Origin of the sequence: Brevibacterium mcbrellneri ATCC 49030, assembly GCF_000178455.1 — a bacterium.
GTDB lineage: Bacteria > Actinomycetota > Actinomycetes > Actinomycetales > Brevibacteriaceae > Brevibacterium > Brevibacterium mcbrellneri.
In genome coordinates, this window is record NZ_ADNU01000008.1 from 1 (window position 1) to 57,671 (window position 57,671).

Below are 57,671 nucleotides of genomic sequence, written 5' to 3' on the forward strand. Positions count from 1 at the left end.
CCAGGCAGGCTGAAAACGTGTATGAGCTTGAGTTGTGCGTATCCATGCCTGAAAAAGAAGAATGGCTCAAAGCCCAAGCCGGTATCACCGTCACCATCCCAGTCTTGCACTTCCTCACGCACCTACCGCCACCAAGGAAAGATAAACGCTGGGGCGAGGGTTCCGGGAAAGACCCCGGGCCAGACAAACACAGACCCGAAAAACAGTATTCCGGAAGATATGAAACCGAAGATCGACAATCCAGAAGAATCCACGAGTCCAGAAAACACGAAACCGAAGAACAAACATTTGAGAACCAAGGGAGCAGTAGGTCACCGGGTTATGACGAGCGGATCTCCGGAAACCAAGGGACAGGTGTGCCATCGGGTGCTGGAGGTTCGCCGGGTAGTGAAGAAACCCTAAACCCGGAAGAGTTCTTGAACACCGCGGAACGCGTGAGTGTCGGTGAGTCCCTGGGGGCAGGTGCGCCTGTGGGTTCGGGTAGTGGGCTTGATTTTGGGTTACCGATCAAGGTGGACCCAGATGTGCGGGTTCCTGTGATGATGAATGGCCGGGTGCCATTAGACGCAAAGACTGCTGATGAGCTGATCGCGCAGGCGAAGTGGGTGTACCGGATGTTCACAGACCCCGAAACCGGGGTAGTCCTCGAATCCACACCGACGAAGTATTACATCCCAGCAGCCCTGAAACGCATGGTGGAAGCCAGGCATCCTGATTGCAGTGCCCCCTGGTGTGCCACACCTGCCAGAGTGTGCGAAAAGGACCACATCGAACCGTTCAACCACAAAGACCCCGAAAATGGTGGGTTGACGGTGATGGAGAATCTGCACCCGTTGTGTAAGCGGCATCATCAGGAGAAAACCCAGAAACGCTTACGCGTCGACAAGATGGATGACGGTTCCCTGGCGTGGGTGTTCCCACGGATTGGTGCCATGCTGGTCTACCCACCAGAATCACGGATTAACCAACTCCAGTATGAACGGTTGCTTGAGTACTTCGGCACCGGTGACCAAGACATCAGCCACACCATCAACGACTACCTAGCAACCGAACACGAAACCGCCCACAGCCCTGAGGATGTAGCAACTCAAGAATCAGGCCACGAGACTGTGCATGGTGAAGCGATCTGGCAGTGTGCAACCGAACGCGAGTACGTGCAGAAAGCAAGCAACATGCGCAGCCCTGCACCCGGGACTGCTGAAAGTCCGGAACCTGTCCACGAGTATCCCCGCGAGATCGCTGACGAATACGCAATCGCAGCGGAAGTGTTCCACGGAGACACCCGCCCATGGCAACCCAGCGAAGAACCACCACCATTCTGACCAGAAATTTTCTAAGCAGAACACTCTGGACAAGACTGCCCTATGCCAGGCCGAACTCACCTCAGTGGCACACCTTCCCAAACCACTTCCGCCCCAAACCAATGACGTCCCAAACTACTGACGTAGGGTTGAGACCACCGCGAACCAAAACGCTGACCTCAGGAACGCCATGCAACCTAAGCAACCCAACTACCTCGTGCACCACACAACACACAGCACGCCCCTCGGGGAACTCACCCTCGTCTCCCGCAACGGCGCGCTCGTGACAGTAGGACTGCCCGGCCAACACAGCACACCCCCACACCCCGCAACAACAAGTAAGCAAGACACAGACGACCCGCTCAACGACGTCGCCCGCCAACTCGACGAATACTTCAACGGCCAGCGCACCACATTCAACGTCAACACAGACCTCAGCGCCACAACCGAATTCAGGCGGACCGTTCTGGAACACCTGCTGACAATCCCTTACGGGCACACGCAAACCTATGCCCAAGTTGCCCAAGCTATAGGCCGGCCCCGTGCCGTGCGCGCAGTAGGCTCGGCATGCGCCACCAACCCAATACCCATCATCATCCCGTGCCACCGCGTACTGCGGTCCGACGGAACACTTGGTGGCTACGCTGGTGGCCTCGAGATGAAACGAGCACTCTTGGAGCTCGAACAGTGACCGATCGAACCACGCCACTAAGCCACACTGAGGCCACCGCCCGCGGGCTAGTCCTCGGCGAAGACGGTCTAGCCCGTCCAGAGTGGGCGTCCCACGACCCGCTCCTCCGCAACTACTACGACCACGAATGGGGCGTACCCGTCACCGACGAAACCGGCCTCTTCGAACGGCTATCACTTGAAGCGTTCCAATCGGGACTCTCGTGGGCAACGATCCTCAAAAAGAGGCCAGCGTTCCGAGAAGCATTCGCTGACTTCAACCCCGAAGCCGTGGCGAACTTCGACGACACCGACCGGCACCGCCTCCTGGCAGACACCCGCATCGTGCGCAACCGAGCAAAAATCAACGCCACCATCAACAACGCACAAGCAACACTACAACTGCGCGACAGTGGGGGACTCGCCACACTTGTGTGGTCATTCCAACCAGACTCGTGGACACCCCCGAAGTCAGTAAGCGAAATCCCAACTACATCGCCGGAATCCCATGCACTAGCCAAAGCCCTGCAGAAAAAAGGCTTCAAATTCGTAGGACCCACCACCATGTTCGCGCTCATGGAAGCCGTCGGAATCGTGGACACACGCGTGGAAGGAGCACACCGACCAGACAACACTTAGAAACAGAAGCACAAAGGGCCACACCCATGGCAGGTGCGGCCCTTGTTCGTGTATCTGGCTTATCCGAAACGACCAGAAATGTAGTTCTGAGTTTCTTCGTGAGTCGGGTTCGAGAAGATGACCGAGGTGTCATCGTACTCAATCAAGTGACCCGGCTTACCGGTTCCAGCAATGTTGAAGAACGCAGTCTTGTCAGCCACACGCGCAGCCTGCTGCATGTTGTGAGTCACAATCACAACCGTGTACTGCTCTTTAAGGTCGTTGATCAGGTCCTCAACAGCCAAGGTCGAAATTGGGTCAAGAGCTGAACACGGCTCGTCCATGAGGATCACATCTGGCTCAACAGCAATCGTGCGAGCAATGCACAGACGCTGCTGCTGACCACCAGACAAACCTGAACCTGGGCGGTCCAAACGGTCCTTCACTTCGTTCCACAGGTTCGCACCCGTGAGCGAACGCTCAACAATCTCATTCGCACGCTTCGTGCTCAGACGAGTTCCGTTGAGCTTGTAACCTGCCAGAACGTTTTCGCGAATCGACATCGTTGGGAACGGGTTAGGGCGCTGGAACACCATACCCACCATGGTGCGAACCACAACAGGGTCTACGCCAGGTCCGTAAATGTCTTCGTTATCCAGCAGAATCTGACCTTCAGCACGAGCACCCGGAAGCACTTCGTGCATACGGTTGATAGTGCGGAGGAACGTGGTCTTACCGCAACCGGAAGGACCGATGAATGCGGTGACGCTACGAGGTGCAATGTCGATGTTGACCTTCTCTACCGCAAGGAAGTTGCCGTAGTAGACGTCTAGGTCAATGGCTTGGATGCGCTTTGACATAAGTGTTTCCTTCTTCTTTGCGGCCTTAGCGACCGGTCTTCTTAGGTGCGAACGCTTTAGCGATAATACGAGCGACGAGGTTCAGAAGCATCACGATGACGATCAGAACCAGAGCCGCTGCCCACGCACGTGCGATCGATGGGTCCGGTGCGGCCGGCGCAGTTGGGTTGACGAGCTGACGGTAGATGTACACCGGAAGGGCAGTCATCCATCCGTTGAATACATTCCAGTTGGTCGTTGCAATGTAACCGGCGGTCACCAGGATCGGTGCGGTTTCACCGGTAACACGTGCAATAGCCAGCGTCACACCAGAAGCGATACCGGAGATCGAGGTAGGAAGAACAACCTTCATGATGGTGCGCCACTTACGAACACCCAGCGCGTAGGACGCTTCGCGCAGTTCGTTTGGAACAACACGCAACATTTCTTCAGTCGAACGCACCACAACCGGAATCATCAGAATGGACAGCGCAATTGCAGCAGTGAAACCCATCTTGACCAGCTGCAACTTAGCCGGGCTCGTGCCAATGAACGTCGTGATGAACAGCTGGAACACGGCAAATGCGAACAGACCCGCAACAATTGACGGAATACCGGTCATAACGTCCACGAAGAACGTGATCGCACGCGAGAAAAGCTTTCCTTTACCGTACTCAACGAGGTAGATAGAGGTCATCAGACCCACAGGCACTGAAATGATCGTCGCGAGCAGGGTAATCATGAGCGTACCTACCAGACCGTGAGCAAAACCACCCATGAGTGGTCCGCCTTGCGCGGTCTTCTGGTCGGTAGCACCAGTGACGCCATCCATGTCTTGGAAGAGCATCGCTGGGTTTCGGACCAAGCTAGGAAGGCCGTTCGCGACCACCGTCCAAATGACAGAGATTAGCGGGAGGAGGGCGATGATGAATGTGGCCCACACGAGGTTCTTCCAGAGTCCGTCTGCTGCGCGACGACGATTCTCCAGAGCGAACGTCGCGACATACATTCCAATGATGTACGCGATCGCGGTGATAATCGTAAAGCCCACGATGGAGAACGTGTGCTGAACCAAGAACGTCCATGCGAACCCCACAACAACGGCCCCAGCCAGAACGGCAATCCAAATCCATGACGGCTTCTGACCAGCGGTCAAAGAGTTCTTCTGTTTGCCCTTGCGCGCAAGCGTCTTAGTCGCTTCAGCCTTGGTGTCAGTGTTTGTCTCAGTGTTTTTCGACATTAGTTAGCCCCCGAGAATTCTTTGTGGCGGCTGACAATCCAGCGCGCAAGCATGTTGACGACCAGAGTGATGATGAACAGCATCAAACCTGCTGCAATCAGTTCGTTCTGGCGCATTCCGAATGCTTCTGGGAAGTTCAGTGCAATTTCTGACGGAATGGTTGCGTTGTGTCCGGACGAAATGAGGCTGAGCGAGAAAATACCGGGCGAAAGCACCAGGGTCACAGCCATGGTCTCACCGAGAGCGCGCCCCAGCCCAAGCATGATGGACGAAATGATACCCGCGCGAGCAAATGGGAAAACGGTCATACGGATCATTTCCCAACGTGTTGCACCAAGCGCAAGAGCTGCTTCTTCGTGCAGCTTTGGCGTCTGGACGAAGATCTCACGACACAGCGACGTAATGATGGGCAGAATCATGACGGAAAGAACGATTCCGGACGTGAGGATCGTACGGCCCGTGTTCGAAGCTTCGCCACCGAAGATTGGGATCCAGCCCAAGTTTTTATTGAGCCACGCATACGCAGGGACCAGCGATGAGGCGAGAAACGTCATACCCCACGCACCGTAGACAACAGAAGGAATCGCAGCGAGGAGGTCGATGACGTACCCAACCGGAGTTGCGATTTGACGAGGAGCATAGTGCGAAATGAAGAGAGCAACTCCCACCGCGATCGGGGTAGCAATGAGCAGTGCAATAGCCGATGCAATGAGCGTTCCAGCCATAAGTGGCCAGACGTACTGGAAGAAGTTGTCCGCACTAACGATGCTGTCTTGATTTGAAAAGACCTTTGGCCACAGTGCTGGAAGGGACTCGACTACCAGGAAGATAGCAACAAACGCGAGGACCAGAAGAATAATGGCACCGGCAGCCAGTGCAAGACCAGAGAACACCTTGTCTCCAGCCGCGCCGCCACGCGCCGCCTTGGCGACCGAAGGAGCCTTCTTGTCCTGTGGCTCCGCAGTAGTATGGCTCACAATAAATCCCTAAATTGAACGGAAAGCGGGTGTGTCCCGCTAGCGGATATGTGTGAAAATCATGTGCGCAGAACAGCCACCAGACCCAGACTGCGGGTCCGGTGGCTGCCCTTTCAGCACAAGCTATCTATGTTCAAGCAATTAGCCCTGAGCGGTGATAGCGTCGATTTCCTTCATCGCAGCGTCGCGAGTGGTCTGCGAGATAGGAGCGTTACCTGCAGCAGCTTCTGCGTCCTTCTGGCCCTTTTCGGATACTACGTAGGAAGCGAATGCCTTTGCGAGGTCAGCGGTTTCCTGGTCCTGGTACTGCTTGCAGTAGATGTGGTAGGAAACCAGAACGATTGGGTAAACGCCCGCTTCTTCGCTCTTACGGTCAAGTTCGATAGCACCAGCTTCGCCAGGCTTGGAAGCGTCGACCATCTTTGCAGCAGCTTCTGCTGAGTAAGGAACGTATTCTTCACCAACCTTGACGGAAACGGTTCCGAGTTCACCGACCTGGGAAGCGTCAGCGTAGGTGATCGCACCTTCCTTCTGCTGGGTCAGCGAAACAACACCGGAGGTCTGCTGAGCAGATTCGCCACCGAGTTCCTTTGGCCAGGTTTCGATTTCGCCTGGCTTCCAAGCGTCACCAGCAGCTTCAGCGAGGTAAGCGGTGAAGTTTTCGGTGGTACCGGAGTCGTCTGCACGGTGGACAGGAACGATGTCCATGTCAGGAAGTTCGGTGCCTTCGTTCTGCTTTGCGATTGCGTCGTCGTTCCACTTCTTGATTTCGCCAGCGAAGATCTTAGCGATGGTTTCTGCATCGAGCTTGACTTCGTCTACGCCAGGAAGGTTGTAAGCAACTGCGATTGGGGAGATGTATGCAGGAACGTGGAAAGCGCCACCGTCGCCACAAACCTTCTTTGCTTCTTCGAGCTCTTCGTCCTTCAGCGCTGCGTCGGAACCAGCGAAGGAGTACTGGCTGCCCAGGAAACCTTTACGTCCGGAACCGGAGCCTACTGGGTCGTAGTTGACGGAGAGTTTAGGGTTGTCAGCCTTAACGCCTTCGGCCCATGCGGTCATAGCAGCTTCCTGCGAGGAAGCGCCACCGCCAATCAGGGTGCCGGATACGGCCTTGTCGCCGCCGTTCTCGCCGCCCTTGTCGCCACCTTCGGAGGAGCCACCACAAGCGGACAGGGTCAGAGCACCAGCAGCCAGAATTGCTGCGGCAGGAGCGAAACGCTTGAGCTTCACGAGGATACCTTTCGGTCTGTTCTGTTTGGGGAAGTTCCCCACGTGCATCTCAACGTTAAAAGTCGATGGTTTACGCAAGTGTCTGAACAGGTTAACGGGGGGTTAAATCGCTTGGAAAAAGTTGAGATTTTGGTTACTTTTTCATCACAGTGAGGCCCGCCTAGTAGGCAACCGTGACGCTGATCACTCGTTAAGTGTCAATCGGCCGGTACCGCTCAACCTCAACAATCCGTGGAACTGGACCCGGCCGGAAATAGGCGATCAAGATCTCGCCAGGGTTCATATACGGGTCTTCGCTGGGAAGTTTTTCTGCCAACCCCGTAGGCGCAAAAGACGCGAGCGTGCGGAACACCGTCGGAAGAACAGGTCGGTGTGTACATACGGCGACCGCTTGCTCTTTCGCGATGAGTTTTTCCAGCGCCTGAACGGTTTTTTCAGGCTTGTTTGCGTTGTTCTTTTCGCTCAGCCACTTAATCGTCTTGATGTTTTTCCCCGTGGAAGCGGAGTACGGCTTGAGCGTGGCAACACACCGTTTCCAAGGGCTCGAAACTAGCCGTTTAGGCTCCCACGCGTCTAGCAACCCGGTCAGAGCCAACGACTGTCGCGTTCCCAAGCCCAAAAGCGGCCGGACCTGCTCTGTTTCGTGCCACTTAGAACGTGGAAATGCCTTACCATGACGCACAATGATGACGGGAAATCCATACAAGCTCCCCGTCTGGTGCGCCTGCTCCAACCGGTCTAACTGTTCACGGTCAGAAAAGCGGGTGAGCTTATTGCGCGCGTCTTCGATCGGTAGCCAAACAGCACGGTCAATCTCTTTTGGATTAGAAGGCCGAGGTGGTGCTTCGGTTGCGACGCGCGCCGCCCAGTATTCGACGTGCTTGGAAAGTTTTTTCCCAACCGTGTACCGCGCCGATGGCAGGGGGAGGCCCAAGACCACGCGGTATCCGGTTTCTTCTTCAATCTCCCGAATTGCACATTCGGGGAGCGTTTCGCCTTTCTCGACTTTTCCTTTGGGCCACGCCCAGTCGTCGTATTTGGGTCGGTGGACAAGAAGGACTTCGAGGCGTCCGCCAGCCTTGCGCCACAGTACGGCACCAGCCGCGAGGATATCGGCGTTGAGTCGGGCGGATTCGCCAGCGTTGGAAACGGGGGTGGGGCTCACGTGTGGTCCTGCGGTGCATAGCTGATGTGGCGAATTTCGTTCACAAATCCGAGCTTTTTATACACATGCAATGCTGCGTCATTGTCAGATTCGACGTACAGCTCAATCGCGTCCACGCCACTGTTGAGGAGATGTCGCATGCCCGCGTACATGAGCACCGTGCCTAAGCCCCGGGAATGGACGTGCGGGTCAACTCCAATGACGTACACCTCGCCCATGGTGAGCCCACTGGGATGGTCCGTGTGAATCTTGGTGTGGTGGAATCCCACAATGTCGCCGTTGTGGACCGCAAAGAAAACCGACGCGGGGTCAAAGCTTGGATCTTCCACGATGCGCGCGTAGTCTTGAGCGCTTTGGTTGCCCTGTTCCGGGTGCCAGCTAAAAGCTGCGTTGTTGATTTCGCGCCACCGGACTTCATCGCCAGGCTGATATGTGCGAATTTCGACACCCTCGGGGGTGCTCACCTCCGGAACGGTAAGCCCCTCGTCCACCGTCTTCGTTGACAGTTGCAAAAGAACTCGCTCACGCGCAAACCCGAATGATTCAGCTAAAGCACTGGCGGCTGGATGATCTCCGTGAGACCACGCCCACGTGCGCGAAGCAACCCCCGCCTCACGGGCGCGCTCAAGGAGGTTTTCAGCCAAAAGGCGACCGCCACCTCGGCCGCGGAATTCCGGTGCCACGCACATTTCCAAGGCGCCACGTTCACCCTGGTCCACAACAGCGCCAAAACCTGCCAGTTGGTCATCAACCACCAGCCCACGCGAAATAGGCTCGTGCGGCGCAGAGTCGGCCCCTTGCGCAAGCGCGTCAAGCACGCCGTCAGACAAGGGTGCGACGTGGTCGTGGGCGGTCACGTGGCGCAGGAGTTCACGGACGTTGTCGTCCACGTTCAGCTGGCAGGTGTGTGACACGCAGGTCCTTCCTCAGTCGACTTCTGGCCGTTGAGCTGTTGGCTCGTCTGAGCTAAACATATAGCCCACGTTTCTTACTGTACTAATTGTGTGCGCGAACTCTGGCCCAAGTTTGGCGCGCAGCCTCCGCACGTGCACGTCGACAGTTCGGGTCCCACCCAAGTACGCGTCTCCCCACACGTGCGTGACCAGCTGAGCGCGCGTAAAGGCCCGGTTGGGGTGGGTGACCAGGTGGTAGAGCAGTTCGAACTCTCGGTAAGTGAGGTTGATGTTCCGTCCGCCCACGGTCACGGTGAAGCTTTCGTGGTTGACCGTCAACCGCCCGTACCGCGTGATGGGTTCCGTCGCCGAGGTGGCCACCACCGGGTCTGTTTCGTCGAGTGCGGAGGGTGTGGCTTCCCGCACGTGAGCCAAGCGGAGGCGGGCCTCGACTTCAGCGGGTTGCGCGTTTGTGCTCACAATGTCGGTCACGTTCCACGACTCTTGGGCGGCGGTAAAACCTCCGTCGGTGAGCACAACAATCGTGGGACCGTTAAAACCCGCAGTTTCTAAGCGGGTGGAAATGATGGGGGCGATCTGCAGTTCGGTAGTCGCGTCGACGACAGTAATGTCGAAGGAGCTGGGGTCTAGCGCGATGAGGTCAGACATTGAGGGTGTAACCGTCGTGATGGTGTGCGGTAGTACGTGCAGGGCCGGAAGAGCCGTGCTGTCTGAGGCCGCAATCACGAGGATTCGCACTTTTCCCCTTTGCTCGTGTGGTTAGTGAAAAGTATATGTGTGCACAGCGGTTGTGATTCGCCGGTTGCCATTCGCGCGCCTGGTCATGGCAACATGGGGCGTATGGAACGGTGGATCAGCGTGCTTGTTGCTCTGGGGCTGGGCGTGACCTTGGCGGTGACGTCGTCCTTGGGTTACGGTCCTATCGCTTTCGCTTCCGGTCTGTTGGTTTTTGCTTTTGCGTTTGGGTGGCCCCGGCTCACCGACTCGCCCCAACCGTGGGCCACGAGTTTCACGTTGGGTGGCTTTGGTTTCGCTGGCATGTTGGCCACGTGGATGGCGGTCGCACCCCCGTATTTGGAGTGGTTGCCGGTACTAGCCGGGCTTGGTCTGCTGTGGTCATTCGTTCAGCATTTGGCCCGGGGGATTGAGGCGTCGCATGCTGTTGCGAATGTCTCAGCTCAGGTGGCTGGGATTGTCATCACGCTGTCCGCGTGTACGTGGATTGCGAGTTTGCGCTTGCCGGGGAATCATTCGGCGATATACATCGGCCTCGCCGCGATTTTCTTGGCCCAGTGCGCCACCGCGTTGCCGTGGCCAGCCCGATACACCTCGCCCTTGGCAGTAATTGCCGGGGTTGTGGGAGCCGGAATCGCGCACGTGTTTCACCCTCTGCCCACGGTGAGCATTGTTGCCGCTTTGGTGTTCGGAATGGTGCTGGGCGGGATTGTTGCTGCAACTGACCGGATTTTAGGTTTGATTGCGCGCGCTCGCTTCCAAGCGACCTCGCTCAATGAAGCCCGAGGTGTCACAAAGGCGCGCACGTGGGGCGTCCAGCTGGCGCTGGGAGCGGCTCCAATTGCGCTTTCTGGGGTCGCGGTTTACGCCTTACACCGCTTGCCCGCGTGGGCGTTCATTTGGTTCGGATAAGAACCAGTATCTGGAGGGGCTGAGAGTCGCAAGATGCAAAGCGGTACACTATAACCATGGATAACTTTGTGGTTCTTGAAACTGTCTTTACCGTTCTGGTCGCACTGGCCGGGCTTGGCACTTTGGGCATTGCCGCTAAGGTCATCGCGAACCTGTTCAAATCGCGTCGTTAAGCCTCAGTATGCCAGTCGAAATTCCAACTGATCTCAAGCCCGAACTTGTGCCACTTGCGTGGCTGATCGGTTCGTGGGAAGGCGTAGGTGTCGTTGGTTATGGCGACACCCCAGACACGCAGTTTGGGCAACGTATCGACTTTGTCGCCCCCACCTCGGCGCCGTACTTGCTGTACACAGCCCAGTCATGGCTTCTGGGCGAGGACGGGAAAATCGCTGACACCCTCAGCGTTGAAACCGGGATCTGGCAACTGGTACGTGAACGGGACAACGCCGATGTGGGCCCGGGGCTCATCCCTCCCAGCGAAGAGTCAAAGTATACCAGCGCAGAAGCTGTTGACACGTTGCGCAACAGTGACGGCGATTTTGACCTTGAGGTTTCGCTTGTCCACCCACACGGTCTGACCGAACTGTACGCGGGGCGTATCAACGGGCCACGTATCGATCTGTCCACTGACATGGTTGCACGTACCCGCACGTCCAAGGACTACAAGGCTTCTACCCGCATGTACGGTCTGGTAGAAGGCGATCTATTGTGGGCGTGGGACATGGCAGCGAACGGGCACGAACTCGCTTCGCACGCATCTGCACGGTTGAAAAAAGTTACCTGAACCGCGTGACAGCCCAGACCAAGGTCTACCAACCTCAAAAGAAATCAGGCCCCCAGAAAAAATCGGGCCTGCGAGGTTTCGCGTTTGTTATCGTCGTCATTCTGTTGGCGACCATCGCGTTCGTCGTCTTACTTACGGCCCGCGTCAACGCCGTCACACGCCATGCTGGGGCCGCCTCGGAAGCGGGTAACGCGTTCATCGAAGCCCTGTCCAACGACCCACAAAACGCACAGGGACACCTAGACAAAGCGCGCGACGAACTGGGGCAGGCAAAATCCAATCTGCACAGCATCCCGCTTGAGCAGATGCAGATGATCCCGTGGGTGAAACGCAATGTGGACGCCTCCGACACGCTCATCACGCACATGGAGAACGTGCTCAACGAGGCGGGTCCGGTGATGATCTCTCTGTCCGGGGTGGTGGACTTCAGCTCCGGTTCGCTCAAAAGCAACCCGGACCTGTCTAGTTTGAATCCGTCGATGTGGGACGACGCGCAGGACGCCGCAAAAGTGATCAAGGAAGCGCGGGAAGCTATCCACGGCATTGACACGGCAGGACTGTTGCCGGATGTGCATAACGCAGTCAAAGACGCGCGCGAAATTTTGGATGAGGTGTACCGAAAAATTGCACCTCTCGAATCAATCGCAGAAGATGTCAAGAAATACCTGCCGCCTGGAATTGCCAAGCGACTGGAAGAACTCGGCAATCTACTTGGAGGATAGGCTCAATGAGCGCGGTATACGGCACCGGCTACCGATCGTCTGAAATTGCACACCTGGGTTCACCGTTACGTGAACAGCGCGCGCTCGCTGACCTAAAAGCTGTCGCTGACCTCTCATCCATGTCGATCCTGACGCTTACTGGCCCAGACTCTTTAACATGGCTCAATTCGCTGACCACGCAGAAACTCGATGTGGCACAGCCAGGAACTTCAACGGAAACGCTGGTTCTTTCGCCCACCGGCCACATTGAACACTGGGCGTACGTGTACGTGGCAGATGACTGCGTGTGGTTGCTCATAGACGGCGACGGCAAACCGTTGCAAGAGTTTCTCGAATCCATGAAATTCATGATGCGGGTAGACATTCGCGACGTCAGCGACGAGTACACGGTTGTGGGTTCAAACGGCGAGGTGGAAAACCTTGAACCAGTTATCCAATGGATTGATCCGTGGCCCAATATCACTCCGGGTGGCACTAGCTACGTAGCGGTCAAAGACCACCCAGGTAGTGCGTTCGACTTCCGTCTCAACGTGTGCCGTGACCGTGAAGGCCTCAACATTGTAGGGCGTGACGCGTGGGAGGCTCTGCGCATCGAAGCATGGCGTCCGGCAGTGGCGGACTGCGACCACAAAACACTCGTGGGCGAAATCGACGTCCTGCGCACCGGCGTCCACCTGGCCAAAGGCTGCTACCGGGGGCAAGAAGCTGTTGCGCGTGTGCACAATCTGGGCCAAGTGCCCCGGCGCCTAGTCTTCTTACACCTGGACGGTTCGGAACACGCTGTCGTGTCCCCAGGGGACCCCATCCTAGGGCCCGCCCGAGGTGCCGAAAGGCAAGTGGGGGCCGTCACCTCGGCCGCGATCCACTACGAACTGGGTCCCATTGCGCTGGGACTGGTCAAACGAACGGTCGATCCGGAAGCAGAACTCGCCGTTTTGAGCGACGACGGGAACACGCGCGTGAGCGCCACACAGGAACTTATTGTGGGCACCCAGAAGGAAACAGTTACGGTTCAGAGAAATCCTCAGCTCAGGCGCTAAATTTTCCTCAACATGTGGTGTGTTCGTGCGTTATCTTTGACGTATGACTTCATTGGAAAAGGGTGGCCCAGCGCTGCCACAAGAACGCAAGATCGTCACTGAAATCCCCGGGCCAAAATCAAAGGAGATTGAAGCCAGGCGCACTAAGGCCGTTGCACAGGGTGTCGCCTCTGGTTACCCCGCGTACATCGTCGCTGCGGGTGGTGGAATCCTCAAGGACATCGACGGCAACCAGATCATCGACCTGGCTGCAGGAATCGCAGTCACCAACGTGGGTAACGCGAACGAAAACGTTGTCAAGCGGGTGACCGAACAGGTGGAAGCTTTCACCCACACATGCTTCATGGTCAACCCGTACGAAAACTATGTTGAACTTGCAGAAAAGCTCAACCAGCTGACCCCAGGGTCCTTCGACAAGCGCACGGTACTTCTTAACTCGGGTGCTGAAGCAGTTGAAAATGCGGTCAAGATCGCTCGCACCTACACCAAGCGCAACGCCGTGGTTGTGTTTGACCACGCGTACCACGGCCGCACCAACCTGACTATGGCTATGACCGCCAAGGTTGCGCCGTACAAGCACGGCTTTGGGCCGTTTGCTGGCGAGGTGTACCGCGCGCCCATGTCGTACCCGTTCCGCGACAACGACGCCGCTGGCACCAAGCTCTCAGGTGAAGACGCTGCCAAGCGTGTCATCACCATGATCGAAAAGCAGGTGGGGGCCGACCAGGTTGCCGCGATCGTGATCGAACCCATTCAGGGTGAAGGTGGTTTCATCGTTCCTGCAGAAGGTTTCTTGCCAACCTTGGTGGACTACGCGCGTGAAAATGGCATTGTTTTTGTCGCAGATGAAGTCCAGGCTGGCTTTGGCCGTACCGGAAAGATGTTCGCATCTGAATGGGAAGGCATTGAGCCTGACCTGGTCACCACTGCAAAGGGTATTGCCGGTGGTCTGCCTCTGTCCGCAGTGACCGGGCGTGCCGAAATTATGGACGCTGTAGGTGCCGGTGGACTGGGTGGAACCTATGGAGGTAACCCATCCGCTGTTGCGGCCGCTCTGGGTGCGATCGAATCATACGAAAACGAAGGTCTGCTGGAACGCGCCAGCGCGCTTGGCGACATCATGCGCTCCCGCATGGAAGCGCTCCAGTCCAAGTTCCCAGAAGTTGCCGACGTCCGTGGACGCGGTGCGATGCAGGCGTGCGAACTGGTGCAGCGTGACTCGATCGAGCCTAACCCTAACCTGGCTAAAGCAGTTGCAAAGCACTGTGCCGACAACGCGGTTCTGGTTTTGGTGACCGGTACGTTCGGAAACGTTCTGCGCTTCCTGCCACCACTGACCATGTCAGACGAACTGCTCAACGAAGCGTTCGACGTGCTGGAAGAAGCGTTCGAGAAAGCGCTGAGCTAAGCGTTTTCTGAAACGAGCGAAGGCCCTGCGGTAGTGATACCGCAGGGCCTTTTGTTCCGTCTAGCACAGAATCACGGCTATTAACAACATAAGTTCATATTGTAATTAGGTTAGGCATGCCTTAATCTATCTGTTGTGTTGAAGACGCTGAACAAAACGAGAGCATCTGGGCTTACGGCGGTAGGTATATGCGCTGGCTACTCGAACGACATGGTCGTCCATGGCGTCGATTTGCGTTTGAACGCCGGTGAAGTAACTGCGCTCGTAGGGCCAAACGGGTCGGGGAAGTCAACGCTGTTGCGGACCCTCTCGGGCCTCCTGCCAGCGAGTTCTGGACACGTGCGCTTTGATGACGGCGCAACAGTAGGCGGTTTGTCACGCAAGCAATTAGCGCGACGGTTGACAATGCTCACGCAGATGCGAGCGACTCCACATGGTATGCGTGTCCGTTCTGCTGTAGCGTTGGGCCGCCACCCTTTCACTGGGTTGTGGGGCAAAGGAGATGCAGTAGGCGCCCAAAAGATTCAAGAAGCCATGAGGCTCGCGGACGTTGAAGACCTTGCAGACACACCGCTCGAACAGCTTTCAGGCGGGCAGTTACAACGTGTGTGGTTGGCCAGCTGTTTGGCCCAAGATACAGAAGTTCTTCTGCTTGACGAGCCTACTAACCACCTTGACCTGAAGTATCAAGTTGAACTGCTTGAACTTCTCTTCGATCTAGCGCATAAGCACGGTGTGTGCGTGGGCGTAGTTCTACACGACCTCAACCACGCAGCAGCGATCGCTGACACGGTCGCAGTGCTGTCAAAGGGCCACGTTGTTGGTATTGGAGCGCCGCATGACGTGTTGCGCTCAGATCTCCTCAGCGACGTGTACGGGACGGAGATCACGTGTGAACACGACAGTGACGGAGTCCGGGTGACTACTCGAAGCCCCCGGATTCGCGCTTCTCGCAGTACGGATTAATCTCATCGACGCCTGAGTACTAAGTGGCGTCACCTCAAACGAAAGGAACCCGATGGGTCTACGTAAAATGCTCGCGATCGCGGTGGTCGGTCTTCTCTCGCTTAGTGGTTGTGGCACAAAATATGAAGCGCAAGATACGAAGGCTGATAAAGGCGGTTCCTCAGTCTCGATTACAGACAGCCGTGGAAAGACCGTAACTCTTGACGGTCCTGCCGAAAAGGTTGTGACCTTGGAATGGTCGGTCACCGAATATGCTGTGGCGCTTGGTGTCAATCCGGTTGGTGTCGCCGACCCCAAGGGGTATGCCGAATGGGACACAGCTGTTCCACTGCAAAATGACCCCAAGGACGTGGGCATCCGAACTGAGCCGAGCGTCGACGCCATTGCCGCGTTAGAACCCGACCTCATTCTGGCTGACAAATCTTCGATTCCCGATAAGCAGATGGCGACCATTGAAAAGATCGCGCCGGTCGCCGTATTTAACAGTGCAACTACCGACGGACTCATCGACCTTCTTAAAGAGAACCAGAAGAAAGTCGGGACGCTTACTGGAAAAGACGCTGAAGCAGAGAAGCTTGCTGAGGACTACGATGCCACCGTTGAGGAGTGTAAGCGCAAAATCGCTGATGCCAACAAAGAAGGTACCCCCGTCGTCTACACATACCCCACAAAAACGGCTAACACGATTGACTTCCGCATGCATGGGCCCGGATCTGGTCCGGGCGTTGTAGCCAAAGACGTGGGATTGTCTCACGCGTGGAGTGACAGTGGTGACAAGGACTACGGCATTAGCAATAGCGATGTGGAAGGGCTGACGTCTCTGACTGAGGATGACCATGTGTTCTACTACGCGGAAAAGGGCGGAGAAGACCCGATCGCGGCGTTGAACTCCAATGGCATCTGGAAAGGCCTTGGATTCGTTAAAAACAATCGAGTTCACAAGATTTCTGACAGCGTATGGCTATACGGTGGCACCAAGTCGCTCGAACAGATGGCCAAGCTCTACGTTGACACAGTGACTGGTTGATTCTTCCAACCATTACGTCGCATAACCCATGACACATTCACTCAAAGCAACTCGCACGCGTAACGACGTGCCTACCGACTCGCACGAGGCTAGACGCTGGACGCGCACACTGCCGTCCTCTGCGACCCTGCTCGTTGCAGTATTGGGCCTGGTGCTGATTCTGTCGGTGATACACCTTACGCAGGGGACATCAAACGTTACTCCCGGTGCTGTCCTTCAGTGGGCAACGGGTCGCGGATCAGACTTTGACACAACTGTCATTTTGAATTCTCGACTCCCGAGGTTGCTTGCAGGCATCGTAGTGGGAGTTGCCCTGGGTGGAGCTGGTGCGCTTATGCAGTTACTCACCCGAAATGCTTTGGCATCACCTGACACTCTCGCGGTCAATGCTGGAGCGTACTTGTCTTTGACCGTGGTCGCCGTTAGCGGCGTGACGCTGTCATTTGTTTCGGGAACAGCAGTCGCGTTCATAGGTGGGCTCATCGCCGCAGGCGTAGTAGTCGCTCTTTCGCGAGGATCTTCGCCCGTTCGTTTGGTTCTGGCAGGCAGCGTGATAGCAATGGGCTTGTCGGCGCTCACAACAGTGTTCCTGTTGTTCTATTCGTTCGAGACGCAGAGCCTGGTGGCGTGGGGTTCAGGATCGCTGGGACAAATTGGTATGGGAGGTGTCCTTCAGCTTGCCGTAGTCGTTGGTGCGGTGCTTGTTGCGGTCTTTTTGACAGGCCACAAACTCGACGTGATGCATCTAGGCGATGATGCGGCGTCGAGCTTAGGTGTCAACGTTGCAGTTTGGCGAACAACCTTCGTTGTCCTGTCAGTACTCCTTGCGGCAAGCGCTGTCACAGTGGCCGGGCCGATTGCCTTTGTTGGGCTGTGTGCTCCCGCGCTCACACGTATTGCTGCGCGCTGGGTCGCGGAGCTGAGCCACGCTCGCAGTATGTTCCTCATGTCCATGGTTGTTGGAGTCATCCTGGTGGTGGGCTCCGACGTGATACTCAGAGCGGTGATCCCCGGAAGCGACTCTGTGTCGATCCCCACTGGCATTGTGACATCGATTATTGGGGCGATCTTCCTCATCGTGTTGGCGCAAGGAGTCAAGTCTGGATTTGATTCCGACTCCCTGGTGACAATGAAGAACGGTACAAAGCTGGGGTTCGATCGACCGCGTGTCATTATCGGCGCTTCTGCCATTGTGTTAGCCCTGTGTGTGGGTGGTGCGATCCTCGTAGGCGACACCGTTCTGTTCACCGGCGACGTGGTGAACTACCTGAACAACATCGCCCCTCCACAGGTGGAGATCGTGTTGGAATCACGCATTCCACGGGTTTTCGTCGCATGTCTCGCCGGTGCATGCCTTGCTCTTGCGGGTGTCGTTTTGCAGGGGACGACACGAAATCCGCTTGCCGATCCGGGCGTTTTGGGCGTTTCCGGTGGAGCAGGTTTGGGTGCTGTATTCGCACTGACAGTGCTCCACAAGAGCGACTTTGCGACCTTAATAGTCTGGGCGGGGCTGAGTGCGCTGGTGGTGGGGTTACTGCTTTTCGGTTTAGCGGGCCGAGGTGGTTTCGACCAGGCGCGCATGGTTGTTACAGGTATTGGAATCGCTACAGCTACCCAGGCGCTCACCACCTGTCTGATCGTCGTCTCTGATCCGTGGAACCGCACAATGGCGATGACATGGCTGTCCGGATCCACGTCAGGGGTCACTCTGGCGCAGGTCCTGCCTATGGTGGTATGCCTGGTGCTAGGAAGCGCGGCGTGTATGTATGTGGTTCGCGATTTAGATGTCATTCAGATCGACGACAGTACACCTCGAATCCTGGGAGTAAACGTCGTTCAGCACCGCGTCATTCTTATACTCATCGCGCTGATACTCGTCACCGTGACCACCGTAACGATCGGAGTGATCGCTTTTGTTGGTCTGGTGGCTCCACATGTTGCCCGTCTCATCGTGGGCGCTCGCCATGCTGTTCTGCTGCCTCTTGCATCGCTGATTGGCGCTGTTCTCGTTGTGTGTGCCGATGCCCTGGGGCGAACAATTGTGGCTCCCGGTCAGATTCCTGCAGGTCTGGCCACAGCGATCATCGGTTGCCCGTACTTCTTGTGGCTACTTGTTCGAATGCGAAAGGAATCCTAGTTATGCCTCAGTCCTATACGCCGTTTCTCGTTCATCTGACCGCTCGTACTCAGGTGTCAGAAAATCTTGTACGGCTCACATTCGCCGGCCCCAAACTCGACCAGTTCGGAACAACGTGCCTGGACCAACGCATCAAGCTTGTTTTGGGTTCGCGTGAATGCGTTGAGGAGCTAGTGGAACGCGATGATTGGCTCGCCTGGGCACGTTCGCTACCCGAAGACGTGCGGCCTTGCTTGCGCACGTACACCGTCAAAGCAGTACGTCCGATGTCCAAAGAGCTTGACGTTGACTTCGTGGTTCACGGAACTGAAGGGCCTGCGAGTGCATTCGCAGTGGAAGCTCCTATAGGAGCACACATCGCAGTTGTGGGTCCTGTGGAAGACGCCCCTGGTTCTTCCTCAGAAGGGGTCGCGTGGGCGCCGGGAAGTGCGTCTCAGGTTCTCATCGCCGGAGATGAAACTGCGGTTCCCGCTATTAGTAACATCGTTGAAAGCCTAGACCCTGAGATGCGTGGAGCGGTTTTCCTGGAAGTGCCTTCGTCCGGAGACATTCAGGGCTTCACCGCGCCGCATGGTGTCACCGTGAACTGGCTACCGCGGGAGTCGCACACCGGTACGACGCGTGGTGATTTGCTCTACCGCGCCGTTCAAGAATGGTGCGACCAAAACGGTATCGCATCTTCCGAAAAACAGGTTGATCCTGACGACACATATGACAGCTCCGTACTTTTGTGGGACGAAGCTAGGCGCGGTAACACGGACGCGTTATATACGTGGGTTGCTGCCGACGCCGACACCGTTGCGCGACTCCGTCACGAGATGCGTAAGAAGCGGGGGCTACCCAAAGACAGCTCCTCGTTTATGGGGTACTGGCGAATGGGCGTGAGCCTCTAGGCCTCAGACACCGTTTCTGCTGTTTCCTTTTCACGTGGAGCGTTGTCAATTGGCTGGCGGGCGAAGATCGCGGCCAGGATCGCACCAGACACGTTGTGCCACACGCTAAACACTGCGCCGGGCAGAGCGGCCAAAGGCGAAATGTAGGTCGTAGCCAAGGTCGCCGCCAACCCGGAGTTCTGGAGCCCCACCTCAAACGTGAGCGCTCGACGCTGAGCCGCGGACAGGCCAACCGCCAGACCAGTCGCGAAACCAAGCGCCAAACCGATCGAATTGTGCAATACGACAGCCAGCAAGACGGTCGCGCCCGCAGCCACCAGCTTGTCCGCAGAACCGCCCACAACGATCGCCACAATGAGCGCAATCGTCAAGGCCGAAAGCCACGGCAAAACAGGGCTGATTTTCTGGATGAACTTGTCCGCAAGGACACGGATGACAACACCTGCAATGACCGGAACCAGCACGGTTTTCACGATCGACATCATCATCGTCGAAAAACTCACGTCCATGTACTGACCAGCAAACATGAGCGTAAGAGCTGGAGTGGCCAACGGTGCAATCAGAGTAGACAGAGTGGTCACCGACACCGAAAGCGCAACGTCACCACGAGCCAAATACGTGACCACATTTGAGGCCGTTCCACCCGGAGCACACCCCACCAAGATGACACCCGCAGCAAGCTCAGGAGGCAAGCCCAAAAGAACCGCAACAAGCCATCCAGCCAAAGGCATGAACAAGTACTGAGCCACAACACCCACAAACGCAATCCACGGTTTCTTCGCGATCTGCGTGAAGTCCGGCACGGTGAGTGTCAGGCCCATAAAGAACATGACCCCACCCAGGAGCCAGGTGACGGAAGGAGCCATGGGTGTAACGACCTCGGGCATCAAAAACCCGAAGACGCCAGCCGCAACAACCATGGCCGGAAAAATCGTGACAGCAACGCGGGCACTACGCTGCTCTTGAGGATTCATGCTTGAGGTGCTCATGACAGCTTAGTTAAGCGTAGTGTCGCGTATGTCACAGAAGCGTCCGCACTGTGGGCGCTCTGGGTTCAAAATGTCACAGAGACGCTTGGGCTCCCTGCACTCGGATTGCGCGGTGCATGTCATCGCCCAGTTCAGTGACGAGCCGGCGCAAAGCCGCAGGGGCAGTGCCGTGCTCGCTCAGCCACGCGTCAGTCCGCTGGGCAACATACTCACGGCGAGTCGACCACGACGGGTACAGGCCCAACACCAAACGTTTCGCGATCTCGTTTGACCGGGTAGTCCAGAACGACTCGAGCTGCTCAAAAAATGCGTCCACAAACGGCTCAAGAATCGGGGTGGAAACAGGCGCCGTAAGCCCAGCGATTGTCGCCGAAAGCGAATTGTTCGACAGCGACGTATCCGTAGTGACCGCTTCAAACGCACGCATCTTAGCTACCGGAAGCGACCGTGCCGCACGTGCCGTCCGAGCCTGCATGACTCCCGAATCCGTGCGGTCGCGGGACTCCTGGGCAGCAATATCTTCTTCATCAGCCCAGCCCAGAACAACCAGCGAAATGAGCGCCTTCCACTTCAACGCGTTGTCCACCTTCAGGCCGTACCCCTCAAACGTGGGCCCGGACGCCAGAATACGCGAGGCGAAATCGCGGGCCGCAACGACCTCGGGACCGGGAACCACAGCAGTTGCAGAATGCGCGACAAAAATGAGCACGATTTCTGCCAAATTGAGCTGCGTGTCAGAGCCGGGCTCAGCGGTTTCAAACGCGTCCAGAGCCGAACCTAAGATCGTCCCCAGCGTGCCTTCGACATCCGTGGTCCACAATTTGATCGCTGTGAGCGCCTGCATGCGCAGACCCGCGTTGATGCCAGCGTGCCGTTCACGACCCAGCGAACGAGCGTACGCGTCAACAAAGGAGCTCACACTCAGCGAACCGTCGCGCATTGCGTTCGTCAGGGCAGACCACACGACCGCCCGGTCTAGGGAATCCTGGAGCTTAGTCACACTGTGCAAAGCGTGCGACGTTGAGGTTTCATCCAGCCGCATTTTGGCAAAGTCGTCGTCGCCGTGGCCAGGCAGAAGGAGGTCTGGCCGCTGGGTGCCCACCAGCTTTGGAAGAGGGGCCGAGGCGGCATCAAAGTCGATCTTCCACGTTCCGGCTGGGTGCATGGCACCGCGTTGGAGGTTGAATCCGGCCAGCGTAAACGTGTGGGGCCGATCCACATGGGGCCCGGTGTTGTTCTGTGACACGGTGGCCGCGGTGATGATTCCCGCGTCATCGGTTTCAACGTCGACACTGATTTCGCTCACGCCCGTGGTGGTGAGCCATGCGTCGGCCCAGGCGCGCACGTCACGGCCCTCAGTGCGTGCTTCGAGAGCGTCGAGGAAGTCCATCAGAGTGGTGTTGCCAAACGCGTGCTTGGCGAAGTAGTCGCGGGACCCGGCCATGAACGCGTCCAGTCCCACGAACGCGACCAGTTGCTTGAGGACGGAGGCTCCCTTGGCGTAGGTGATCCCGTCGAAGTTCAAACGAGCGGCTTCGACGTCAGGGATGTCGGCCACGATGGGGTGGGTGGTGGGGTACTGGTCTTGGCGGTACGCCCAGTCTTTGCGGCGCAGAGCGAACGTCACCCAACCGTCGGTGAACTCGGTTGCCGTGGTCAGAGCGAGCGACGCCATGTAGTCGGCGAAAGACTCCTTCAACCACAGGTCGTCCCACCACTTCATGGTGACCAGGTCGCCGAACCACATGTGCGCCATTTCGTGCAGGATCACGTTTGCGCGCGATTCGTACTCAGTGCGCGTGACGGCGTCGCGGTAGATGAACGAGTCGACGAAGGTCACCAAGCCCGGGTTTTCCATGGCGCCCAGGTTGTATTCGGGAACAAAGATCTGGTCGTACTTGCCCCACGGGTACGGGAATTCGAAGTTGTCGTGGTAGAAGTCCAGGCCCTGTTTGGTGACCGTGAAGATGTTGTCGGCGTCCATGCTTTCGGCCAGGGAGGCGCGGACGTACACGCTCATTGAGATGGTGAGGTCGCCTCGGGTGTAGGTGTCGTGCGCACCCACGTAGTGCCCCGCGCACACGCATGTGATGTATGTGGACATGCGTTCCGTGGTGGCAAATTCGTGGGTGACCGCCGAGGTCGTGGCAGTGTCCGCCGAGGTCGTGGCAGCTTCCGGGGTGGAAGTTTGAGACTCCGTGGGGGCGGTGTTGTTGAGGACGAGGAAATCGTGAGGGGCTGTTACTGAGAACGTGAACGTCGCTTTGAGGTCAGGCTGGTCGAAGTTTGCGAATACGCGCCTGGCATCTGTGGGTTCGTACTGCGTGTACAGGTAGATTTTGTCGTCAGCCGGGTCCACGAACCGGTGCATACCTTCACCGCTGGTGGAGTAAACGGCTTGGCCGGTGACGGTGAGGGTGTTGGAACCTGCCGTGACGGGGAAGGTGACGCGTGCTCCGTCGAAGTTGTCTGCCGGGTCCAGCGACTGCCCGTTGATCGTGATGTCACTCACGGAGTCTGCGATGAAGTCGATGAACGTTTCTGCTTCGTGGTGCGCATCAAAAACGACTGTCGACGTTGACGTGAACGTTTTTTGATTCAGGTCTGGTGCCGAGGTGATGTCGAGATGCACCGTATAACTGTGGGTGGTGAGAAGTTCCGATCGCGTGGCAGCTTCACTTCGTTTGAGATTTGTGGTCATATGTCCTCCGTTATCAGCTTTCCTCACCTTGTCATGTTTTTCCTAGTGTGTGTTGAGGGCTCGATTAAACTTGAGTGAGGAAGGGGTGAAAATGACGCAGGCCAGTAAGAAGAAGCCCCTTTACAGGCGTCTTAGCAGTGCTCTTGGAGTGCGCGTCCGCTTGGGTGGACGTCGTGCACTTGAGAATTCCAGCCAGATCCTGCAGGTGGTGATTGGAGCCACCAGCGGCTATGCGTTTTGTCACTATGTGCTTGGCCACCCTGCACCGTTCCTAGCCGCCGTTGCTGCTGTTATTGGAACGGGGGTTACGGCTGATAAGCGTTTGCGCAGGTCAATTGAGATCGGTTTGGGAGCCACCCTAGGCGTTCTCGTAGGCGAAATTCTGGTTCACTTATTCGGCATTGGGATCTGGCAGATCGCGGTCGTCATTTTCGCGGGTCTGGTTGTGGGGAACATCCTGAACTCAGGTGCCTTGTTCGTTAACCAAATTGCAATTCAAGCGGTGTATGTGGTGGCCGTTCCCATGTCGATTGCGACGAAACCGTTTGACCGCACGATTGACGCGATTGTAGGGGCCGTGATCGCGATCCTCATGGCGTTGATCGTGCCGTCAGATGCGCGGAAACGACCGCGTAACCGGGCGGCTAATCTTCTGTACGAAATTTCGGTTCTGCTCAAAGGGACAGCAAAAGCCCTGCGCACAGCCGACGCTGATTTAGCTGAACGTGTTCTTGAACGGGCACGCGAAAGCCAAGAGTTCGTCGACTCGTGGCGGTCGTCGATCAGCGTGTCTCAAGAAGCGACCCGAATCAACGCACGTTCACGCAGGTATGCAGCCGAAGTCACCCGCTTGGCCAGAGCATGCGAATACGCGGACCGTGCAATGCGACTGGTACGGGTGATTGCCCGCCGAGTGGTCGCGATGGCCGCGACCGGTGTTGAACGGCCAGGGGTGGCCCATCCCATCGAACAGTTGGGTGAAGGCGCTGCCATGTTGCGGATTGCTCTGCGACGCGGGACATCGCGCGTGCCTGCTGAAATGTTCCTCGCCGAGGTCGCCCGCACGTTGAGTCCAAAAGCTGACTTTGTGACCGACCGGCATGATGAGACTCTCGTGTTGTTGTTGCGTCCTCTTGCGAACGATCTTATGTCTGCAGCAGGTATGACCGAAGACGCGGCGAATGATGTACTGCCCGAGCTCGACGAGTAAAAGGTAAACTGGCAAGCATGCTTGAGGCATTCGGCAATCTTCAGTCGTTCATTTTCCTGCTCCTCAACGTAGCAGCGTTCGTATTTCAGCTGTTCGCGTTCATCGACTCTTTGCGGTACTCCCAAGAGGTGTACGACGCGGCCGGTAAACGTTCCCGCGTGTTCTGGTCAGCAATTCTGGGGGTTGCGTCAGCCTTGGCTTTTGTTGCTCTGCCGCCCATGCACTTTCGGGTCCCGTTTGTCACTCTTTTGGGGATCGTGGCCGCCGGTGTGTACTTTGCCGATGTCCGTAAAGCTCTACGTGCAGTGGACCCTCGATACCGAGGACGCTGACACCCGGCCAGATACACTTCAAGCGTGCGCGTTGCTATCCTCTCTCTTCACACGTCCCCACTTGCTCAGCCCGGCCAGGGTGATGCAGGGGGTCTCAACGTCTACGTGACGAACACCGCCCGAGTCTTAAACGACCTCGGCCACCAGGTGACAATCTTCACCGCCGACCCCGCATGGGCCGGACCAGACAGCGTCACGCAGGACAACATTGAGGTGCGTCACTTGCGTGTGAATGCAACAGGTAAGGACGATCTTCCGCAATACATGGATGAGCTGGCGTCACGACTGGTGCATATCCCGGAGTACCGCGACGCTGACGTTGTGTGGGCTCACTACTGGATTTCAGCAAAAACGGCTCTGATCAGCAATGACATTGACAGTTCGCGCAGGCCGGTCGTGGTGAGCTTCCACACGATAGGTGCCGTAAAAGACCGTGACACCGGGACGTTCCTTGAACCTGTTGAGCGTTTGGAAGCTGAAAAACAGATCGCTCGTGACGCGCACATGCTGGTGGCAAACACGCCGCTGGAAGCTGCTGCTATGCGTGAACTGCTGGACCCGCGTGCGCGCATCGTCGCGGCGCAGCCTGGGGTCAACCACCAGATTTTCACGCCTGGCGAAACGGGGGAGATTGATATGTCCGCCCCACCGGCCACCTCCTACACCCTGGTGTGCGTAGGCCGCATGCAATACATCAAAGGCACTGATGTCATGATGCGCGCGCTCGCCGAACTACGGAAGGCCGAGATGAATGTGCGTGTGGAGTTCTTGGGCGGCGGCTCCGGGGGACCAGACACCCAGGACTTTGAGCACCTCGCCACTGAGCTGGGCGTGGCTGACTGTGTCGACATCACCCCACCGGTCCCACCGCATGAACTCGTCATGTGGTACCGCCGGGCTGATCTGGTGATTGTGCCGTCGCGGTCGGAGTCGTTTGGGTTCGTTGCGGCCGAGGCGGCAGCCAGTGGGGCGTGCGTGGTGGCCTCCCAAGTGGGAGGGTTGCCTAGTGTGGTGATCGACGGGGAAACCGGAGCCCTCTGCGAACCTGGCGACCACGTTGGGTTGGCACACACCATCACTGAACTGCTCAAGGACCCGGCTCAACGCGAACGCATGGGCCACGCCGGGGTTGCACACGCTCAGAACTTTACGTGGGATACGTGCGTGCGTAACGTGTTAAACCAGCTGTGAGAGGAGACCAATGACAGCGCTGGACATACTTCACACGTGGGCCACAAACAGTGACGTTGAGATCGACGTGGTGAACGACCACCACGCTGTTGTGGTCCTACCGGGAGAAAAGAAACTCAAAACAGCGGTATCGGTCAAAGAAAGCCACCACAGCCTCGACTGCCAAGCCTTCATCATCCGCCGCCCCGACGAAAACCACCTCACCTTCGCCACGTACCTCCTGCGGAAGAACCTGGAACTGTCCATGACAGCGTTCGCGGTCGACCACCTCGGCGATGTCTACCTACGCGCAGCTATTCCCCGGGAAGCGGTCACCGAAGACCTCATCGACCGGCTCATGGGGGAGTTTCTCACCGTTGCGGACTCCTCTTTTAACGAACTGCTGGTGCGCGGGTTCATCACGTCCATGAAGAAGGAGTGGGAATGGCGGGTTTCGCGTGGCGAATCCACCCGCAACCTCGAAGCGTTTAGGAAAATCCTGGACCCGGACGCTCAGAAGAGCGACACCCGCATGTCAGAATGACGTCTGCATGACAGAATAGAAGCATGACGTACAATCTTGTGCTCCTGCGCCACGGCCAGAGCGAATGGAACCAGAAAAACCTCTTCACCGGATGGGTCGACGTCCCTCTCACCGAACAAGGACGCACTGAAGCGGCACGGGCAGGAGAACTGCTCACGGAAGCCGGTCTTCTCCCCGACGTTCTCCACACCTCGCGCCTGCGCCGGGCGATCGTCACCGCTAACCTCGCACTCAACGCGGCTGACCGCCACTGGATCGACGTGAAACGTTCATGGCGCCTCAACGAACGCCACTACGGTGCACTGCAGGGCAAGAACAAAAAGGAAATTCGCGACGAATACGGCGAAGAACAGTTCATGACGTGGCGTCGTTCCTTTGACACGCCACCACCTGAGCTGGATGACGCCAGTGAATGGTCGCAGGCAGGCGATGCCCGTTACGCCAACCTAGGTGACTCGATTCCACGCACCGAATGTCTCAAAGACGTGATCGCGCGTCTGTTGCCGTACTGGTATGACTCCGTAATCCCTGACCTGCGCGACGGCAAGACTGTTCTGGCCACAGCGCACGGCAACTCGCTGCGCGCGCTGGTGAAGCACCTCGACGGAATCAGCGATGAAGACATTGCCGGGCTGAACATTCCAACAGGAATTCCACTGCACTACGAGCTGGACGAACACTTCGCGCCAGTCAAGCGCGGTGGCACATACCTTGACCCTGAAGCCGCGAAGGAAGCTGCTGCAGCGGTCGCGAACCAAGGGAAGTAAGCCGGGGAAGTAAACCGGACGCACGATGGCCCGCCAGATAAACTGGCGGGCCATCGTTGTTTCAGCGCACGTTTGAGTGCAACTACGGAGTGTTGTTACTCCGCTGAAGAAGCGTCAGAGTCCAGGTTTCCAGACAGCATGTAGTCAACGCGCTGAGCAACGTTGACAGCCTGGTCACCGAAGCGCTCGTAGTAGCGGGCCAGCAGAGTCACGTCAGCGATCTGGCTGGGGGTGATCTGGTCGGCGCTCAGTGAAGCGATTACGGTGAATACTTCCAGGTGGAGTGTGTCAAGCTCTTCGTCCAAGGCCGAAATCATTGGAACGGCTGCAAGACCTGGTGTTGAAAGAAGCTCGACCATTCCTTCACCAATGCGTTCAGCAACCGAACCCATGCGGGTGAAAATACGTTCAAAAGCTTCTGGAACAGCGTGTTCTGGGTAGCGGATGCGAACCAGCGCAGAAATGTGGCGAGCCAGGTCACCCATGCGCTCAAGCGCGACGCTCATCTTCAGGGCTGCAACAACAATGCGGAGGTCGGCGGCAACCGGTGCCTGGAGCGCCAGAATCTCGACTGCGCGACGGTCGATCTCGACCTGGTTTGCGTTGACCTGCGCGTCGTCAGTGATGACCTGTTCAGCGAGCTGGAGGTCATTGGTAGTAAGGGCCTTGTTGGACTGTTTGATAGCTTCAACAGCCAGTTTTCCGAGGTCAACTAGACCATCAGCAAGTGCTTCAAGTTCTTTGGTAAAGACTTCGCGCATTGCGGTCCTTTCAGAGTAAGTCGCGGGCATGCCAAAGGGCATGGACTGTTTTACGTTCCCACCTGTCAGTAAACGACCACTGACACCAAGGTGAATTCATGCTGACAAGTGCGCACAATTTCGGTGCCGGTGCGATACCAGGGTGAACGTACTACTAGGCTAACAACGTGGACGTGTTGATTATTTCCCTTTTGACCGGTGTAGTGGGTCTGGGGCTAGGTATTTCCGGGATTTTGGCGTTCCGCCTGTCGGAAAAAAGCCGCAATAGTGCTGATCTTCACTCCGATGAGGAACTTCCTGAAGGTATTGCAGAAGTGCTTGCGGTTCTGCCTTCTGCGGCCATCGTTGTTGACGCTGGTGACGATGTTGTCAAGGCGTCTCCTGCCGCGTACACGTATGGTCTTGTGCGTGGTCACTCCTTGTCTTCGCCTGAGCTTCTCGAAGTCGTTGTTCGGGTGCGTGCCCGCGGGCTGATCGAAGAAGTGAACTTCAAAAAGGAGCGCGGGGGCGATCGCGCTTTTGTGCGTCATCTTCACGCGCGAGTGGCACCGTTGGGGTCTGCGTATGTTTTAGTGCTGGCCGATGACCAGACTGAAGCTAAGCGGGTTCACGAGGTGCGCCGTGATTTCGTTGCGAATGTGTCCCACGAATTGAAAACTCCCGTGGGTGCCCTGTCTTTGCTGGCCGAGGCGGTTACGGACTGTGCGGATGATCCCGAGGCGGTTGCCCGGTTTGGGGGTCGCATTCAGAAGGAATCCAAACGACTCACTCAGCTGGTTCAGGAAATCATTGACCTTTCACGCGTCCAAGATCACGAGGCCCCAGGTGCTACCGAAGACGTGAGTATTGCCAAGGTGATTGAAGAAGCCGTTGACCGGGCGAAGACGCGCGCTGAAGCGAAAAACATTTCGATCGACATGGTCCCGACTGGTGACTGGACTGTGCTGGGCAGCCACGATTTGCTAGTGAACGCCGTGCGCAACCTCATCGACAACGCCATTAGCTACTCCAACGACGGTACGAAAGTGGGTGTGGGAGCAAAAGAAGATGGTGGAAACGTCACGATCTCGGTGACCGACCAGGGAATAGGACTGTCAACCGAGGACACTCAGCGTGTTTTTGAACGCTTCTACCGGGTGGACCCCGCGCGTTCACGTATGACAGGCGGAACAGGGTTGGGCTTGAGCATTGTGAAGCACATCGTGGCTACGCACGGCGGTGAAGTTCGCGTATGGTCGAAGCTGGATCAAGGATCCACGTTTACTATTGTTTTACCTCTTGCTCACCCTGAGGCCGATTTGTCTCAGGCACAACAAGAGGGGATCTTGCTGAGCGACTCCAGCGGTCAGCCGTTGACGGTCGCTCAGGCACAACAGCAGACACAGAAGGAGAAGTCGTGACGCGGATTCTGCTCGTCGAAGACGAAGAGTCAATTTCGGACCCACTTGCGTACCTGTTGGGTAAAGAGGGTTATGACGTGACAGTTGCCGCGGACGGTCTGCAGGCTCTTGCGGAGTTTGATTCTCACGGTGCTGATCTGGTTCTTCTGGACCTCATGTTGCCTGGGGCCTCCGGGACCGAGGTGTGCCGCCAGTTGCGCGCTAAGTCCAAGGTTCCGATCATCATGCTGACGGCTAAAGACTCAGAAATCGACAAGGTTGTGGGTCTGGAACTCGGGGCAGATGACTATGTGACTAAGCCGTACTCATCACGTGAGCTACTCGCACGAATTCGGGCTGTCATGCGTCGCAATACTGAGTCTTCCGACATTGACGACGGCGTTCTTGAAGCTGGGGGAGTGCGGATCGACGTTGAGCGTCACGTGGCAAGCGTTCGTGGATCCGAGCTTGCACTGCCACTCAAAGAGTTTGAGCTCCTTGAAATGCTGGTACGGAATGCTGGCCGTGTGATGACACGTGGCCAGCTCATCGACCGTATCTGGGGGCAGGACTACGTGGGTGACACCAAGACCTTGGATGTTCACGTCAAGCGTTTGCGTGCCAAGATCGAGGAAACCCCATCTGAGCCAAAGTTGCTGGTGACAGTGCGTGGCTTGGGGTACAAATTCGAAGCATAAAACACCAGTGGCCTAGGTGAGGCAGTAATTGCCTTAGCCTAGGCCACTGGAATGTACGTTTTGTGCCCTACTGGAGCGAAATTTACTGTGGCTTACTGTCCTTCAGTTTCTTCAGGTGTAGGGGTTGCTTCACCTTCGGTAGCGCCTTCAGTAGGTGTTTCGCTCGCACTTTCGGTGGGTGTGGAGGTTGAGCTTCCTTTAGGCTGAGCGTCTTCGTAGTACCAGTGGTCAGCGTTGAGCAACTGTGCGCGCACAGTCTTGTCCATGTTGTTTGCGGTCACTTCAACGTCGACCTGTTCGCCAACCTGTGCGCTGAGCCCCTTGACAAGAGCTTCTTCGCCGTCGAAGCCAGGCGACTGTGGGTTCTGAACGATCTTCTCGCCCTTTGCGAGCTTGATCTGCTTCTGGTAGTCGCCAACCTTGACCGTGACCGTTGCTGGGCCTTGGGAGTTGTTAACGATTGTGTAGAACAGCTGGGCTTCCGTGTTGTCCTCGTTGGCAATCAGCAGAATGCCACGGAAGTCGACTCCGCCAAGGGACGCCCATGCGCCGTCTCCGCCGTGGTAGACGTAATTGTGAGTCTGCTGGTTCGACAACAGAGCCGCGCAACCGCTGACAGGGACAACAAGGGCAATCGCTGCGGCTGCAACAGCTGCGCGGGTTAGCCATTTCACGTTCACATACTCCTCAAAGTGGTACGCAACAAAATCTTAAGGAACACCGTGTATGTTACCTGCTTTTCTTCGCGCGTAGAAACTGTGGTCCTACTTTCGTCTCACTTCAGGGCCCAGTTGCCTGCGAAGCACATATCACAGGATCGCTGCGTTGTCGCGCATTTCGGACGCCGCTTCGCGGCTGTGTTGTGGAGCATGCTAAACTGGAAGTCCGCGAAAGGGGAAAAAATAAGATGAGTTTTCAGGTCGGCGACACTGTTGTTTATCCGCACCACGGAGCGGCGACAATCCAAGAAATTAAGACTCGCACGATCAAGGGCGAAGACAAACTTTACCTGAAGTTGCAGGTCTCACACGGCGACCTAACGATTGAAGTCCCCGCTGAAAATTGTGACCTTGTGGGTGTCCGCGATGTTGTGGGCGAAGAAGGTTTGGAAAAGGTTTTCCAGGTTTTGCGCGCTGAAGTGACAGAAGAACCAACTAACTGGTCGCGTCGCTACAAGGCGAATCTGGAGAAGTTCCAGTCTGGTGACGTTATCAAGGTTGCCGAGGTCGTACGCGATCTGTGGCGTCGGGAACAGGACCGAGGTCTTTCCACCGGTGAGAAGCGCATGCTGGCAAAGGCACGCCAGGTGCTTGTTTCAGAACTTGCTTTGGCAGAAGAAAAAGAGGAAACCGAAGCAGAGGAAATGCTGGAAAAGGTTCTCGCTTCATAGTTTTCGAAGAAGCAAATGGGGGTGACGTGAAGTCACCCCCATTTTTTGTGTGCGTGCGTGGACTAAAGTTGCGGTTATGGAGACGGTGGCGATTATTCCAGCGGCAGGATCTGGGACACGACTGGGATTAGGAACCCCTAAAGCGTTTGTTCCGCTGGAAGGACAAACCCTGCTTGAGCGTGCCGTTGCCGGAGCTCTTGACGTGGGAGTCCACCGGGTCGTCATCGCTGTGCCACGCGACCTTGAAGCACGCACCCAAGATCTGTTCCGTGCCCAGCCCAACGTTCATACCGTAGTCGGGGGTTCTGAACGCACGGAGTCAGTCCGGAACGCACTTGCCTCTATCGAGGGCAATCCCAGCTACGCCCTGGTACATGACGCTGCCAGGCCGCTGACACCTCGGCGGGTGTTTGACCGTGTGCTTACAGCACTCCGTGCCGGGCATCGGAACGTGGTCCCGGTTCTCCCTGTTTCTGACACTGTACGAACACTTTCGTCGCAACAGCCCGAGGACGTGGCCGGCTTAAGCGCCCCAGTTGAGCGAGCCTGGTTGCGGGCCGTGCAGACCCCGCAAGGTTTCGCGTTTAAAGATCTGGCGGATGCACATGAACGCTTCGAACGTGACGCGACAACGAACGTGACCGACGACGCCAGCCTGCTTGAGGCTATGGGTATCCCCGCAGTGGGTGTCGAGGGATCTCACGAGGCGTTCAAGATCACCCACCCGCTGGATCTTGAACTTGCGCGGATGCTGTGCCAACGGAAGGAAAACTCGTGATTGTGCCCCAGGTAGGAATCGGTGTAGACGTCCACGCAGTAAGCGACAACCCAGACCGGCCCATGTGGTTGGCGGGACTCCTGTGGGAAGGCGTCGTGGGGCTGGAAGGGCACTCCGACTCCGACGCGGTAGCTCACGCGTGTTGCGACGCCATCTTTTCTGCAGCCGGCGTTGGTGACTTGGGCGCACACTTTGGCACGGACCGCCCCGAATTTGCCGGCGCCAGCGGATGTGCTCTTTTGCGCGAAGCTGCGCGAATTGTGCGTCAGGCTGGTTTTGAGATTGGCAACATCAGCGTGCAAGCGGTGTGCAACCGACCCAAAATCGGTACGCGGCGCGACGAAGCGCAACGCGTGCTCAGCGAAGCCGCAGGGGCAACCGTTCATGTTTCCGGGACAACGACTGACCGCTTGGGATTAACCGGCCGAGGTGAAGGCGTGGCTGCCATTGCTACCGCCCTGGTGTACCGAACGCAGTAATTCCCTATTTGATCCCTGCGGGGCCGTGTTGCCCTAAAGAGCACTTCATTAAGAGCGTGTAAAGAATTTCCTGCCGGGTGTAAAGAAAGCGTAAGGACCCGCAGTGCCCAACGTGCGGGTGCGTTTTGATATTCACTGTCACTCAACTGAGTGGCTTCGCGCCGAGGTGAATCGACGCGAATTCTGAAATGCCTCAGAAAGCTGAATCGTGTTAGACATCCTCTTCATTGCACTCACCGTGGCGTTTTTCGCTGTCGTCGGTGTGTTCGGTTGGGCGGTGAACAAACTATGAGCCTCGTAGACATCGTCTGGTTAGCGTTTTGTTCCGTCACAACGGCTTACGTTTTTTACTCTCTCATCCGTCCTGAAAGGTTCGACTGACAGTGGAACCTTTGCAACTTCCGTTGATGGTCGCCCTGCTTGCCGTTGTGCATGTACCAATGGGCAACTACATGGCGCACACGTTCACGAGTGCGAAACACTTGAAGATTGAACGCTTCATTTACCGCCTTGCAGGTGTGAACTCTGAAGCACAACACACGTGGAAGATGTACCTGCGAAATATTCTGGTGCTCTCCGCGCTTTCCGTTTTGGGAATGTACATTCTGCAGCGGATTCAGCAGTGGCTCCCCATGAACATGGGACTGGGGCCAGTATCTGCGGACCAAGCGTGGAACACAGCCACGTCATTTGTGACTAACACCAACTGGCAGTCGTACGGTGGCGAAACCACCATGAGTCATCTGACCCAGATGTTGGCTCAGAACTTCCAGAACTTCATTTCGGCAGCCGTTGGAATCGTCGTGGCCATTGTGCTTATCCGCGCAATCGCATACCGCGAAACCGACAAACTGGGGAACTTCTGGGTCGACCTGGTTCGCTGTTGCCTCCGGATTCTCTTGCCCATCGCTTTTGTTGGTGCAGTGCTTTTGATCCTGGGCGGAGCGATTCAGAACTTCAACGGCCCACAAGTCATACAGACACTTGCCGGTGGCCAGCAAACCATTCCAGGAGGACCGGTTGCGAGCCAGGAAGCCATCAAAGAACTGGGCACCAACGGTGGCGGGTTCTTCAACGCGAACTCCGCTCACCCCTTCGAGAATCCTAATGGGTGGACCAACCTCCTTGAGGTGTTCCTAATTCTGTTGATCCCATTTGCCCTCCCACGTACCTACGGCGTCATGGTCGGTGACAAGCGTCAGGGGTATACGGTCCTCGGTGCAATGGCCATTCTGGCGATCGGTTCGCTGGTAAGCCTCACTGCCCTTCAGATGAGTTTCGCAAACAGCAACCTGGCCGCAATGGAAGGAAAAGAAACCCGCTTCGGAATTCTGGGATCGACGCTTTTTGCAACAGCCACAACTTTGACGTCAACCGGAGCAGTGGACTCGATGCACTCGTCGTATGAACCACTCTCCGGCGGTCTCTTGATCTTCAACATGCTCTTGGGAGAGATTTCCCCCGGTGGTGTGGGATCGGGTCTTTACGGAATGCTTGTTGTGGCAATCATCGGAGTCTTCATCAGCGGACTCATGGTTGGCCGTAGCCCCGAATACATGGGCAAGCGTATCGGCCCTACTGAAGTCAAGCTCATCAGCATGTACGCTCTCGTCGTACCTGTTGTTGTTCTGCTGGGAACCGGTCTGGCAATCGCGCTTCCATCAACCCGTGACTCATTGGCCAACTTTGGTCCACACGGCTTGAGCGAAGTTCTCTACGCGTTTACTTCGGCAGGCAACAACAACGGGTCCGCGTTTGCTGGCCTCAACGCGAACACCCCGTTCCTTAACGTGGCTCTTGGTTTCGCAATGCTGTTAGGTCGCTTCGTCCCAATTGCGCTGGTGCTCTGCCTTGCTGGGCGCTTGTCTGTCCAAGCCCCAGTGGCAAAAACCAAGGGAACGCTTCCCACAGACACACCTCTTTTCTCGGTTGTCATGGCCGGTACTGCGCTTCTCATCACCGGCCTGTCCTTCCTTCCGACTCTTGCTCTCGGACCTCTTGCTGAAAGGTTCATGTCATGACCACTCAGATTCAGGAAACTGAAACTGAAACCCGGGATGCCACCTCGGCACAGTCTGGAATCAGTGGAAAGCTGATTCTTGCATCATTGCCCCAGGCGCTCCGCAAACTTAACCCCGCGACCATGGTTCGAACTCCCGTGATGTTCATCGTGGAGGTTGGCGCTGCCATCACTCTGGTCCTCGGGTTCATCCATCCCAGCCTGTTCACGTTTACGTTGGCGATCTGGCTGTTCCTGACCGTGGTATTCGCCAACCTGGCCGAGGCGGTTGCCGAGGGGCGTGGCAAAGCACAGGCCGACGCGCTTCGAAAGACCCAGACGGCATCGACGGGGCGTGTACGACGCCCCAACGGCGAGGTCGAAGAGGTTCCATCTTCGTCCTTGCGACCCGGTGACGTTGTCATCGTGTCTGCAGGCGAAACAATCCCCGGTGACGGCGATGTGATCGCAGGGGCAGCAACCGTCGATGAATCGGCTGTCACAGGTGAATCGGCGCCCGTGATTCGCGAATCCGGCGGTGACCGCTCAGCCGTGACTGGAGGTACACGCGTACTGTCCGACACCATTGAGGTGAGAATCACCTCGGAACCCGGAAACACGTTCATCGACCGCATGATTGGTCTGGTGGAAGGTGCAAGCCGTCAAAAGACGCCAAATGAACTTGCTCTCAGTGCGTTCTTGTCCGTGCTGACGTTGATTTTCGTCTTGGTTGTTCTCACCTTGGTTCCGATGGCCAACTACTCGAACGCTCAGCAACCGATCACCGTTCTGATTGCGTTGCTGGTGTGTTTGATCCCCACGACGATTGGTGCTCTTTTGTCCGCGATTGGGATTGCGGGTATGGACCGGTTGATCAAACGCAATGTCCTTGCCACCTCGGGAAAGGCAGTGGAAGCCGCCGGTGACGTGACAACGCTGTTGCTGGATAAAACTGGAACCATCACGGTTGGTAACCGCAAGGCCACGGCCTTTGTTGCGGCTGAAGGAATCTCGGAAATCGAGCTGGCTCGCAAAGCGCAACTGTCTTCACTTGCTGACGAAACTCCTGAAGGCCGATCGATCGTAGTGCTGGCTCAGGACGGTCTTGGGTTAGGAGAAGTTCCTGAAGCTGATTTCGCTCAAGCTGAGTTCATTCCGTTCAGTGCAGAAACTCGAATGAGCGGTGTCAAACTTTCTGACAACCACCAAGTGGTTAAGGGTGCTGCCACTGAAATGGTCAAGTGGGTCGAGCAGTCTGGTGTGAAGGTTGGTGACGACGTCAAACACGCGATTGAGCGCATCTCGAACGACGGTGGTACAGCACTCGTCGTAGCAGAAGAAGAGAACGAGAAACGCCAGGTCCTGGGGACCATTCACCTAAAAGACATCATCAAAGAGGGTATGGTCGAACGCTTTAAAACTTTGCGCTCGATGGGGATCCGTACCGTGATGATCACTGGTGACAACGAACTGACAGCTCTCGCGATTGCGCGTGAAGCTGGCGTTGACGACTATTTGGCTCAAGCTAAACCGGAAGACAAGCTCGCACTGATTCGCCGTGAACAAAAAGGCGGAAACATGGTGGCGATGACCGGTGATGGAACGAATGACGCTCCCGCACTGGCTCAAGCTGACGTGGGTGTAGCCATGAACACCGGTACTCAGGCTGCGAAAGAAGCCGGAAACATGGTTGATCTGGACTCCGACCCCACTAAGCTCATTGAGATCGTGGAGATCGGTAAACAGCTCTTGATCACCCGCGGGGCGCTTACGACGTTCTCGATCGCGAACGACATCGCAAAATACTTTGCCATTGTGCCGGCTATGTTCGTGGTGGCATTCCCCGGTCTCGATGTTCTGAACATCATGCGCTTGTCATCACCAGAGTCAGCAATCACATCTGCTGTGATCTTCAACGCGATCATCATTGTGTTGCTGATTCCTCTAGCGCTCCGCGGTGTGAAATACGTTCCCGGAACATCGCACCAGCTTTTACGACGCAATCTCGTTGTGTACGGACTGGGCGGATTCGTCGTTCCCTTTATCGGCATCAAGATCATCGACATGATCGTTTCGCTTCTACCTGGTTTCTAAAGGAAAGTCTCATGGCACAGAAAACCGCAGGGGTAGTTTCGGCTACCGTTCAAGCAACCCGCACATTATTGGTCTTGCTGGTCATTCTGGGGCTCATCTACCCCGGAGCGACGTGGCTAGTAGGGCGACTTAACGCCAACGGTGCGGACGGTTCTTTCTTGGAGTACAACGGCCAGGTCGTCGGTTCAAAACTCATTGGACAAGACACCTCGGACGACCCTAGTTTGTTTCACCCTCGTCTTTCATCCGGTGACTATGACGGAATGTCTTCTGGTGGTTCCAACCTCAGCCTGGTAGGCGACGAGTTGCAGAAAACCATCGAAGAAGCCAAGAAGTCGATCGCTGCAGAAAATAATGTCGATCCGGCTGAGGTTCCAGCCGACGCCGTAACAGCGAGCAGCTCGGGTCTAGATCCACATATCAGCAAGGAGTATGCTCACATTCAGATTGAACGTGTTGCGAAGAACTCGGGACTATCGGTCACAGAGGTCGAGGAACTCGTTGAGAAGAACTCATACGGGTCGATCCTCGGATTTATCGGTAGTCCGCGAGTGAACGTCAACACTCTCAACCTGGACGTGGTTAAGGCAAAGGGCTGAAATGAACGGACGCCGCGGATCGCTCAAGGTTTTCTTGGGTGCCGCTCCGGGAGTGGGCAAAACCTACGCAATGCTGGAGGAAGCCCACTCCTTGTCGAAGTCTGGAACCGACGTGGTTGTTGGCGTTGTCCACACGCACGGACGCGCTGGGACAGCTGCCAAGGTGGAAGGCTTGGAACTTATCCCAACTAAAAAGGTTCTCTATCGAGGATCTGAATATGACGAGCTCGACGTTGACGCGATTCTGGAACGACGACCGGAAGTGGTGCTCGTCGATGAACTTGCACACACGATCGTGGGAGCGGAAAGCTCACGCAAGCGCTGGCAGGACGTGGAAAGGATTCTCAACGCCGGAATCGACGTGATTTCGACGGTAAACATCCAGCACGTGGAATCGCTTAACGACGTTGTCGCTGACATTACGGGGCATGTCCAGAACGAAACCATTCCCGACGCTGTTTTGCGCGATGCTGACGACATCGAACTCATCGACTTAAGTCCGGACGCCCTGCGCATCCGCTTACGCCGAGGTCAGATCTACAAGCCAGCCGCTGCTGATGCTGCCCTTTCACGGTTTTTCCGGAAAGGGAACCTCACAGCGCTTCGTGAGCTTGCGCTGCTGTGGCTTGCCGATCAAGTCGATGAGGGCCTAGCGAAGTACCGGAACGAAGAAGGCATCCACTCCACCTGGCCTGCCCGTGAACGCATCCTGGTCGCAGTTGCTGGAGGACCACACGTACCCACCTTGATTCGCCGAGGTATGCGAATTGTGGGACGTATGGCCGGGCGTGAACTCGTGGTTGTTCACATCGTTCCCACGGACGGTGCGCCTCTCATGTCTGATATCGACATTCAGCAGGCAAGAACGTTGACGGAATCCCTTGGAGGTACGTGGCACACGCTGTCAGGTGAAGACTATGCGGAAACTCTTTTAGAGTTTGCCAATACCATCAACGCCACCCAGCTGGTCATCGGATCTTCGCGAACGCCGTGGTACAAGAAGCTACTTTTGCGACCAACGAGCTCACGCATTATTGACGGCGCGGGTGACATCGACGTCCATATCGTCACGAACCACGGAGCCGGCGAACCACAACCACCGCGCCGACGACCTCGGCGAAACCTGTCTGTCGCACGCACGGTGAGCGCGTGGGTTTTGGCCGGTGTGTGTATCGCCGGCATTACGGCGATGGGAATTTCCGAGGCTCATGAAGTGGTCGCGTTTTCCACCTTGAGCATGGCTTATGTCCTGGTGGTTGTAGTTGTTGCTCTTGTCGGGGGACTGTGGCCGGCGCTCGCATCCGCTGTTGTGGGAACCGGATTACTCAACTGGTTCTTCACTGAGCCTTTGCACACCATGTCGATCGCTGAACCGGAAAACATCTTCTTGCTGTTCGTGTTCATTGTGGTTGCAGCTCTCGTGGCACGTGTTGTTGACGGGGCCGCGCGGAGGACGCAAGAAGCACGAACGGCTCGTGCTAACGCACAGCTCATGACTGAACTGGCAGGGTCAGTGATTCGCGAAGGTGTTGATATCCAGGCCATTCTGGACAAGATCGCTCAAGCGTTTGGCCAAGACAGCGTCACCTTGGGCTACTTCGACGACAACAAGAGTCTTGTAACGGAATACCGTTCGGGGAAAGAGCTCACGTCAGCAAACGAAGCCGATGAGACGTTTACTCTGGATGACCACCACGTACTTCTGTTGGCGGGCCGCCCGCTCAATGCGAGTGAACAGAGAGTACTGGACGCGTACACGGGACGCCTCGTTGGTCTCATGACTCAGACGCAGCTGACGGAAGCGCGCTTGCAGGCACGTCAGTTGGAAGCTGCGAACGCGATTCGTACAGCATTACTCAGTGCCGTTTCACACGATCTGCGGACGCCGCTGGCAACGATTAAAACCTCAGTCTCCGGTCTACTTCTCGATGATGTAGACCTGCCAAAAGATCTGCAAGCTGAGCTGTTGCGTTCGATTGAAGCATCCTCTGATCGGCTCGACAGGATCGTGGCTGACCTTTTGGACATGTCACGAGTGCAAACGAACACACTCAGTATTAACGAATCCGTTATTGGGCCCAACGAACTGGTGGCGCGCACAGTCGATCACATGGACCCCACGTTGAAACCTGAACCGCTCGAAATTGCGGTCCCCCACGACCTGCCGCTGGTCAAAACCGACGCAAGTTTGGTGGAACGCATCCTGGAAAACCTGTTGTCGAACGCTGCCAAACATACAGGCAACGGAGTGAAAATCGATGCGGCGCGAGAGGGAGACCGAGTAGCAATTCGTGTCATTGACTTTGGCCCGGGTCTCAGCGATGAAGCGAAGCAACAGCTGTTTACCCCGTTTACTCGGCTGGGTGACACCACCAACTCGCGTGGACTTGGGCTAGGCGCTGCCGTCGCGAAAGGGCTAGCCGAAGGAATCGGTGGCGAACTTGTCGCCGATGACACCCCTGGAGGTGGACTCACGATGGTTCTGTCACTACCAATCGGAAAAGTCACACACGCACCGTTTGTATCAGATCACATGACGACAAGGAGTACGCTGTGATTCTCATTGTTGAGGACGACCCGACCCTGTCTCGTGCAATGGCAGTAAACCTCATTGCGCGTGGCTACAAGGTGCTTACTGCTAACACGGGGGAGCAGGCGCTTACCTTGGCGTCCGATCACCCGATCGAAGCTATTTTGCTTGACCTTGGACTTCCGAACATGAGCGGTTTAGACGTCATCGACGGAATCCGAGGTTGGTCACAAGTTCCGATCATCGTGGTGACCGCGCGACATGAAACGCAATCAAAAATCGAGGCTTTAGACCGCGGTGCTGACGACTACGTCACTAAGCCATTCGCGTTAGGTGAGTTGTTGGCCAGACTGCGAGCAAACTTGCGTCGTGTTCCGCAAGAAACGGCTGAACCGGTCGTCGTCACCTCCGACGGCAGGTTGTCGATTGACCTGGCCCGCAACATCGTGGCGGTGTCAGGCGAACAGGTGAGCCTGACCCCACATGAGTGGAAAATCGTCGGCTACCTGGCACGCCACCCTAATCGTTTGGTCCGCAGGGAAGAACTACTGACACACGTATGGGGTAAGGGCTATGAAAAGGAAAGCAACTACGCGCGCGTCTACATGTCACAAATTAGGCAGAAGCTCGAAGTTGATTCTGCAACGCCAAAGTACTTCATTACGGAACCGGGCATGGGGTACCGCTTTGTTCAAGGCGACGACTGACCGGGTATAACCGGGACCAGTGAATAGCATGGGCGGGGCTGATCTCTGATCAGCCCCGCCCATGCTATTCAGTTTTTCGTGGTTGCTTAGTTCTTGCGACGAGTAGCTACCGAAATCACGGCACCTGCTGCAAGGAGTGCGACACCGACGCCCAACGCAACACCGATCTGCGCACCTGTACGTGGCAGCGGGTTCGAGGAATCCTTGCCAGCTTCTTTGTCAGAGCCGTCAGAATCGTTGGAGCCGCTGGAGTCATCAGAGTCGTCGCCTGGCTTCTGCGAAGGAGCGTCTTCGGAAGGCTTGTCAGTTGGTGCGCCTTCAGTTGGGTCTTCGCTTGGCTTGATTTCACCAGGCTTTTCCTCACCTGGTTTCTCGTCGCCTGGCTTTTCTTCGCCAGGCTTTTCTTCGCCAGGTTCGTCTTCAACTGGGCGGGTTGACGAGGTCAGCCACCAGCTTTCGACGAAGAAGTCCTTGGGGTCGATGGTCTTGTTCTTCACAGTCCAATCGACGATCGCTTCACGGATTGCAATCTGGTCGTTGTACACCTCGGGCAGGTCACTTACCGGGTAGCCAGAACCACCGGACGCGCGGTAGTTGTTGATCGCCATGATGAACTCGTCGGAGTCCTTGAGTTCAGAGCCATCTTCCAAACGCAGGTTCTCAATGCGCTCGCCAACTGGCTTGGAGATGTTGATGTCGTACTTCACGCCGGTAACAGCGTCGTACGAGTAATCTGGAATGTCACGTCCGCGTTCGTCGTCTCGTGCATTGGTGACTTCTTCAGGGTTGAAGTCAGCGCCTTCGTCTACCTGCTTGAAGTAACGAGCCGACCATTCGAGGTACTCACGTAGCTGCTTGCCGTTGATCTTTACACCCGACAGCGTGTTGTCGTACACGTACAGTCCGGCAACGTCGCGGATCGTGACATCGCCCTTCTTGAACTCTGCGGTCCGGCTAAATGGCGACGCCTGCGAAATGACAGGCAGGTCCTTGTATTCGCTGTCCTTGAGGGCGTTGCGAACAGTGTCGGCCTGCACGTGCGAAATGAAGTCCACGATTGCGGTGTCTTCGTAACGCGAGGTCTTAGCGCTCATGGTTTCGGTCGCTTGACCAACCACTTTGTTCACGTGCTTGATGGTCTTTTCGTGTGGAACCTTCAGCGCGTCCTTGAGTTCCTGGTCCTCAGGAGCCTCGCCCGAGTAGTGTGGGGTGACCTTGGGCTTGTTGTCTTCGGACCAGTCAACCTCGAAGCCGCCCTCGCCGTCTGGTACCAAGGAGAGACCCACCTCGGAGACGGAACGAGCCCAGAACTTAGGCTGCGTCACCAGTGCCTGCGTGCCGTCCACCTGTTTGACGTATTCCTCTGGTTCATCCTGGTGGGAGTGCCCTGCGATCACAATGTCAATGTCGGGTACCTCGCGGGCGACCGAGGTGGCAAGGTCGTCGGTCTTGTTTTTAGGGTTCCATGTGGAACCTTCAGGGTCCTTACCAGAGTGCGCAAGGGCGACCACAACGTCAGCGCCGGCTTCTTTTGCCTTGGGAGCCCACTTCTTTGCAGAGGACACAATGTCATCGAAGTGTGCCTTGCCGTCAAGGTGCTGCTTGTCCCACACTGCAGAACCGGGAGGCGTTACCCCAACAACACCCACCTTGACGGTTTTTCCGTCGATCTCACGTTCGACGATGGTGTACGGGTCGAACATGGGTTCGCCCGTGGCGTCGTCGATGACGTTTGCGCCCACGAGTGGGAAGTCGACCTGGCTCTGGTAGCGCTTGAGGAATTCGAGTCCGTAGTTAAATTCGTGGTTACCGACAACCTGAGCGTCGTAGCCGATCAAGTTGTTCGCGGTAGCCATGGGGTGCTCTTTGCCGGTCTTCAGGATGTTTTCCTGGTTGGCGTAGTAGCTGGTGAGCGGGCTTCCCTGAATGCTGTCACCGTTGTCGAAGACGAAGACTTTGTCAGCTCCACGGTCAGCGCGGACCTTCTTCACGATCGAGTTCACGTGTGTGAGACCCAGTGAATCCTTTTCAGGGTACGGCTGGTTTGTGAAGTAGTCGAAGTCGTAAATGTGACCGTGCACATCTGTTGTCGCAAGGAAACTCAGGTCCAGGTTTTCTGGTGCCGGTTGCGCCAGTGCAACTACTGGGCTCCCAGTGATGACGCAGGCCGTAACAGCCGCGGCTAGGGTGCGAATTCGCATCTCACAGACTCATTTCTTAAGGGAATTTGGGGACCCTCTGAGTCTAAAATGTGAAAGAAGCGATTCTGGTTACGTGCGGTTTAACCCGCGGTTAAGTATCGCTTCACCCGCACGCCTAGCCACCGGTTGCTATTCGTAGAGTTGTGCTCAGTAACGGAACAGTGCTGCGGTGTTTTCAACACTTCCGTCGGACATGATGACGAGCTTGCCCGAATTCTGCAAAGTGGCCAGGATGGCCTCGTTCACAACATCAGCGTTCCGAGTCACGCTGGGGTTAATGAACAGCGTGTCCACGCGCCCTTCTACAGCTGCTTCGCGAATCTTGTCACTTTGTGTAGAAGCCAAACCGGTGCCGAGCTTCGCTGAAAAACGTTCAAACGTAGCATCGTCCTGTGCTTTGAACGTGGGAAGAAGCGCCTCCCACGCGGCCGCGTGAAGTTCCTTTGGCGAGCGACTGTCAGGGTTCCCCTCGACCATCGCGTCTTGCAGTGCGGGGTACGTGCAGAACTGCTTAAATGCCGGGTGCGCTTCAGCAACGGCAGCCAAAACCATGGGCTGTGACCGGGCTTTACCCAGCAAGTCGCCAACACCCTGGCCCACAGCTTTGAGGAACTTGTCGACGAACACAGCGTCAACCTCATCTCCTGCTCCGTGACCGTGGAACATGGCGCGGTCTCCACCGACTGAACGGGACTGTAGCTGTCGCTGGCGTTCATCTGGGCTCACAACATCGTCGAGCGACGACGGAACTGTGTCACCCAAGTCCAGCTGCGTGATTGAGTCGCGGGTTGCGTCAAACAAACGCACCTTGGCGCGTGAGAGAGCCAAAATGTAGAACTTGGAAGATTCGGCCAGCGCGGTTGCCAGCGGGCGCAATGCGAACTGTTCGCCCACGTGGACGCGTTCATCCAGTGGAACGCCCACCCGGAAAACAAAGTGAACATTGTCAGCGGAGTACAGTGCGAGGCCGTCTCCTTGGTTACGCCAAAAAGGACCGTCGTTGATTAGTGCAGTAAACGTCTCTAAGCGCGCGTCAATGTCGCTACTTGAAAGTCCGGCCTCTGCAAGCTTCTGTTGAGCTTCACCTAGAAGCGATTTGAGGCGCGTAGAAGATTCGCGCGACTGCTGATCAGTGCGATTAACGGGCATGAGCACCGACAGGTGAGTTCCGGTAGCCTGTGCCATCTGGTCGAGGTGCGTTTTTTCGATCTGGTCAAAACTACTGTGTCCCATACATGGATCTTACCCAGAATGCATGTGGCATGCATCTCATTTTGTGTGTCACAGCAATGTTGTGCGGAACTCCTTGACCTCTTTATCACCCTTGCCACACGTCGCCGGACGCGGAGGCAGGTCACTGACTGTGTGCTCAACTTCTACCGCGTGGGTGTTCCCGTTCGCGCACTTCACGTGAAACACGGTGTCGCTTGTGGCCTCCACGTCAACGACATCGGCAATCCCGGTGAGGTGGTAGTGGGACCGGACTGCCACCTCACCGGCCTGAGCTGGTTTCGAAAACGCACTGCGCCCACGCAACAGATCCAGGTGAACCTGGCCGTCGACAGCCAGATCCCAGATCTGACGTGCGGCCACCACTCCGGCCCGCCCGTACGTAAACCCCCAGGGGAGGACAATTAAAGCAGGTGCGAATCGGTGGCCACCCGTGTGGCTGGTTTCCCACACCCGCGCCGAGGTGGTTTCGGCTGGGGCATCAGCGTTCTGCGGCCCAGCGACATGTTGGGACAAAAGCGCTGCCACCGGGCGACCTTTGAGAGCACAACACACATCGCGCTTGCCATGCGTGCAGATGAGTGCCAAAGGCGATTCGACGGCGGTAGCGCCGGGTAGCGTCGCAGGGTTAGATATGTCAAGGTCAAGAAGATCAGACACGCTATTGATGGTGAGTGTGTACAGAGCCTCCTGGCCCGGCGTCGACTCCGCAATAAACACCCGGTGGCCGTTTGCGTCTTGACCGTCTCGGCCAGGCTCGCGAATGAACTGGAACCGCGCATTGTGTGCATTCATGTGGGCTTTGACCTGGGCGGCTAGTTCTTCACCCAAAGCAAAGCCGTCCAAAGCGTCGTGGCCCCAGCCGTGACTGAACTCCACGCACACCCACCGGGTCGCTTCAAGAGCAGTCCCAAGAAGAGGTTCGTCAAAAAAGTCAGAACACGCTGTCATATGAGTCCTTTATGTGAAACTACGCTTTGTTTGCTTCGGTTGCCATTGGTTCGTCATCAAGTTCGAACCCATGGATTTTCTCCAGGCGGGTCCAACGCCATACTCCAGCGAGAATCAATCCAGTAAGCGTGACGAGAGTGACGAGCATGCCCACCCACACCTGGTGAGTGAGGGCAACGGCAATGTAGCCGACCAAAGCCGCAGCGGCAGTAGCCAAAGCGTATGGAAGTTGCGTTTGTACGTGAGTGACAACTTCGCATCCTGCACCAGTTGACGACAAGATAGTGGTGTCAGAGATAGGTGAACAGTGGTCTCCCATGACTGCACCTGCAAGAACCGCTCCTAGAGCGGGGATCACCATATCGGTCGCACCAACTGCCAACAGGATGTCACCGGCGAGTGGGATCAACAGACCAAAGGAGCCCCATGAAGTTCCCGTGGCAAAAGCCATAGCTGCTGCAACAACGAACATGAGTGGGACCAACCATTGGGTGGGGATGCCTGCATTTTCAACGAGTCCACCCAGGTATTCGCCTGTGCCCAAAGCTTCGACCACAGTTCCCAGCATCCACGCGAGGATCAAAATATAGATGGCTGGAAGCATGGATCTAGTGCCTTCAGCAACACCCTTAAACAGGGTTCCCGCGTTGAACTTGGAGTGGCTGCTTGTGTAGCGGAAGTAGTAGAACACGGCGGCGATCAGGCCGGCAGTTCCTCCGTACAAGAGCGAGTTGGGCACCAAGGTCGACGCGAGCATGTCCATGGGGTTCGCGCTTCCGCTTTCCATGTACCCGGTGATAAACATGGCACCAATGACACCGACAACCAAGAACACGAACGGAACGATTAACGAGCGGAGCGCGCCGGGACGGTAAACAGGGAGATCTTCGGAGAGCTCGCCGGGGATTTCGGCGTCCTTTGCAAACATTTCACCTTCGGCTAGCGCCCTGCGTTCTTCGCGTCGCATGGGGCCGGCTTCCAAGCTGAAAATAATGACCAGGAAGACCGCGACGACCGCGCCGACCGCATAGTAGTTAGCGGCGGCTGCTCCCAGGAATCCCATCACGCCGTTAGGCGCGACAGCAGCCGCGGCAATGATGGGGGCCATAAGACCAATAATTGAGGCGCCCCAGCTCGAAAACGGCGCGAGAACAGAAACAGGCGCAGCGGTTGAGTCGATGATATACGCGAGTTTCGCACGTGAAACCTTGAACCGGTCAGATACCGGACGTGCGACCTGCCCCACCGCCAAAGCGTTGAAATAGTCATCGATGAAGATGGCAATTCCTAAAAACGCGGCAAGTAGCTTTGCTCCACGGCGTGACTTGATGTGTTTAACTGCCCAATCCGAAAACGCTTCTGTTCCCCCAGCCATGAGCACGAGCGCGGTAATGACTCCCAGGATCACCAGGAAGATCAGGTTGAACACTTGGTCAGTGTTCACGCGCCCAGCTTCAGAGTCCCAGAAGATTACCGCGAACGCTGACCAGATTTGAGACAGCGTACCCAGAGGGTTGAAGTTTTCAACGAGAAGAGCTGCGAGAACCACACCCAACCCTAGGCTGAGAACCACCCGCCGGGTGACGATCGCACTGATAATCGCGATGATAGGCGGAAGGATTGTGAGGATTGGATACTGGTCAACCACGGACACTAACTCCCTTGTTTTGAAGGTTGGTACAGACAGTTTAACGGGGTTTAGTGACCGCGAGCGATCCATTCGTCCAGGTGAGGACGTTCAGCGCCAATTGTTGTGGCGTCGCCGTGCCCAGTGAGAACCACCGTGGAGTCCGGGAGCTCAAACAGTGTGGAGCGAATCGAATCAATGATGGTGTCAAAGGACGAATATGACCGTCCAGTGGCGCCCGGACCACCAGAAAACAGAGTGTCGCCGGACAGCAAAACGGGAACGCTGGCGTTTTCGCCTAGTTCGTTACGCAACTGGTCTACAGCCTGCCCGAGGTCGTTTGGCAACTGGGCGAGCGTGAGTCCGCTTTCGATGTAGAAGCATGTGGAACCGGGGGAGTGGCCAGGCGTGTGCAAGGCTTTTAACTGAAGTCCCGCGATGCTGAACGTGTTTCCATCCTGGATGTTTTCATCCGGCTTAACATCTGGGAACACCGCGTCCCACAGCATCGAGTCTTCTGCGTTGAGGCACACGGGGATACCACCCAGCGAGTCCTTCGTTTCAAGCGCGTAGCGGATGTGGTCGTCGTGACCATGTGTGAGCAGGATACGTTCACAAAAGCGTGTTCCCACCTGATCTGCCACGCGCTCAGGGTCGTGGGCAGGGTCAACGACGACGACTTCGGCGTCATCCCCAACTATCCACACGTTGTTGTCCACGTCCCACGTTCCGCCGTCAAGCGAAAACGTGCCGGACGTGATGAGTCGTTCAATTCGCGCTGTCATTGATAACCACCGATCGTAGAACTTCACCGCGTCCCATTTTGGCAAACGCGTCTTCAACTTGGTCAATTGTGATGCGTTCAGAAACGAATGTGTCCAGAGGCAGGCGACCTTGTTTGAACAGGTCGATAAACATTGGGAAGTCGCGTTCGGGCAAGCAGTCGCCGTACCAGCTGGACTTCAACGAGCCACCGCGACCGAACACGTCGAGGAGCGGAACGGACAGTTCCATTTCAGGGGTAGGTACTCCCACGAGCACGACGGTTCCGGCGAGATCGCGGGCGTAGAAGGCTTGGCGCCACGTTTCAGGAACTCCAACCGCGTCGATCACGACGTCAGCGCCAAAACCGCCAGTGAGTTCCTGTACAGCGGTGACAACGTCATCCTCGCCGAGGTCGCGCGAGTTGATGGTGTGCGTGGCGCCTAGGTCTGTTGCCCACTGAAGCTTCCGGTCGTCAAAGTCGATCGCAATGATGCGGGAGGCGCCGGCTAGGCGTGCTCCAGCAACGGCGGCAGCCCCTACGCCACCGCACCCGATAACAGCGACGGACTGACCGCGCGTGACCTTACCGGTGTTGATCGCTGCACCCAGACCGGCCATGACACCGCACCCCAACAGGCCAGCGACTGCCGGGTCGGTTTCTTCAACCTTGGTGCACTGACCTGCAGCCACCAAGGTCTTGTCTGCGAAGCTACCGATTCCAAGCGCCGCTTCGAGTTCCGTTCCGTCGGTGAGAGTCATCTTCTGAGTCGCGTTGTGGGTGTCGAAGCAGTACCAGGGTTCGCCTCGTTTACAGGCGCGGCACTCACCACAGATCGCGCGCCAGTTGAGAATCACGAAGTCGCCAGGCTCCACATTTGTGACACCTTCGCCTACCTGGGAGACGACCCCCGCGGATTCGTGGCCCAGTAGATACGGGTAGTTGTCGCCGATTCCGCCTTCGCGGTAGTGAAAGTCCGTGTGGCACACACCGCAGGACTTCACATCGACCACGACCTCACCGGGGCCGGGGTCTGGAATGACAATGTCGACGAGTTCGACTGGCTTTCCTTTGGCTTTGGCAACAACGCCTTTAACTGTCGTGGGCACGTCAACTCCTATGCGTGATCTACTATGTGTATAGAGCCCAGTCTATGTAGGAACCGCGTTCAGCTTCTATAGCTGAACGCGGTTCCGTTACGCTAACGTCGCTCTAGCAGACTCAGTTTTCGACGTCTGAGTGCTTCTTCAAATGCACGATCGCGGCTCCCAAGCCACCCCACACGGTGACCATGGACAGCAACATCATGATGATTGCCGGTGTGCTCATGCGTTTTCTCCTTGAATGTCTTTAGCGTGAATTGTCTCTTGTGTCTCGTCATGGTCCGTGCGAGCTGCGTCAACGACATCCTTGCGCCACGGAACCAGTGACATGATCACCGCGAATACCACTAGTCCGGCGACCATGCCCCAGCCGAATACGCCCACAAACCAGCCCGGGTATTCGCCGTAGCCATTCTTGACCAAGTCATATGTGGATGTGATGAACATGTAGCCCAACACGACAGGGGTGATGACGCCCAAGAAAACAATCCAGGTCCAGCCCACCTTGAAACTGCTGACCTTGTTGAGGTGGTCACGCAGGGTAGGCAGTGCTCGGATAACCCACGTCAAGCAGATGAGAGCGATCAGAGCAATTCCCACGATGGCCAGGTTGTTCACGAAGGCGTCGACCACGTCGAGCACGCTCAGGCCCGTAATCGTGGGGTAGAAGATACAGGAGACAACTGCCATGAATCCACCAAAGACAATAGTTGAGGTCTTCTGCGAGATGCCCAGTTTGTCTGCGACTGCCGCAGTCACAACTTGTACCAACGAAATGAGTGAAGTCAGACCGGCGAACACTAGGCTCAAGAAGAAAAGGACACCAAAAATGGATCCACCTGGCATTTCCGAAATGAGGGCTGGGAAAGCAACGAACGCGAGCCCGGGTCCACCTGCCACAGTTTCACTCACCGCGACACCACTCTGGTGAGCCATGAAGCCAAGAGAGGCGAACACACCAATACCAGCCAGGATTTCGAAGCTGGAGTTTGCGAAACCAACGACCAAGCCAGAGCCCGTCAGGTTGGTGCGTGGCTTGAGGTAGGCCGAGTACGTGATCATGATTCCGAACGCAACGGACAGGGAGAAGAAGATCTGCCCGTACGCTGCAATCCAGACCTTGGGGTCAGAAAGCGCGCTGAAATTAGGGGTGAAGAACGCATTAAGTCCTTCAACCGCGCCCGGAAGGGTGAGCGCGCGAATAACCAATGCCACAAACAGCACCAGCAGAATAGGTAAGAAGATCTTGCTGACGCGCGCGATTCCGTTCTCCACTCCACCCACAAGAATAAGCAGGGTAGCGACCCAGACAGCGATGAGTGGCAACAGCACTCCCACGACCGGTTGCACGCTAAACGTCACATCGCCAGACTGCTGGAGGAAGGTTCCACCAAAGAATTCTTCGGCGTTGTCGCCCCAGCTTTTGTTAAGCGAGAAGAACGTGTAACAAATCGCCCAACCGATAATGACCGCGTAGTAAATGGAGATCACAAAAGCGATTCCCACGTGAATCCAACCGATGGGTTCGGTTCCGCGGTTGAGCATGCGGAAGTTTAGTGGTGAAGACGAACGGAACTTGTGTCCGATCGAATAATCCAAGAACAGAAAAGGGATACCCACCGTGATCAGCGCAATCAAATAGGGGAGGATAAACGCCCCTCCACCGTTTTCAAACGCAACATAAGGGAAACGCCAAATGTTGCCCAGCCCCACGGCCGATCCAATTGCAGCCATGATAAACGCCGTCTGTGTACTAAAGACCTGGCGTGGCTGAGAGGAAGTAACTTGTTTCATCAACTGTCCCTTAAACCTGCACAGATAACCTGTGTCGCACGTGAAGCAACCCAGCGGCCTTTGCTGGGCTGTTCGAACGTGCAATATATAACATGAATCACATCGTCGTCATTCAAGCCCATATCGTAGACAAGTTCAGCATTTAAGTACACTTGATGCGTGACGATTCAGCTATATAACTCGAAGACCCGCAAGCTAGAGCCTTTCGCGCCCGTAACACCGGGGTGCGCGAGCATCTACGTGTGTGGTGCCACGGTCCAGGGTGCACCTCATATTGGGCACATGCGTTCGGCCGTGGTTTTCGACCAGTTGCGCCGGTGGATGACGTACCGGAACTTCGACGTCACGCTAGTTCGGAACGTCACTGACATTGACGACAAGATCCTCTCGAAGTCAGTTGATGAGGGCAGGCCGTGGTGGGCGCACGCTTTCCTTTATGAACAGGTGTTTACCGAGGCATATGACCGGATCGGAGTCGCGCCCCCAACCTATGAACCACGCGCTACCGGGCACATTCCAGAAATGATTGAGCTGATTGCTCGTCTCATCGAAGCTGGCCATGCCTATCCAGCTCAGGACGGTTCAGGGGATGTGTACTTCGACACCGCCTCGTGGCCGGAATACGGATCGCTTACCCGCCAAGACCGCGGCAGCATGGAAGACGCCGCCGACGCCCCCGTGCGTGGCAAGCGCGACCCGCGTGACTTCGCGGTGTGGAAAGGCCGCAAGGACGCTGACCCTGTGACAGCTTCGTGGGACACCCCATGGGGCCGAGGTCGTCCCGGCTGGCATATTGAATGTTCGGCAATGAGCACCAAATACTTGGGTGCACAGTTTGACATCCATGGTGGCGGACGAGACCTGAGGTTCCCTCACCACGAAAACGAAATGGCGCAGTCCAATGCGGCCGGCGACCCCTTCGCAAACCTGTGGATGCATTCGGGGTTGGTCAGTGTGGACGGCAACAAAATGTCCAAGTCCTTGGGGAACTCGATTTTCGCTCACGACCTTTTTGACGAATACTCGCCACTACTCGTGCGTTTCTTCCTCACCTCGGGCCACTACCGATCCCAGCTCGAGTTCACCCGGGACAATGTGGCTCAGCAACAAGCTGCGGTCACGCGCATCACCAACTTCCTCACGCGAGCCCGAACCGAGCTCGGGGACACAGCGCCTGCCGTTGTGTCATTCGAATCTGGCTACGAAGGCGGTCACGTGGCACCCGAATTTGCGGAGGCCATGGACGATGACCTGAGTACACCTCGGGCGCTTGCCGTTGTTTTTGACTACGTCAGCAAGGGATACAAACTCTTAGAGGCCGGGGGTTCCGCAAACCGCGAAGAACTTGCACACACGCTGGTTGCTGTCGAAACCATGCTCGACACACTGGGAATCAATCCCACAAGTCTCCAGTGGGCAGAAACCGCAAGCGGCTCAGATTCGGCCACGCAGGCCCTGGACGTACTCGTATCTGAACTTGCAAACCGAAGGCTGGAAGCGAAAAAAGCCAAGGACTTCGCCAATGCTGACGCGATTCGCGATCAACTCACACAAGCAGGCATCGTCATTGAAGACACCGCGGACGGATTCCGCTACCACCTAAAGGACTAAGCATGTCGAAATCAGGATCACGCGCTCGAAAAGGAACCGGCGGGCACGGTCGTCGCGCGCTCGCAGGTAAGGGCCCCACCCCAAAAGCTGAAGACCGGGTCTACCACAAGGCGTATAAAGCCAAACAAGAACGACTCAAGCGCGCAGCCCAACAACAGGCGCGCAAAAAGAAGAAGGAACACGGCTCAAATATGGTGGCCGGGCGCAACTCCGTGCTTGAAGCCCTGCGTGAAGGAATTCCCGCAACCACCCTGTATGTGGCGCGCCGAATCGACGCCGACGAACGTGTCCGCGACATCATCGAAGCCGCATCAGACCGGGGTATCCCCATGCTCGAAGCGGGGAAACCAGACCTTGACCGGATCACCGACGGGGCCATTCACCAAGGCGTTGCCCTTCAAGTGCCACCCTATGAATACGCCCACCCCGACGACCTGCTCTCGCTGGCTCGCGACCGCGCGGAACATCCGCTCCTCGTAGCTCTCGACGGAATCACCGACCCACGCAACCTGGGCGCCATCGTCCGCTCAACAGCAGCGTTCGGAGGGCACGGCGTCATCATCACCGAAAGACGTGCTGCCTCCATGACAGCGGCAGCGTGGAAGACCTCGGCGGGGGCAGCCTCCCGTATTCCGGTTGCCCAGGTCGTGAACCTGGCCCGAGCCATCGACGACCTCAAAAAGAGTGGCGTATTCGTTCTGGGCTTGGACATGAACGGAGACGTAGAACTGCCCAAACTGGAACTCGCTCGCGAACCCGTGTGCCTCGTGGTGGGCTCAGAAGGCAAGGGGCTTTCACGATTAGTACGTGACAAGTGCGACCAAATCGTGTCGATCCCCATCAGCGCAAGCACCGAGTCTCTCAACGCGGGAGTCGCTGCAGGGGTCGCCCTGTACGAGGTTGCCCGCACGCGCATGCTATAAGGCGCCCCGCCTTTCCCAGGAGGAAAACCGAGGCGCCTGCGGGCGTGCTTCGTAGCTAAACGCGTGGTGAGAAACGCCCGTCGTGGGCCATCCATCCACCGTCGACGAGCAGCGGTGTGCCGGTGACATACGAGGACGCATCGGAAGCGAGGAAAAGAACAGGGCCCGCCATTTCGTGCAGGTGACCCCAACGACCCACCGCAGTCTTATTGGCGTACGCGTCCCACCACTCCGTGTCAGACTTGATTTGCGCAGTCAGTGGCGTGTCGAACGGCCCGGGCAGAATCGTGTTGACCCGAACGCCAGAGCCACCCAGTTCACTCGCAAGCGTCTTGGTCAACTGCACAACCCCTGCCTTTGCGGCGGCATACAGACCCTGACCGGGTTCAACGACCTCGGCACGGAACGACGCGAACGTGACGATCGAGCCACGCCTGCGCTCGCGCATGCTGTCTCCGAACGCACGCATCAAACGGTACGTACCTTTGAGGTTGATGTCGATCACGCGGTCGAACTCTTCATCCGTGGTGTCCAACAGACGTTTACGGACATTCGCTCCCGGAGTGATGACCAGCGCGTGAGCATCCGCAAAAGACTGAGCAAGCGAGTCAACACTGCCTGAATCGGTGATATCCACGGTAAAGGCTTCAGCGGAACCGCCACGTTCAGCAATGATTTGAGCCGTGGCCTCAGCAGCTTCAGTGTTGAGATCTGCGCAGACAACGTGCGCGCCCGAATCAGCTAACCCCAGGGCTGAAACCTGGCCCAAACCTGAGCCACTACCAACAACAACGGCTGTGCGGTCGGACATGTTGAAAAGGTTCGGAATGTTAGGGACGTCTGTCATAGCCAGGCCTTTCGTGTGTGATCAGTGATTTATTGAAGTGATGAAACAACACTACGTTTAGTGACCCGGCTCACGGGGAAGCGTCCACATATCGTTCTCTTACTGCTGGTCAGGGCAGGTGAATGTCCGTGAAGACAGCGATCTCGTAGACTACGCGTATGACAGTGCGCATCCATGACGTAGCCCAGGCTGCAGGCGTTTCTGTCACCACTGTTTCCCGTGTGCTGTCTGACCGCGGTTCGGTGGCGGAAGCAACAAGGCAGAAGGTGCTCACCGCCGCTCAAAAGGTGGGATACTCGCGGTCAACGTTTCTCCCGCGTAACGATGTGCGTTTCATCGCCGTTGCTACACCGCAAGATCCTGAACATTGGCAACTTGAAGTGAGTCGCCTCGTCAACGCAGAACTGCAATCGCAGGGAATCTTGACCATGACCCCGCTCATCGATAGCAACCTCACGTCACTGAAAACTTCGATTCAGGCAGGTGCGGGGCTCGTTGTAACTCCTACGTTTACACGCCTGGATGTGGATGTCCCTGTGGTCAGGTTCGACGAATCCTCTTTTGTCAGCGCACAAACGTCGACGAACGAAACCATCGCAGCCAAACTTGACCTGGCCACGGGGTTGAGCCTGGCGTTTGAACACTTGACGGACTTAGGCCACCGCAGAATTGGCCTGGTGTGTAAAGATTCCGGCGAACTTGCGGATTTGCTGGCCTCTCGATTTCTCGCCGAACACCCCATGCGTAATTTGGGCAGTGTAGAAGACTGGATTGTCCGAGTATCCAAGTCGTATTCCGGCGGCATCCACGCTGCTATGCGCCTCAAAGACGCGGGAGGTACGGCAGTGATCGTGCAAGGACAGCTTCAACTTTTTGGAGTTCTCGACGCGATCCGGAAACGTGGCCTGACCGTGCCTCGTGACATGTCTGTAGTGGGGATTGGTGACAGCTTGACCACCCAGTACACGGGCCCACCGGCAACCGTTCTGGCGCTGGACTCCGCGGCAATGGCCCAAGCGCTCGCAGCAGCCACACGCAGTGTTTTGCACATTCCTGGCGAGAAGATGAAAACCGTGCCACCGAACTTCCGTCCCAAACTCATCGCCCGCGGATCCACCTCGGCAGGTCGAGCATGAGTCGCCCAACCCTCAAACAGATCGCTGAGCTTTCTGGCCTATCTGTGGCGACTGTGAGTCGCGTTTTGCGCGGTAAGGCATCAGTGAGTGAGTCGGCCGTTCGCGCCGTTGAAACCGCTGTGCGGACCCTGGGATACGGAACGGCACCAGGTGAGTGTTCCGCAATCGCGGTGGTGCAAGCAGTGCCGGTGGGAAGCGACGTGGACCCGTACGAATCGCTGTTTCTTCACGTGTCCGAACGCTTGTTTGAAGTGGGCCGGGCTGCCGTCCGGGTTCTCACCGGCCCCGGGATTCCTTCCGCAACTCCGATGCTCGCCAGTTCTGGAATTCGTGGTGCTCTGGTTTTGGGTGGTAGCTCCGCAGGACCCGAGGCGGTCCGCATGCAAGAGGAGGGTTTCCGGGTTTTGCGTATCGCCCAGTCCACGTATGCGGAAACCGCGCAGATTGTTTTGGACCCCACGACCTCGCTTGACACAGCGTTGAGCCATCTGGTGAACCTGGGTCACACCAGGATTGGGTTAGCGGTTCCGCGCAACAGTGCCGCGGCTGCCCGCATTTCGACTTTCCGTAAACGTCTCGCTGAGCTTCTGCATATTTCAGCTACTCGTGACCAGGCGCCGGTCGCGATGGCTGAGCCCGGTCTTCCAGCGGGTATTCATGCGGCGCAGAAGCTATTAATGGCCAACTGCACTGCTGTGATTGCGACGTCACCGTCGTTGACGTTTGGGCTCCTCGAAGCCGCTCGGCGTGAACGGTTGAGTGTGCCTGAACACGTGTCGCTTCTGACGGTGGGCGACATTCATGATGCCGACGTTCTGGACCCACCCATTTCCCAGGTGACCTACGATTGGCAGGCGGTTGCTGAGACTGCGGTTGGCATGCTCGAAACCATGCTCAGCCGACCCGGTTATATGCCGTCATACTCCATGTCGCCTGAGCTCGTTTTGCGCAGTTCGGAAAAGCCTATTCGCAGACGTTAAAACTCCTGGGCGGAACTTCCTGAGCGAATCTGCTGGGTGTGCGACTACTGCGCTTGGTGTTGTTCGCGTGCGACGCGCAGGTGGAACAACAGGTCGGTGACATCGGCGGGTGAGTTCACGCGATAGGTTGCGCGAGTTTCTCCTTCACCTACCTTGACGGTCACCGCATTGGGGTTCTGCGCAAGTGCGGCAAACGCGTCTTCGTCCGTGACGTCGTCTCCTACGTAGAGGATTTCCGGGGCCGAGGTGGTTAATTCGTTGACAGCGTCCCCTTTGGTGACGTGACGGACGGTCAGTTCCAGAATGTCGTGACCGCTGACTTGCCGTACGTGGTTGAAACGTGTCTGGGCCTGCTGGATGTACGCGAGAACTTCGTCGCGGAACTCCGGTTTGACGGTTCGCCAGTGGAATGTGCGACCTAAAGGTTTACGCTCAATCCACGCACTGGAGTCAGCGAATCTAGTCTCAAACTCCTGGACGCAGTCTTCTAGTTCTTCAAGTATGGCTTCTTCGTTGTCCGTGAGGTTCACTTGGGTGGCTTCCAGCCCACGTTTACCAGGCAGAACGTGGGCGGTTTCTGAACCGTGCGAGCCGTACATGAGAGTTCCCGCCGGAGGCTCATACACGTTGAACAGGTTGTCTAGGTTCCTTCCAGACACGAGTGCCACCCGCGTGTGTTTCAAAACAGACAGGGCCCGCACCTCGGCGGCAGAACCCGGCAGGGGAGCGGACGTGTACGGGTCGTCGACAAGCGGGGCCAGAACGCCGTCAAAATCCAACGCGACGGTGAGCCTGGAAGCCTGAGCCAGCCGTTCAATGGCTGTTTTGAGGTCCTGTGGAAGGCCGTGGGCGTGGTGGGTAGCTGCGTCTTCAAGAGCGTCGAGGAAGCTACGTGACCACACGTGCACTGTGTCCTTTTCCAAGCGTTTACGCATGAGACGCATGCGGTGGCGTTGCTCTTTAGGCGGGAGCTCGCACGCGCGCATGATGGTGTTTTTCATGTTGTCGATGTCGTGCGGATTGACCTTGAGCGCTTGTGTCAGTTGGTCAGCAGCGCCGGTGAATTCGCTTAAGACAAGTGCGCCCGTGTCGTCGAGCCTGCACGCGACATACTCTTTTGCAACCAGGTTCATGCCGTCGCGCAACGCGGTGACGAGGCATACATCAGCGGCGAGGAAAAGGGCCACCATTTGATCGCGCGGATACGAGTGGTGCAGATAGTGAACGACCTGGTTGTTCAGGTCTGAGAACTCGCCGTTGATCCGGCCCACGGCGAGTTCAACGTCGTACCGAATCTGCTTGTACTGCTCGACACGTTCTCGGCTGGGTGTGGCCACCTGAACCAAAGTTACGGACTCTGGGTCGAGTCGCTTGTCACGGAGGAGTTCTTCAAATGCTTTGATGCGGTGCCTGATGCCCTTTGTATAGTCCAAACGGTCCACGCCCAACATGACGATGTCCGGGTTGCCCAGATCGCGCCTGATTTGGGCCGCGCGCTCAATGATGGCGGGGTCGGCGGCCAGTTCTTGAAGGGAGTCTGTATCGACTGAGATGGGGAAGTGCCGGGCAATCGACGCGTGCCCTGGAACGCCGAGGTCGTCCTGGGCAGGTACGGTGAGTCGCTCTCCGCGGGTGGAAGTGCCGCAGAGATTTCGGACCGCTGAACGGAAGTTTGCAGCATCAGTTGGGCGCTGAAAGCCGATCAGATCAGCGCCTTGTACGCCTGTCAGGATCTCTTTCCGCCATGGCAGCTGGGAAAACAGTTCCCATGCTGGAAACGGAATGTGGTTGAAAAAAC

The 57,671-nt window shown here is 56.7% G+C and carries 52 protein-coding genes (1 of these 52 running past the window's edge); 31 read left to right on the plus strand and 21 right to left on the minus strand.

Translation table 11 applies throughout. From position 1 onward, the window contains the following. The 3 genes from HMPREF0183_RS11930 to HMPREF0183_RS00780 all read left to right on the plus strand — a co-directional run. Positions 1-1,322, plus strand: a 1,322-nt coding sequence (locus HMPREF0183_RS11930) for an HNH endonuclease signature motif containing protein (RefSeq protein ID WP_169309645.1), incomplete at its 5' end; no start/stop codon positions are given. Between the two features lie 169 nt (positions 1,323-1,491). Continuing rightward, a complete protein-coding gene (locus HMPREF0183_RS13005) occupies positions 1,492-1,992 on the plus strand; it encodes a methylated-DNA--[protein]-cysteine S-methyltransferase (RefSeq protein ID WP_005881729.1) in 501 nt (166 codons plus the stop codon). Then, entirely contained in the window at positions 1,989-2,609 is a 621-nt protein-coding gene (locus HMPREF0183_RS00780) for a DNA-3-methyladenine glycosylase I (RefSeq protein WP_005881731.1), read from the plus strand. The genes HMPREF0183_RS13005 and HMPREF0183_RS00780 overlap by 4 nt, the downstream gene beginning before the upstream one ends. A gap of 59 nt (positions 2,610-2,668) precedes the next feature. On the opposite strand, the gene pstB is transcribed toward HMPREF0183_RS00780, so the two are convergent. The 7 genes from pstB to HMPREF0183_RS00815 all read right to left on the minus strand — a co-directional run bounded on the left by pstB (position 2,669) and on the right by HMPREF0183_RS00815 (position 9,694). After that, entirely contained in the window at positions 2,669-3,448 is a 780-nt protein-coding gene (gene pstB / locus HMPREF0183_RS00785) for a phosphate ABC transporter ATP-binding protein PstB (RefSeq protein ID WP_005881734.1), read from the minus strand. Between the two features lie 25 nt (positions 3,449-3,473). Further along, entirely contained in the window at positions 3,474-4,667 is a 1,194-nt protein-coding gene (pstA, locus tag HMPREF0183_RS00790) for a phosphate ABC transporter permease PstA (RefSeq protein WP_005881737.1), read from the minus strand. Continuing rightward, positions 4,667-5,560, minus strand: a complete 894-nt coding sequence (gene pstC / locus HMPREF0183_RS00795; RefSeq protein WP_050775295.1) for a phosphate ABC transporter permease subunit PstC — start codon at positions 5,558-5,560, stop codon at positions 4,667-4,669. The genes pstA and pstC overlap by 1 nt, the downstream gene beginning before the upstream one ends. A 225-nt stretch (positions 5,561-5,785) precedes the next feature. After that, positions 5,786-6,877, minus strand: coding sequence for a phosphate ABC transporter substrate-binding protein PstS (locus tag HMPREF0183_RS00800; protein ID WP_040347572.1), 1,092 nt, complete (start codon positions 6,875-6,877; stop codon positions 5,786-5,788). Positions 6,878-7,067: 190 nt separating this feature from the next. Beyond that, entirely contained in the window at positions 7,068-8,042 is a 975-nt protein-coding gene (locus HMPREF0183_RS00805; RefSeq protein ID WP_005881743.1) for an NUDIX hydrolase, read from the minus strand. Next, complete coding sequence (mshD, locus tag HMPREF0183_RS00810) at positions 8,039-8,956, minus strand: mycothiol synthase (protein ID WP_005881745.1); 918 nt, start codon at positions 8,954-8,956, stop codon at positions 8,039-8,041. Before mshD ends, HMPREF0183_RS00805 begins: the two co-directional genes overlap by 4 nt. Before the next feature lie 12 nt (positions 8,957-8,968). Then, positions 8,969-9,694 (minus strand): winged helix-turn-helix domain-containing protein, encoded by a 726-nt coding sequence (locus HMPREF0183_RS00815; protein WP_050775290.1) that lies wholly within the window; start codon positions 9,692-9,694, stop codon positions 8,969-8,971. Positions 9,695-9,796: 102 nt separating this feature from the next. Here HMPREF0183_RS00815 and HMPREF0183_RS00820 point away from each other — a divergent pair, with 102 nt between their 5' ends. The 9 genes from HMPREF0183_RS00820 to HMPREF0183_RS00860 all read left to right on the plus strand — a co-directional run bounded on the left by HMPREF0183_RS00820 (position 9,797) and on the right by HMPREF0183_RS00860 (position 19,580). Next, positions 9,797-10,603, plus strand: coding sequence for a hypothetical protein (locus HMPREF0183_RS00820; protein WP_005881749.1), 807 nt, complete (start codon positions 9,797-9,799; stop codon positions 10,601-10,603). A gap of 181 nt (positions 10,604-10,784) precedes the next feature. Beyond that, a complete protein-coding gene (locus HMPREF0183_RS00825) occupies positions 10,785-11,387 on the plus strand; it encodes a heme-binding beta-barrel domain-containing protein (protein WP_005881750.1) in 603 nt (200 codons plus the stop codon). A 5-nt stretch (positions 11,388-11,392) separates the two neighbouring features. Next, the gene (locus tag HMPREF0183_RS00830; RefSeq protein WP_005881752.1) at positions 11,393-12,109 is read left to right on the plus strand and encodes a hypothetical protein; all 717 of its coding nucleotides are present in this window, start codon (positions 11,393-11,395) and stop codon (positions 12,107-12,109) included. Between the two features lie 5 nt (positions 12,110-12,114). After that, a complete protein-coding gene (gene ygfZ / locus HMPREF0183_RS00835) occupies positions 12,115-13,149 on the plus strand; it encodes a CAF17-like 4Fe-4S cluster assembly/insertion protein YgfZ (protein ID WP_005881753.1) in 1,035 nt (344 codons plus the stop codon). Positions 13,150-13,192: 43 nt separating this feature from the next. Further along, positions 13,193-14,557: a 4-aminobutyrate--2-oxoglutarate transaminase gene (gabT, locus tag HMPREF0183_RS00840; protein ID WP_005881756.1), complete on the plus strand. Its 1,365-nt coding sequence runs from the start codon at positions 13,193-13,195 to the stop codon at positions 14,555-14,557. 210 nt (positions 14,558-14,767) lie between these two features. Next, positions 14,768-15,523 (plus strand): ABC transporter ATP-binding protein, encoded by a 756-nt coding sequence (locus tag HMPREF0183_RS00845; protein WP_005881758.1) that lies wholly within the window; start codon positions 14,768-14,770, stop codon positions 15,521-15,523. Between the two features lie 52 nt (positions 15,524-15,575). Beyond that, positions 15,576-16,550: an ABC transporter substrate-binding protein gene (locus HMPREF0183_RS00850; protein WP_005881760.1), complete on the plus strand. Its 975-nt coding sequence runs from the start codon at positions 15,576-15,578 to the stop codon at positions 16,548-16,550. 28 nt (positions 16,551-16,578) lie between these two features. Then, positions 16,579-18,687 (plus strand): iron ABC transporter permease, encoded by a 2,109-nt coding sequence (locus tag HMPREF0183_RS00855; RefSeq protein ID WP_083801405.1) that lies wholly within the window; start codon positions 16,579-16,581, stop codon positions 18,685-18,687. Positions 18,688-18,689: 2 nt separating this feature from the next. Continuing rightward, positions 18,690-19,580, plus strand: coding sequence for a siderophore-interacting protein (locus HMPREF0183_RS00860; protein ID WP_005881764.1), 891 nt, complete (start codon positions 18,690-18,692; stop codon positions 19,578-19,580). Here HMPREF0183_RS00860 and HMPREF0183_RS00865 read toward each other — a convergent pair. Further along, the gene (locus HMPREF0183_RS00865; RefSeq protein WP_040347575.1) at positions 19,577-20,569 is read right to left on the minus strand and encodes a bile acid:sodium symporter family protein; all 993 of its coding nucleotides are present in this window, start codon (positions 20,567-20,569) and stop codon (positions 19,577-19,579) included. The two genes, HMPREF0183_RS00860 and HMPREF0183_RS00865, sit on opposite strands and share 4 nt — an antisense overlap. Positions 20,570-20,642: 73 nt before the next feature. Then, positions 20,643-23,270 carry an aminopeptidase N gene (gene pepN, locus HMPREF0183_RS00870; RefSeq protein WP_005881768.1) on the minus strand — a complete coding sequence of 876 codons (2,628 nt, stop codon included), beginning with the start codon at positions 23,268-23,270 and terminating at the stop codon, positions 20,643-20,645. 91 nt (positions 23,271-23,361) lie between these two features. Here pepN and HMPREF0183_RS00875 point away from each other — a divergent pair, with 91 nt between their 5' ends. From HMPREF0183_RS00875 to HMPREF0183_RS00895, 5 genes are read left to right on the plus strand one after another with little or no spacing between them, the layout of a single operon-like run. Then, the gene (locus HMPREF0183_RS00875) at positions 23,362-24,480 is read left to right on the plus strand and encodes an FUSC family protein (protein ID WP_005881770.1); all 1,119 of its coding nucleotides are present in this window, start codon (positions 23,362-23,364) and stop codon (positions 24,478-24,480) included. Positions 24,481-24,497: 17 nt separating this feature from the next. Then, positions 24,498-24,812, plus strand: a complete 315-nt coding sequence (locus tag HMPREF0183_RS00880; RefSeq protein WP_005881772.1) for a DUF2516 family protein — start codon at positions 24,498-24,500, stop codon at positions 24,810-24,812. Positions 24,813-24,836: 24 nt separating this feature from the next. Continuing rightward, positions 24,837-26,003, plus strand: a complete 1,167-nt coding sequence (locus HMPREF0183_RS00885) for a glycosyltransferase (RefSeq protein WP_005881774.1) — start codon at positions 24,837-24,839, stop codon at positions 26,001-26,003. A 10-nt stretch (positions 26,004-26,013) separates the two neighbouring features. Then, complete coding sequence (locus HMPREF0183_RS00890; RefSeq protein WP_005881776.1) at positions 26,014-26,526, plus strand: type III secretion system chaperone family protein; 513 nt, start codon at positions 26,014-26,016, stop codon at positions 26,524-26,526. 23 nt (positions 26,527-26,549) lie between these two features. Then, on the plus strand, positions 26,550-27,293 hold the full coding sequence (locus tag HMPREF0183_RS00895) for a phosphoglyceromutase (protein WP_005881778.1): 744 nt from the start codon (positions 26,550-26,552) through the stop codon (positions 27,291-27,293). A 95-nt stretch (positions 27,294-27,388) separates the two neighbouring features. Here HMPREF0183_RS00895 and phoU read toward each other — a convergent pair whose 3' ends face one another. Beyond that, positions 27,389-28,054, minus strand: a complete 666-nt coding sequence (gene phoU / locus HMPREF0183_RS00900; RefSeq protein ID WP_040347577.1) for a phosphate signaling complex protein PhoU — start codon at positions 28,052-28,054, stop codon at positions 27,389-27,391. A 167-nt stretch (positions 28,055-28,221) separates the two neighbouring features. On the opposite strand from phoU, the gene HMPREF0183_RS00905 reads away from it, so the two are divergent. Together HMPREF0183_RS00905 and HMPREF0183_RS00910 are read left to right on the plus strand one after the other, a co-directional pair. Further along, positions 28,222-29,454, plus strand: a complete 1,233-nt coding sequence (locus tag HMPREF0183_RS00905) for a sensor histidine kinase (RefSeq protein WP_005881782.1) — start codon at positions 28,222-28,224, stop codon at positions 29,452-29,454. Then, entirely contained in the window at positions 29,451-30,131 is a 681-nt protein-coding gene (locus tag HMPREF0183_RS00910) for a response regulator transcription factor (protein ID WP_005881783.1), read from the plus strand. Before HMPREF0183_RS00905 ends, HMPREF0183_RS00910 begins: the two co-directional genes overlap by 4 nt. Positions 30,132-30,223: 92 nt before the next feature. Here HMPREF0183_RS00910 and HMPREF0183_RS00915 read toward each other — a convergent pair whose 3' ends face one another. Beyond that, positions 30,224-30,805 carry a hypothetical protein gene (locus tag HMPREF0183_RS00915; protein ID WP_040347620.1) on the minus strand — a complete coding sequence of 194 codons (582 nt, stop codon included), beginning with the start codon at positions 30,803-30,805 and terminating at the stop codon, positions 30,224-30,226. A gap of 233 nt (positions 30,806-31,038) precedes the next feature. Between HMPREF0183_RS00915 and HMPREF0183_RS00920 the strand changes: the two genes are divergently transcribed. The 8 genes from HMPREF0183_RS00920 (at position 31,039) to HMPREF0183_RS00955 (ending at position 40,707) form a co-directional block, all read left to right on the plus strand. Further along, positions 31,039-31,521, plus strand: a complete 483-nt coding sequence (locus HMPREF0183_RS00920; RefSeq protein ID WP_040347583.1) for a CarD family transcriptional regulator — start codon at positions 31,039-31,041, stop codon at positions 31,519-31,521. Positions 31,522-31,597: 76 nt separating this feature from the next. Further along, on the plus strand, positions 31,598-32,299 hold the full coding sequence (ispD, locus tag HMPREF0183_RS00925) for a 2-C-methyl-D-erythritol 4-phosphate cytidylyltransferase (protein ID WP_005881790.1): 702 nt from the start codon (positions 31,598-31,600) through the stop codon (positions 32,297-32,299). Further along, positions 32,296-32,778 carry a 2-C-methyl-D-erythritol 2,4-cyclodiphosphate synthase gene (gene ispF / locus HMPREF0183_RS00930; RefSeq protein WP_005881792.1) on the plus strand — a complete coding sequence of 161 codons (483 nt, stop codon included), beginning with the start codon at positions 32,296-32,298 and terminating at the stop codon, positions 32,776-32,778. The genes ispD and ispF overlap by 4 nt, the downstream gene beginning before the upstream one ends. Positions 32,779-33,185: 407 nt before the next feature. Next, entirely contained in the window at positions 33,186-34,799 is a 1,614-nt protein-coding gene (gene kdpA, locus HMPREF0183_RS00935; protein WP_050775296.1) for a potassium-transporting ATPase subunit KdpA, read from the plus strand. Then, positions 34,796-36,871 carry a potassium-transporting ATPase subunit KdpB gene (gene kdpB / locus HMPREF0183_RS00940; protein ID WP_005881798.1) on the plus strand — a complete coding sequence of 692 codons (2,076 nt, stop codon included), beginning with the start codon at positions 34,796-34,798 and terminating at the stop codon, positions 36,869-36,871. The genes kdpA and kdpB overlap by 4 nt, the downstream gene beginning before the upstream one ends. A gap of 11 nt (positions 36,872-36,882) precedes the next feature. Continuing rightward, complete coding sequence (locus tag HMPREF0183_RS00945) at positions 36,883-37,470, plus strand: potassium-transporting ATPase subunit C (protein WP_005881800.1); 588 nt, start codon at positions 36,883-36,885, stop codon at positions 37,468-37,470. A gap of 1 nt (position 37,471) precedes the next feature. After that, positions 37,472-40,027, plus strand: a complete 2,556-nt coding sequence (locus HMPREF0183_RS00950) for a DUF4118 domain-containing protein (protein WP_005881802.1) — start codon at positions 37,472-37,474, stop codon at positions 40,025-40,027. Then, a complete protein-coding gene (locus HMPREF0183_RS00955) occupies positions 40,024-40,707 on the plus strand; it encodes a response regulator transcription factor (protein WP_005881804.1) in 684 nt (227 codons plus the stop codon). The genes HMPREF0183_RS00950 and HMPREF0183_RS00955 overlap by 4 nt, the downstream gene beginning before the upstream one ends. Before the next feature lie 86 nt (positions 40,708-40,793). Here HMPREF0183_RS00955 and HMPREF0183_RS00960 read toward each other — a convergent pair whose 3' ends face one another. The 8 genes from HMPREF0183_RS00960 to HMPREF0183_RS00990 form a co-directional block, all read right to left on the minus strand. Then, entirely contained in the window at positions 40,794-42,908 is a 2,115-nt protein-coding gene (locus HMPREF0183_RS00960) for a bifunctional metallophosphatase/5'-nucleotidase (RefSeq protein ID WP_005881806.1), read from the minus strand. Between the two features lie 147 nt (positions 42,909-43,055). Next, entirely contained in the window at positions 43,056-44,141 is a 1,086-nt protein-coding gene (locus tag HMPREF0183_RS00965) for a baeRF3 domain-containing protein (protein ID WP_005881808.1), read from the minus strand. A 48-nt stretch (positions 44,142-44,189) separates the two neighbouring features. Then, positions 44,190-45,089 (minus strand): ferredoxin family protein, encoded by a 900-nt coding sequence (locus HMPREF0183_RS00970; RefSeq protein ID WP_005881810.1) that lies wholly within the window; start codon positions 45,087-45,089, stop codon positions 44,190-44,192. A gap of 19 nt (positions 45,090-45,108) precedes the next feature. Further along, positions 45,109-46,737, minus strand: coding sequence for a Na+/H+ antiporter NhaC family protein (locus HMPREF0183_RS00975; protein ID WP_083801408.1), 1,629 nt, complete (start codon positions 46,735-46,737; stop codon positions 45,109-45,111). A gap of 50 nt (positions 46,738-46,787) precedes the next feature. Then, the gene (locus tag HMPREF0183_RS00980) at positions 46,788-47,501 is read right to left on the minus strand and encodes an MBL fold metallo-hydrolase (RefSeq protein ID WP_005881813.1); all 714 of its coding nucleotides are present in this window, start codon (positions 47,499-47,501) and stop codon (positions 46,788-46,790) included. Next, the gene (locus tag HMPREF0183_RS00985; protein ID WP_005881815.1) at positions 47,485-48,588 is read right to left on the minus strand and encodes an S-(hydroxymethyl)mycothiol dehydrogenase; all 1,104 of its coding nucleotides are present in this window, start codon (positions 48,586-48,588) and stop codon (positions 47,485-47,487) included. The genes HMPREF0183_RS00980 and HMPREF0183_RS00985 overlap by 17 nt, the downstream gene beginning before the upstream one ends. A gap of 112 nt (positions 48,589-48,700) precedes the next feature. Next, positions 48,701-48,808 carry a methionine/alanine import family NSS transporter small subunit gene (locus HMPREF0183_RS12370; RefSeq protein WP_083801406.1) on the minus strand — a complete coding sequence of 36 codons (108 nt, stop codon included), beginning with the start codon at positions 48,806-48,808 and terminating at the stop codon, positions 48,701-48,703. Beyond that, positions 48,805-50,376 (minus strand): sodium-dependent transporter, encoded by a 1,572-nt coding sequence (locus HMPREF0183_RS00990; protein WP_005881817.1) that lies wholly within the window; start codon positions 50,374-50,376, stop codon positions 48,805-48,807. Before HMPREF0183_RS00990 ends, HMPREF0183_RS12370 begins: the two co-directional genes overlap by 4 nt. A gap of 159 nt (positions 50,377-50,535) precedes the next feature. On the opposite strand from HMPREF0183_RS00990, the gene cysS reads away from it, so the two are divergent. Continuing rightward, entirely contained in the window at positions 50,536-51,987 is a 1,452-nt protein-coding gene (cysS, locus tag HMPREF0183_RS00995) for a cysteine--tRNA ligase (RefSeq protein ID WP_040347588.1), read from the plus strand. Positions 51,988-51,989: 2 nt separating this feature from the next. Further along, positions 51,990-52,910: a 23S rRNA (guanosine(2251)-2'-O)-methyltransferase RlmB gene (gene rlmB, locus HMPREF0183_RS01000; RefSeq protein WP_005881821.1), complete on the plus strand. Its 921-nt coding sequence runs from the start codon at positions 51,990-51,992 to the stop codon at positions 52,908-52,910. Positions 52,911-52,965: 55 nt separating this feature from the next. Here rlmB and HMPREF0183_RS01005 read toward each other — a convergent pair whose 3' ends face one another. Then, positions 52,966-53,757, minus strand: coding sequence for an SDR family NAD(P)-dependent oxidoreductase (locus tag HMPREF0183_RS01005; protein WP_005881823.1), 792 nt, complete (start codon positions 53,755-53,757; stop codon positions 52,966-52,968). A 158-nt stretch (positions 53,758-53,915) separates the two neighbouring features. On the opposite strand from HMPREF0183_RS01005, the gene HMPREF0183_RS01010 reads away from it, so the two are divergent. Continuing rightward, the gene (locus HMPREF0183_RS01010) at positions 53,916-54,893 is read left to right on the plus strand and encodes a LacI family DNA-binding transcriptional regulator (protein WP_005881826.1); all 978 of its coding nucleotides are present in this window, start codon (positions 53,916-53,918) and stop codon (positions 54,891-54,893) included. After that, the gene (locus HMPREF0183_RS01015; protein ID WP_005881828.1) at positions 54,890-55,873 is read left to right on the plus strand and encodes a LacI family DNA-binding transcriptional regulator; all 984 of its coding nucleotides are present in this window, start codon (positions 54,890-54,892) and stop codon (positions 55,871-55,873) included. The genes HMPREF0183_RS01010 and HMPREF0183_RS01015 overlap by 4 nt, the downstream gene beginning before the upstream one ends. Before the next feature lie 44 nt (positions 55,874-55,917). Here HMPREF0183_RS01015 and HMPREF0183_RS01020 read toward each other — a convergent pair whose 3' ends face one another. Beyond that, positions 55,918-57,671: the 3' portion of a bifunctional alpha,alpha-trehalose-phosphate synthase (UDP-forming)/trehalose-phosphatase gene (locus HMPREF0183_RS01020; protein ID WP_005881829.1), read on the minus strand. It continues 520 nt past the right edge of the window; 1,754 of the gene's 2,274 nt are visible here — the last part of the coding sequence; the start codon falls outside the window, past its right edge — the gene reads right to left on this strand; the stop codon is at positions 55,918-55,920.

What these genes read in the sequence shown, in the direction of transcription:
- HMPREF0183_RS00825 (WP_005881750.1), top strand. Translation starts at nt 10,785, where the DNA reads ATGCCAGTCGAAATTCCAACTGATCTCAAGCCCGAACTTGTGCCACTT.
- HMPREF0183_RS00850 (WP_005881760.1), top strand. Translation starts at nt 15,576, where the DNA reads ATGGGTCTACGTAAAATGCTCGCGATCGCGGTGGTCGGTCTTCTCTCG.
- HMPREF0183_RS00980 (WP_005881813.1), bottom strand. Translation starts at nt 47,501, where the DNA reads ATGACAGCGCGAATTGAACGACTCATCACGTCCGGCACGTTTTCGCTT.
- HMPREF0183_RS00895 (WP_005881778.1), top strand. Translation starts at nt 26,550, where the DNA reads ATGACGTACAATCTTGTGCTCCTGCGCCACGGCCAGAGCGAATGGAAC.
- HMPREF0183_RS12370 (WP_083801406.1), bottom strand. Translation starts at nt 48,808, where the DNA reads ATGAGCACACCGGCAATCATCATGATGTTGCTGTCCATGGTCACCGTG.
- HMPREF0183_RS13005 (WP_005881729.1), top strand. Translation starts at nt 1,492, where the DNA reads ATGCAACCTAAGCAACCCAACTACCTCGTGCACCACACAACACACAGC.
- HMPREF0183_RS00990 (WP_005881817.1), bottom strand. Translation starts at nt 50,376, where the DNA reads ATGAAACAAGTTACTTCCTCTCAGCCACGCCAGGTCTTTAGTACACAG.
- kdpB (WP_005881798.1), top strand. Translation starts at nt 34,796, where the DNA reads ATGACCACTCAGATTCAGGAAACTGAAACTGAAACCCGGGATGCCACC.
- HMPREF0183_RS00875 (WP_005881770.1), top strand. Translation starts at nt 23,362, where the DNA reads ATGACGCAGGCCAGTAAGAAGAAGCCCCTTTACAGGCGTCTTAGCAGT.
- HMPREF0183_RS00945 (WP_005881800.1), top strand. Translation starts at nt 36,883, where the DNA reads ATGGCACAGAAAACCGCAGGGGTAGTTTCGGCTACCGTTCAAGCAACC.
- HMPREF0183_RS00860 (WP_005881764.1), top strand. Translation starts at nt 18,690, where the DNA reads ATGCCTCAGTCCTATACGCCGTTTCTCGTTCATCTGACCGCTCGTACT.
- ispD (WP_005881790.1), top strand. Translation starts at nt 31,598, where the DNA reads ATGGAGACGGTGGCGATTATTCCAGCGGCAGGATCTGGGACACGACTG.
- gabT (WP_005881756.1), top strand. Translation starts at nt 13,193, where the DNA reads ATGACTTCATTGGAAAAGGGTGGCCCAGCGCTGCCACAAGAACGCAAG.
- pstB (WP_005881734.1), bottom strand. Translation starts at nt 3,448, where the DNA reads ATGTCAAAGCGCATCCAAGCCATTGACCTAGACGTCTACTACGGCAAC.
- HMPREF0183_RS01010 (WP_005881826.1), top strand. Translation starts at nt 53,916, where the DNA reads ATGACAGTGCGCATCCATGACGTAGCCCAGGCTGCAGGCGTTTCTGTC.
- rlmB (WP_005881821.1), top strand. Translation starts at nt 51,990, where the DNA reads ATGTCGAAATCAGGATCACGCGCTCGAAAAGGAACCGGCGGGCACGGT.
- pepN (WP_005881768.1), bottom strand. Translation starts at nt 23,270, where the DNA reads ATGACCACAAATCTCAAACGAAGTGAAGCTGCCACGCGATCGGAACTT.
- HMPREF0183_RS01015 (WP_005881828.1), top strand. Translation starts at nt 54,890, where the DNA reads ATGAGTCGCCCAACCCTCAAACAGATCGCTGAGCTTTCTGGCCTATCT.
- HMPREF0183_RS00890 (WP_005881776.1), top strand. Translation starts at nt 26,014, where the DNA reads ATGACAGCGCTGGACATACTTCACACGTGGGCCACAAACAGTGACGTT.
- HMPREF0183_RS00970 (WP_005881810.1), bottom strand. Translation starts at nt 45,089, where the DNA reads ATGACAGCGTGTTCTGACTTTTTTGACGAACCTCTTCTTGGGACTGCT.
- HMPREF0183_RS00845 (WP_005881758.1), top strand. Translation starts at nt 14,768, where the DNA reads ATGGTCGTCCATGGCGTCGATTTGCGTTTGAACGCCGGTGAAGTAACT.
- HMPREF0183_RS00865 (WP_040347575.1), bottom strand. Translation starts at nt 20,569, where the DNA reads ATGAGCACCTCAAGCATGAATCCTCAAGAGCAGCGTAGTGCCCGCGTT.
- HMPREF0183_RS00820 (WP_005881749.1), top strand. Translation starts at nt 9,797, where the DNA reads ATGGAACGGTGGATCAGCGTGCTTGTTGCTCTGGGGCTGGGCGTGACC.
- HMPREF0183_RS01005 (WP_005881823.1), bottom strand. Translation starts at nt 53,757, where the DNA reads ATGACAGACGTCCCTAACATTCCGAACCTTTTCAACATGTCCGACCGC.
- ygfZ (WP_005881753.1), top strand. Translation starts at nt 12,115, where the DNA reads ATGAGCGCGGTATACGGCACCGGCTACCGATCGTCTGAAATTGCACAC.
- HMPREF0183_RS00965 (WP_005881808.1), bottom strand. Translation starts at nt 44,141, where the DNA reads ATGGGACACAGTAGTTTTGACCAGATCGAAAAAACGCACCTCGACCAG.
- HMPREF0183_RS00855 (WP_083801405.1), top strand. Translation starts at nt 16,579, where the DNA reads ATGACACATTCACTCAAAGCAACTCGCACGCGTAACGACGTGCCTACC.
- phoU (WP_040347577.1), bottom strand. Translation starts at nt 28,054, where the DNA reads ATGCGCGAAGTCTTTACCAAAGAACTTGAAGCACTTGCTGATGGTCTA.
- HMPREF0183_RS00950 (WP_005881802.1), top strand. Translation starts at nt 37,472, where the DNA reads ATGAACGGACGCCGCGGATCGCTCAAGGTTTTCTTGGGTGCCGCTCCG.
- HMPREF0183_RS00920 (WP_040347583.1), top strand. Translation starts at nt 31,039, where the DNA reads ATGAGTTTTCAGGTCGGCGACACTGTTGTTTATCCGCACCACGGAGCG.
- pstA (WP_005881737.1), bottom strand. Translation starts at nt 4,667, where the DNA reads ATGTCGAAAAACACTGAGACAAACACTGACACCAAGGCTGAAGCGACT.
- HMPREF0183_RS00960 (WP_005881806.1), bottom strand. Translation starts at nt 42,908, where the DNA reads ATGCGAATTCGCACCCTAGCCGCGGCTGTTACGGCCTGCGTCATCACT.
- kdpA (WP_050775296.1), top strand. Translation starts at nt 33,186, where the DNA reads ATGGTCGCCCTGCTTGCCGTTGTGCATGTACCAATGGGCAACTACATG.
- HMPREF0183_RS00880 (WP_005881772.1), top strand. Translation starts at nt 24,498, where the DNA reads ATGCTTGAGGCATTCGGCAATCTTCAGTCGTTCATTTTCCTGCTCCTC.